This window comes from Pseudomonas sp. ICMP 3272, from assembly GCF_001466905.1.
Lineage (GTDB): Bacteria > Pseudomonadota > Gammaproteobacteria > Pseudomonadales > Pseudomonadaceae > Aquipseudomonas > Aquipseudomonas amygdali.
Window position 1 is genome coordinate 1 of the sequence record NZ_LKEK01000040.1, and the last position, 55861, is coordinate 55861.

The 55861-nt window shown below is 57.0% G+C and carries 59 protein-coding genes, 1 tRNA gene and 1 riboswitch (1 of these 61 cut by a window edge); of the genes, 37 read left to right on the plus strand and 23 right to left on the minus strand.

From position 1 onward, the window contains the following. Positions 1 to 83 precede the first annotated feature (83 nt). Together AO068_RS07065 and AO068_RS07070 are read left to right on the plus strand one after the other, a co-directional pair. Positions 84 to 1082: a class I SAM-dependent methyltransferase gene (locus AO068_RS07065; RefSeq protein ID WP_002552185.1), complete on the plus strand. Its 999-nt coding sequence runs from the start codon at positions 84 to 86 to the stop codon at positions 1080 to 1082. A gap of 38 nt (positions 1083 to 1120) precedes the next feature. After that, positions 1121 to 1259: riboswitch (yybP-ykoY riboswitch) on the plus strand. Between the two features lie 69 nt (positions 1260 to 1328). Next, positions 1329 to 1913: a TMEM165/GDT1 family protein gene (locus AO068_RS07070; RefSeq protein ID WP_002552184.1), complete on the plus strand. Its 585-nt coding sequence runs from the start codon at positions 1329 to 1331 to the stop codon at positions 1911 to 1913. Positions 1914 to 1964: 51 nt separating this feature from the next. Here the strand turns inward: AO068_RS07070 and AO068_RS07075 are convergent, their stop codons facing one another. From AO068_RS07075 to AO068_RS07090, 4 genes are all read right to left on the minus strand, one after another. Next, the gene (locus tag AO068_RS07075; protein WP_058407977.1) at positions 1965 to 2783 is read right to left on the minus strand and encodes a M48 family metallopeptidase; all 819 of its coding nucleotides are present in this window, start codon (positions 2781 to 2783) and stop codon (positions 1965 to 1967) included. A 183-nt stretch (positions 2784 to 2966) separates the two neighbouring features. Continuing rightward, the gene (locus AO068_RS07080; protein ID WP_058402420.1) at positions 2967 to 3596 is read right to left on the minus strand and encodes an SOS response-associated peptidase; all 630 of its coding nucleotides are present in this window, start codon (positions 3594 to 3596) and stop codon (positions 2967 to 2969) included. A 29-nt stretch (positions 3597 to 3625) separates the two neighbouring features. Then, the gene (locus AO068_RS07085; RefSeq protein WP_057421880.1) at positions 3626 to 3886 is read right to left on the minus strand and encodes a putative signal transducing protein; all 261 of its coding nucleotides are present in this window, start codon (positions 3884 to 3886) and stop codon (positions 3626 to 3628) included. Further along, positions 3886 to 4068 carry a CPXCG motif-containing cysteine-rich protein gene (locus AO068_RS07090; RefSeq protein WP_002552181.1) on the minus strand — a complete coding sequence of 61 codons (183 nt, stop codon included), beginning with the start codon at positions 4066 to 4068 and terminating at the stop codon, positions 3886 to 3888. Before AO068_RS07090 ends, AO068_RS07085 begins: the two co-directional genes overlap by 1 nt. Positions 4069 to 4174: 106 nt before the next feature. Here AO068_RS07090 and AO068_RS07095 point away from each other — a divergent pair, with 106 nt between their 5' ends. Both AO068_RS07095 and AO068_RS07100 read left to right on the plus strand, forming a co-directional pair. Then, entirely contained in the window at positions 4175 to 5338 is a 1164-nt protein-coding gene (locus AO068_RS07095; protein WP_010192881.1) for a 1-acyl-sn-glycerol-3-phosphate acyltransferase, read from the plus strand. Between the two features lie 305 nt (positions 5339 to 5643). Further along, positions 5644 to 5850: a hypothetical protein gene (locus AO068_RS07100; RefSeq protein WP_057413506.1), complete on the plus strand. Its 207-nt coding sequence runs from the start codon at positions 5644 to 5646 to the stop codon at positions 5848 to 5850. An 87-nt stretch (positions 5851 to 5937) separates the two neighbouring features. Here AO068_RS07100 and AO068_RS07105 read toward each other — a convergent pair whose 3' ends face one another. Further along, the gene (locus AO068_RS07105; protein ID WP_002552178.1) at positions 5938 to 6519 is read right to left on the minus strand and encodes a YajG family lipoprotein; all 582 of its coding nucleotides are present in this window, start codon (positions 6517 to 6519) and stop codon (positions 5938 to 5940) included. 228 nt (positions 6520 to 6747) lie between these two features. Here AO068_RS07105 and AO068_RS07110 point away from each other — a divergent pair, with 228 nt between their 5' ends. Then, positions 6748 to 6981 (plus strand): hypothetical protein, encoded by a 234-nt coding sequence (locus tag AO068_RS07110; RefSeq protein WP_058402418.1) that lies wholly within the window; start codon positions 6748 to 6750, stop codon positions 6979 to 6981. 721 nt (positions 6982 to 7702) lie between these two features. Further along, positions 7703 to 9211, plus strand: coding sequence for a malate dehydrogenase (quinone) (mqo, locus tag AO068_RS07115; protein WP_058407978.1), 1509 nt, complete (start codon positions 7703 to 7705; stop codon positions 9209 to 9211). A 94-nt stretch (positions 9212 to 9305) separates the two neighbouring features. On the opposite strand, the gene AO068_RS07120 is transcribed toward mqo, so the two are convergent. Next, positions 9306 to 10202: a homocysteine S-methyltransferase family protein gene (locus tag AO068_RS07120; protein WP_058402417.1), complete on the minus strand. Its 897-nt coding sequence runs from the start codon at positions 10200 to 10202 to the stop codon at positions 9306 to 9308. Between the two features lie 111 nt (positions 10203 to 10313). Here AO068_RS07120 and AO068_RS07125 point away from each other — a divergent pair, with 111 nt between their 5' ends. Then, the gene (locus tag AO068_RS07125) at positions 10314 to 11135 is read left to right on the plus strand and encodes an ABC transporter substrate-binding protein (protein WP_058407979.1); all 822 of its coding nucleotides are present in this window, start codon (positions 10314 to 10316) and stop codon (positions 11133 to 11135) included. Further along, complete coding sequence (locus AO068_RS07130) at positions 11132 to 11965, plus strand: amino acid ABC transporter permease (RefSeq protein ID WP_058407980.1); 834 nt, start codon at positions 11132 to 11134, stop codon at positions 11963 to 11965. The genes AO068_RS07125 and AO068_RS07130 overlap by 4 nt, the downstream gene beginning before the upstream one ends. Before the next feature lie 459 nt (positions 11966 to 12424). Here the strand turns inward: AO068_RS07130 and AO068_RS07135 are convergent, their stop codons facing one another. The 3 genes from AO068_RS07135 to AO068_RS07145 all read right to left on the minus strand — a co-directional run bounded on the left by AO068_RS07135 (position 12425) and on the right by AO068_RS07145 (position 13906). After that, complete coding sequence (locus tag AO068_RS07135; protein WP_058402386.1) at positions 12425 to 12712, minus strand: PA4642 family protein; 288 nt, start codon at positions 12710 to 12712, stop codon at positions 12425 to 12427. A 66-nt stretch (positions 12713 to 12778) separates the two neighbouring features. Further along, positions 12779 to 13282 carry a hypothetical protein gene (locus tag AO068_RS07140; protein ID WP_058407981.1) on the minus strand — a complete coding sequence of 168 codons (504 nt, stop codon included), beginning with the start codon at positions 13280 to 13282 and terminating at the stop codon, positions 12779 to 12781. Between the two features lie 66 nt (positions 13283 to 13348). Further along, entirely contained in the window at positions 13349 to 13906 is a 558-nt protein-coding gene (locus AO068_RS07145) for a hypoxanthine-guanine phosphoribosyltransferase (RefSeq protein WP_002552171.1), read from the minus strand. A gap of 365 nt (positions 13907 to 14271) precedes the next feature. On the opposite strand from AO068_RS07145, the gene upp reads away from it, so the two are divergent. Then, positions 14272 to 14910 carry a uracil phosphoribosyltransferase gene (gene upp / locus AO068_RS07150; RefSeq protein ID WP_002552170.1) on the plus strand — a complete coding sequence of 213 codons (639 nt, stop codon included), beginning with the start codon at positions 14272 to 14274 and terminating at the stop codon, positions 14908 to 14910. Between the two features lie 4 nt (positions 14911 to 14914). Further along, positions 14915 to 16192, plus strand: coding sequence for a uracil-xanthine permease family protein (locus AO068_RS07155; protein ID WP_057456331.1), 1278 nt, complete (start codon positions 14915 to 14917; stop codon positions 16190 to 16192). Between the two features lie 188 nt (positions 16193 to 16380). Here AO068_RS07155 and hemH read toward each other — a convergent pair whose 3' ends face one another. Then, positions 16381 to 17403: a ferrochelatase gene (gene hemH / locus AO068_RS07160; RefSeq protein WP_058407982.1), complete on the minus strand. Its 1023-nt coding sequence runs from the start codon at positions 17401 to 17403 to the stop codon at positions 16381 to 16383. Between the two features lie 22 nt (positions 17404 to 17425). Further along, positions 17426 to 18328 carry a TIGR01777 family oxidoreductase gene (locus tag AO068_RS07165; protein ID WP_058407983.1) on the minus strand — a complete coding sequence of 301 codons (903 nt, stop codon included), beginning with the start codon at positions 18326 to 18328 and terminating at the stop codon, positions 17426 to 17428. A gap of 288 nt (positions 18329 to 18616) precedes the next feature. Here AO068_RS07165 and AO068_RS07170 point away from each other — a divergent pair, with 288 nt between their 5' ends. From AO068_RS07170 to AO068_RS26130, 12 genes are all read left to right on the plus strand, one after another. Then, the gene (locus AO068_RS07170) at positions 18617 to 19603 is read left to right on the plus strand and encodes an NAD(P)/FAD-dependent oxidoreductase (protein ID WP_058407984.1); all 987 of its coding nucleotides are present in this window, start codon (positions 18617 to 18619) and stop codon (positions 19601 to 19603) included. Next, positions 19600 to 19815, plus strand: coding sequence for a TIGR02450 family Trp-rich protein (locus tag AO068_RS07175; RefSeq protein WP_002552164.1), 216 nt, complete (start codon positions 19600 to 19602; stop codon positions 19813 to 19815). Before AO068_RS07170 ends, AO068_RS07175 begins: the two co-directional genes overlap by 4 nt. Before the next feature lie 233 nt (positions 19816 to 20048). Beyond that, positions 20049 to 21005, plus strand: coding sequence for a YbgA family protein (locus AO068_RS07180; RefSeq protein WP_058407985.1), 957 nt, complete (start codon positions 20049 to 20051; stop codon positions 21003 to 21005). A 3-nt stretch (positions 21006 to 21008) separates the two neighbouring features. Further along, complete coding sequence (locus tag AO068_RS07185) at positions 21009 to 21911, plus strand: MerR family transcriptional regulator (RefSeq protein WP_058402380.1); 903 nt, start codon at positions 21009 to 21011, stop codon at positions 21909 to 21911. Positions 21912 to 21920: 9 nt separating this feature from the next. After that, entirely contained in the window at positions 21921 to 23369 is a 1449-nt protein-coding gene (phrB, locus tag AO068_RS07190; RefSeq protein ID WP_058407986.1) for a deoxyribodipyrimidine photo-lyase, read from the plus strand. Continuing rightward, entirely contained in the window at positions 23362 to 23784 is a 423-nt protein-coding gene (locus AO068_RS07195; RefSeq protein WP_058402378.1) for a nuclear transport factor 2 family protein, read from the plus strand. Before phrB ends, AO068_RS07195 begins: the two co-directional genes overlap by 8 nt. Further along, a complete protein-coding gene (locus AO068_RS07200; RefSeq protein ID WP_058407987.1) occupies positions 23781 to 24569 on the plus strand; it encodes an SDR family NAD(P)-dependent oxidoreductase in 789 nt (262 codons plus the stop codon). The genes AO068_RS07195 and AO068_RS07200 overlap by 4 nt, the downstream gene beginning before the upstream one ends. Beyond that, a complete protein-coding gene (locus tag AO068_RS07205; RefSeq protein WP_058407988.1) occupies positions 24566 to 25813 on the plus strand; it encodes an NAD(P)/FAD-dependent oxidoreductase in 1248 nt (415 codons plus the stop codon). Before AO068_RS07200 ends, AO068_RS07205 begins: the two co-directional genes overlap by 4 nt. Then, the gene (locus tag AO068_RS07210) at positions 25810 to 26610 is read left to right on the plus strand and encodes a DUF1365 domain-containing protein (protein ID WP_058402375.1); all 801 of its coding nucleotides are present in this window, start codon (positions 25810 to 25812) and stop codon (positions 26608 to 26610) included. Before AO068_RS07205 ends, AO068_RS07210 begins: the two co-directional genes overlap by 4 nt. Then, on the plus strand, positions 26597 to 27865 hold the full coding sequence (locus AO068_RS07215) for an SAM-dependent methyltransferase (RefSeq protein WP_058407989.1): 1269 nt from the start codon (positions 26597 to 26599) through the stop codon (positions 27863 to 27865). Before AO068_RS07210 ends, AO068_RS07215 begins: the two co-directional genes overlap by 14 nt. After that, a complete protein-coding gene (locus AO068_RS07220; RefSeq protein WP_058407990.1) occupies positions 27858 to 28367 on the plus strand; it encodes a DUF2878 domain-containing protein in 510 nt (169 codons plus the stop codon). The genes AO068_RS07215 and AO068_RS07220 overlap by 8 nt, the downstream gene beginning before the upstream one ends. Continuing rightward, positions 28322 to 28678 carry a YkgJ family cysteine cluster protein gene (locus AO068_RS26130; protein ID WP_058402372.1) on the plus strand — a complete coding sequence of 119 codons (357 nt, stop codon included), beginning with the start codon at positions 28322 to 28324 and terminating at the stop codon, positions 28676 to 28678. Before AO068_RS07220 ends, AO068_RS26130 begins: the two co-directional genes overlap by 46 nt. A 441-nt stretch (positions 28679 to 29119) precedes the next feature. Here the strand turns inward: AO068_RS26130 and AO068_RS07230 are convergent, their stop codons facing one another. The 6 genes from AO068_RS07230 to hemA all read right to left on the minus strand — a co-directional run bounded on the left by AO068_RS07230 (position 29120) and on the right by hemA (position 34518). Then, positions 29120 to 29638 carry an acyloxyacyl hydrolase gene (locus tag AO068_RS07230; protein WP_019742552.1) on the minus strand — a complete coding sequence of 173 codons (519 nt, stop codon included), beginning with the start codon at positions 29636 to 29638 and terminating at the stop codon, positions 29120 to 29122. A gap of 117 nt (positions 29639 to 29755) precedes the next feature. Further along, on the minus strand, positions 29756 to 30571 hold the full coding sequence (gene murI / locus AO068_RS07235) for a glutamate racemase (RefSeq protein ID WP_058407991.1): 816 nt from the start codon (positions 30569 to 30571) through the stop codon (positions 29756 to 29758). Beyond that, positions 30564 to 31334 carry a molybdopterin-synthase adenylyltransferase MoeB gene (locus tag AO068_RS07240; RefSeq protein ID WP_161936577.1) on the minus strand — a complete coding sequence of 257 codons (771 nt, stop codon included), beginning with the start codon at positions 31332 to 31334 and terminating at the stop codon, positions 30564 to 30566. Before AO068_RS07240 ends, murI begins: the two co-directional genes overlap by 8 nt. Continuing rightward, the gene (gene prmC / locus AO068_RS07245) at positions 31328 to 32161 is read right to left on the minus strand and encodes a peptide chain release factor N(5)-glutamine methyltransferase (RefSeq protein WP_058407993.1); all 834 of its coding nucleotides are present in this window, start codon (positions 32159 to 32161) and stop codon (positions 31328 to 31330) included. Before prmC ends, AO068_RS07240 begins: the two co-directional genes overlap by 7 nt. Next, positions 32162 to 33244: a peptide chain release factor 1 gene (gene prfA, locus AO068_RS07250; protein WP_002552150.1), complete on the minus strand. Its 1083-nt coding sequence runs from the start codon at positions 33242 to 33244 to the stop codon at positions 32162 to 32164. Next, positions 33241 to 34518: a glutamyl-tRNA reductase gene (gene hemA / locus AO068_RS07255; protein ID WP_058407994.1), complete on the minus strand. Its 1278-nt coding sequence runs from the start codon at positions 34516 to 34518 to the stop codon at positions 33241 to 33243. Before hemA ends, prfA begins: the two co-directional genes overlap by 4 nt. 226 nt (positions 34519 to 34744) lie before the next feature. Between hemA and AO068_RS07260 the strand changes: the two genes are divergently transcribed. The 8 genes from AO068_RS07260 to ychF all read left to right on the plus strand — a co-directional run bounded on the left by AO068_RS07260 (position 34745) and on the right by ychF (position 41658). Then, the gene (locus tag AO068_RS07260) at positions 34745 to 36472 is read left to right on the plus strand and encodes a tetratricopeptide repeat protein (RefSeq protein WP_080394948.1); all 1728 of its coding nucleotides are present in this window, start codon (positions 34745 to 34747) and stop codon (positions 36470 to 36472) included. A 4-nt stretch (positions 36473 to 36476) separates the two neighbouring features. Next, positions 36477 to 37094 (plus strand): lipoprotein insertase outer membrane protein LolB, encoded by a 618-nt coding sequence (gene lolB, locus AO068_RS07265; RefSeq protein ID WP_058407996.1) that lies wholly within the window; start codon positions 36477 to 36479, stop codon positions 37092 to 37094. Positions 37095 to 37114: 20 nt separating this feature from the next. Further along, positions 37115 to 37963, plus strand: coding sequence for a 4-(cytidine 5'-diphospho)-2-C-methyl-D-erythritol kinase (gene ispE, locus AO068_RS07270; protein ID WP_058408043.1), 849 nt, complete (start codon positions 37115 to 37117; stop codon positions 37961 to 37963). A 37-nt stretch (positions 37964 to 38000) separates the two neighbouring features. Then, positions 38001 to 38075: transfer RNA gene (locus tag AO068_RS07275), tRNA-Gln, on the plus strand. A gap of 45 nt (positions 38076 to 38120) precedes the next feature. Continuing rightward, positions 38121 to 39062: a ribose-phosphate pyrophosphokinase gene (locus tag AO068_RS07280; protein WP_002552145.1), complete on the plus strand. Its 942-nt coding sequence runs from the start codon at positions 38121 to 38123 to the stop codon at positions 39060 to 39062. Between the two features lie 113 nt (positions 39063 to 39175). Continuing rightward, complete coding sequence (locus AO068_RS07285) at positions 39176 to 39787, plus strand: 50S ribosomal protein L25/general stress protein Ctc (protein ID WP_058400566.1); 612 nt, start codon at positions 39176 to 39178, stop codon at positions 39785 to 39787. A gap of 164 nt (positions 39788 to 39951) precedes the next feature. Then, entirely contained in the window at positions 39952 to 40536 is a 585-nt protein-coding gene (pth, locus tag AO068_RS07290; RefSeq protein WP_003317127.1) for an aminoacyl-tRNA hydrolase, read from the plus strand. Between the two features lie 21 nt (positions 40537 to 40557). Beyond that, the gene (gene ychF, locus AO068_RS07295) at positions 40558 to 41658 is read left to right on the plus strand and encodes a redox-regulated ATPase YchF (protein ID WP_058400565.1); all 1101 of its coding nucleotides are present in this window, start codon (positions 40558 to 40560) and stop codon (positions 41656 to 41658) included. A 126-nt stretch (positions 41659 to 41784) separates the two neighbouring features. Here the strand turns inward: ychF and AO068_RS07300 are convergent, their stop codons facing one another. After that, positions 41785 to 42363, minus strand: a complete 579-nt coding sequence (locus tag AO068_RS07300; protein WP_058407997.1) for a TetR/AcrR family transcriptional regulator — start codon at positions 42361 to 42363, stop codon at positions 41785 to 41787. A 182-nt stretch (positions 42364 to 42545) separates the two neighbouring features. On the opposite strand from AO068_RS07300, the gene AO068_RS07305 reads away from it, so the two are divergent. Then, positions 42546 to 43202 carry a glutathione S-transferase gene (locus AO068_RS07305; protein WP_177342358.1) on the plus strand — a complete coding sequence of 219 codons (657 nt, stop codon included), beginning with the start codon at positions 42546 to 42548 and terminating at the stop codon, positions 43200 to 43202. A gap of 94 nt (positions 43203 to 43296) precedes the next feature. Here the strand turns inward: AO068_RS07305 and AO068_RS07310 are convergent, their stop codons facing one another. Next, a complete protein-coding gene (locus AO068_RS07310) occupies positions 43297 to 44715 on the minus strand; it encodes a mannose-1-phosphate guanylyltransferase/mannose-6-phosphate isomerase (protein WP_058407999.1) in 1419 nt (472 codons plus the stop codon). Positions 44716 to 44992: 277 nt separating this feature from the next. Between AO068_RS07310 and AO068_RS07315 the strand changes: the two genes are divergently transcribed. From AO068_RS07315 to AO068_RS07330, 4 genes are all read left to right on the plus strand, one after another. Beyond that, positions 44993 to 46141, plus strand: a complete 1149-nt coding sequence (locus tag AO068_RS07315; RefSeq protein ID WP_058408000.1) for a glycosyltransferase family 4 protein — start codon at positions 44993 to 44995, stop codon at positions 46139 to 46141. Positions 46142 to 46709: 568 nt separating this feature from the next. Beyond that, the gene (gene rfbD, locus AO068_RS07320) at positions 46710 to 47615 is read left to right on the plus strand and encodes a dTDP-4-dehydrorhamnose reductase (RefSeq protein WP_058408001.1); all 906 of its coding nucleotides are present in this window, start codon (positions 46710 to 46712) and stop codon (positions 47613 to 47615) included. 8 nt (positions 47616 to 47623) lie between these two features. Next, positions 47624 to 48505, plus strand: a complete 882-nt coding sequence (gene rfbA, locus AO068_RS07325) for a glucose-1-phosphate thymidylyltransferase RfbA (protein WP_058408002.1) — start codon at positions 47624 to 47626, stop codon at positions 48503 to 48505. Positions 48506 to 48893: 388 nt separating this feature from the next. Beyond that, entirely contained in the window at positions 48894 to 49097 is a 204-nt protein-coding gene (locus AO068_RS07330; protein ID WP_054091872.1) for a hypothetical protein, read from the plus strand. Between the two features lie 241 nt (positions 49098 to 49338). On the opposite strand, the gene AO068_RS07335 is transcribed toward AO068_RS07330, so the two are convergent. From AO068_RS07335 to AO068_RS07350, 4 genes are all read right to left on the minus strand, one after another. Continuing rightward, the gene (locus AO068_RS07335) at positions 49339 to 50481 is read right to left on the minus strand and encodes an acyltransferase family protein (protein WP_058408003.1); all 1143 of its coding nucleotides are present in this window, start codon (positions 50479 to 50481) and stop codon (positions 49339 to 49341) included. A gap of 325 nt (positions 50482 to 50806) precedes the next feature. Further along, positions 50807 to 52045, minus strand: coding sequence for a hypothetical protein (locus AO068_RS07340; protein ID WP_058408004.1), 1239 nt, complete (start codon positions 52043 to 52045; stop codon positions 50807 to 50809). Beyond that, a complete protein-coding gene (locus AO068_RS07345) occupies positions 52042 to 52764 on the minus strand; it encodes an ABC transporter ATP-binding protein (protein ID WP_058408005.1) in 723 nt (240 codons plus the stop codon). The genes AO068_RS07340 and AO068_RS07345 overlap by 4 nt, the downstream gene beginning before the upstream one ends. Before the next feature lie 3 nt (positions 52765 to 52767). Beyond that, the gene (locus AO068_RS07350) at positions 52768 to 53556 is read right to left on the minus strand and encodes an ABC transporter permease (RefSeq protein WP_160329159.1); all 789 of its coding nucleotides are present in this window, start codon (positions 53554 to 53556) and stop codon (positions 52768 to 52770) included. Positions 53557 to 54268: 712 nt separating this feature from the next. Between AO068_RS07350 and gmd the strand changes: the two genes are divergently transcribed. Continuing rightward, on the plus strand, positions 54269 to 55300 hold the full coding sequence (gene gmd, locus AO068_RS07355) for a GDP-mannose 4,6-dehydratase (protein ID WP_058408007.1): 1032 nt from the start codon (positions 54269 to 54271) through the stop codon (positions 55298 to 55300). Continuing rightward, positions 55300 to 55861, plus strand: the 5' portion of a protein-coding gene (locus tag AO068_RS07360) for a GDP-mannose 4,6-dehydratase (RefSeq protein ID WP_058408008.1). It continues 335 nt past the right edge of the window; the window shows 562 of its 897 coding nt (coding positions 1-562); its start codon is at positions 55300 to 55302; its stop codon lies beyond the right edge, outside the window. Before gmd ends, AO068_RS07360 begins: the two co-directional genes overlap by 1 nt.

Genomic DNA, 55861 nt, shown 5'->3' on the forward strand with positions numbered 1-55861 from the left:
TCCGCGTCGCATGCCGTTCTGGACGCTCCGCGTCCTCCTGCCCCATATCCTGTTAGACTGCGCGCTTTTTCAGGAGCCATTCCATGGACCCGCGCAGTGAAGTGTTACTCCGTCAGGCCGAGCTGTTTCAGGGCTCGCTGTTGCTGGTCGGGCTGCCCGCCGATGACCTGCTCGGAAAACTGCCGGACGCGCGTGGATGGTGCTGGCATGCAGGTGACCAGGCCGCGCTGGATGCGCGGTTTGAAGGCCGTGTGGATTTCGGCGTTGAAGCGCCAGAGGCCGCCTTCGAAGCCGCCGTGCTGTTCCTGCCCAAAGCCCGCGATCTGACAGACTACCTGCTCAACGCCCTGGCCTCACGCCTGGCCGGGCGCGAGTTGTTTCTGGTCGGCGAGAAACGTGGCGGTATCGAAGCGGCTGCAAAGCAACTGAGCCCCTTCGGCCGCGCGCGCAAGCTCGACAGTGCCCGCCACTGCCAGCTCTGGCAGGTCACTGTCGAGAACGCACCACAAGCCGTTACGCTGGAAAGCCTCGCCAGGCCCTACCAGATCGACCTGCAGGACGGCCCGCTCACAGTCGTCAGCCTGCCCGGCGTTTTCAGCCATGGCCGACTTGATCGTGGTTCGGCGCTTTTGCTGGAAAACATCGACAAGCTGCCGAGCGGCAACCTGCTCGACTTCGGCTGTGGTGCCGGCGTACTCGGTGCAGCGGTCAAGCGTCGCTACCCGCACAACGACGTCATCATGCTGGACGTGGATGCGTTCGCAACCGCAAGTTCGCGCCTGACCCTGGCCGCCAACGGCCTGCAAGCCCAGGTGCTGACCGGTGACGGAATCGACGCAGCACCTATGGGGTTGAACACGATTCTCAGCAACCCGCCGTTTCATGTGGGGGTTCATACCGACTACATGGCAACAGAAAACCTGCTGAGAAAAGCCCGCCAACATCTTAAATCAGGTGGCGAACTGCGCCTTGTTGCAAATAATTTTCTGCGTTATCAGCCACTGATCGAAGAGCACGTCGGGCAGTGCGAAGTCAGGGCTCAGGGCAGCGGTTTTAAAATCTACAGCGCCAAACGCTCCTGAAATAAGCACTTGCCGAAACGTTTTTGCGGAGGCAGAATCCGCTCCGTCCTAGGGGAGTAGTCTCCCACGAGCGCCATGCTCGTCCGGCACGTATCAACATACTTGGTCCTCAGACCATGGTACGTGCGACCCGGAATCCGCTCAGACGGATCGGTGGTTTGACAAGACCTATGACACGAACACCTTACCCGGGGCGGGGAGGTCGTACGTGTCATAGCCGTGTCGACCCGCCCCTTAGGAAACCTGATGCTGGAATCATTCTTAATCCCCACCGCTGTGGTTGCGCTCGCCGAAATCGGTGACAAGACGCAATTGCTCGCACTCATTCTCGCCGCACGCTTTCGCAAACCCTGGCCGATCATTGCGGGCATTGTCGCCGCAACACTGGCCAACCATGCGGCAGCAGGCGCTGTAGGTGCATGGTTCAGCAGCTTCCTGTCAGACGCAGTGCTGCACTGGATTCTCGCCGCCAGTTTCACGGCCACCGCGCTGTGGACCCTGGTGCCGGACAAGATGGACGATGACGAAGCCAGCACGGCGCGCAAGTTCGGCCCGTTCATGACCACGCTGATTACGTTCTTCATCGCTGAAATCGGTGACAAGACGCAGATCGCCACGGTGATGCTGGCGGCGCAGTATTCCTATCTGTGGCTGGTCATTCTGGGCACCACGGTGGGCATGCTGCTGGCCAACGTGCCGGTGGTGCTGGCGGGCAATTTCGCCGCCGAGAAATTGCCTCTGACCCTGATTCGCCGCCTGGCTGCCTGTGCGTTTTTCGTGCTGGCATTGGTGGCGGTGTACAAGGCAATGCAGGTCAGCGGCTGGGTGTGATGCATTCCCGTAGCGTTGCGAGACACGCAACGCTACGGGTGTTTCAGCCGATCAGGATTTTGGGGCTGCCTGATAAAGTGGCATCACTTTGGGAATCGCGGCCTGCAACGAAGCAATGCGACTCTGCGATGCCGGGTGAGTGCTCATGAACTCTGGCTGCGAACCCTCGGAGTTCTGAGTCATTTTCTGCCACAGGGTAATCGCCGCATTCGGGTTATAACCCGCACGGGCGGCCAGCTCCAGGCCAATCAGGTCGGCTTCGTTTTCATTACTGCGGCTGTTGGGCAGCGTCAGGCTGTAGTTGACCACAGTGTCGGCCAGCGCCAGGCTGTCCTGCCCAAGCCCCAGAAAGGCACCCGCCCCCTGCTTGGCCATCGCCACACCATAAGCCTTGGACATCGCCTCACGCCCGTGCTCGCGCAAGGCATGGGCGATCTCGTGGCCCATGACCGCAGCGATTTCATCGTCGCTCAGTTTGAGGGTGTCGATCAGACCGGTGTAAACGAAGATCTTGCCGCCCGGACCACAGTTGGCGTTCAGTTCGTCACTTTTGATCAGATTTACTTCCCACTGCCATTGAGCCGAATCAGGACGCAGTTTCGGCGCCTGGGCGATCAGCCGATCAGCGATTGCGTGAACACGTTTGGCATTCGCGCTGGTGGTATCCAGCACACCTTTGCTGGTCGCTTCGCCGACGGTCTGCTGATAGGACTGGGCGTACATTTTGTTGACTTCATCGGTGGAGAGCATGCTGAACATGTACTGCTTGCGCTCCACACCAACCGAATCACCACTGGTGGTATTGACTGCCTGACACCCGCCGAGCAGCAACGCAGCGCTCAAGGCACAGAGGGCAAATGACTGACGCATGGTGAATCTCCTTGTTTGTGAAACGGCCATTGCGGGGGCAGACCTCTGCGCCAGATACCGGCCAACTGGCATCTTGGTCTTTGACAGAGGTGGATGGTTCCCGCAGGTATGTCCAGTTTGTATCAGATGCGCTTCAAGGCGGATATCGGATTTGTCTGATTCATCGGTCTTATCCCTGCCCGCCTAACTCAATGGCGTCAGACACTCAGGTGCATTGAGCTTTGGATCGTTGACCAGATTGGCCAGTGGTCGCTCTCGCAATGCGGTCTGTGGGGCTGCCAGCAAGGCTTGCAGGGTCGGCAGCGGCGTGTCGGCGGCCAGCCAGTCTTTCTGGCCCTTGGCATCCAGAATCAATGGCCGACGCTGGGTCGCGGCCGCCTGGGTGACCACCGCGACGCTCAGGTACGTATGCCCCTGCACCGGATAGGCTTCCCAGATGGCGGCGAAAAACAGCGCGGCGCCCTCCCCCGGCGTCAGCCAGAACGGACGCTTGCGCACCGTGCCGCGCCATTCGTAAAAGCCGTTGGCGGGGAGCAGACAGCGGCGATGGGTGAAGGCATCGCGAAACATCGGCTGCTCGGCCACGGTTTCGGCGCGGGCATGGGCGGGAGTTTTCGACAGATCGGTGAGCCAGGCCGGGGTCAAACCCCAGCGCGCACGCACCAGTTCGATACCGCCCTCGTTTTCGGCGGCACGCATGATCAACACCCAGTCGGCTGGCGAAATATTCCATTGCGCCTGCTGATCGGCGGGAAAACCGGGCAAGGCGGCAAAGGCAGGGGTCCAGCGAAACAGGGCGAAGCGTCCACACATGGGGGCTAATCAGACTCTATTGAAGGTGCTCAGCACACCAGTACATCGGGGAAGTCGTCCGGCTCATCGCCAGACAAGGGCGAAGCGCTATTGTACGCAGTGATCAGCTCGCGTGCCCGTTCGACCTGTGCATCGTCGACCTTGAGCGCCAGAAGCCCCAGCCCCGGCAGCTCGCCCATCGCACCGAGCAGGTCGCGACCGGCGAGATGCGCCTTGATGCCTTCGCTGGCGAGCATTGCCAGCAGCAACTCGGCCTCCATGAGGTTCTCGGGCTCGTAGATCTTTTGCATCACTCGTTCTCGCTGCGAACATCCAGGTTCCAGTCTTCGCCGTCGGTCTGCAGGTCGAAAATGATCGGGCGGCAACAGACCGGACAGTCTTCAATGTACTGTTGATCGCCACCGGACAGGTCCAGTACGGCCTCGACAGGCTCGCCGCAATAAGGGCAGTCGTAACTCTGTAATTCCTGCATCAAGGTCTCCGGGATCAGTTATGCGTATAATTGCCCCATTCTTCAGAAGGCTGTTTTAACAAGTACGTCTTCTTTTTACCCTATCCGATTCCAACAAGAGAGCATGATGGGCGAATTTGATGCCATCCGACCGTACAACGATGCAGAAGTCCCCGCCGTCTTGGCACGCCTGCTGAGCGACAAAGCCTTTCTCGCAATTCTGACCCGATTCCGTTTTCCCCGCCTGGCGGGCGCATTCGGCTGGCTGCTGCAGCCGACACTGGCGCGCAAGCTGCGTCGCGAGTTTGCCGGTATCGACTCGGTCGCCACGCTGCAGGACAAAGTCGAATATTACGTCGACCACACCATTGAGCGCGCCACGGACGGAGTCACCTACACCGGCGTCGAGCAGCTCAAGTCCGGTTGTGCCTATCTGTTTCTGGCCAACCACCGCGATATCGTCATGGACCCGGCGTTCGTCAACTATGCCGTGTACCACGCAGGCCTGCCAACTCCGCGCATTGCCATTGGCGACAACCTGCTGCAAAAGCCGTTTGTCAGCGACCTGATGCGCCTGAACAAGAGCTTCATAGTGCACCGCTCGATTATCGGGCGGCGCGAGAAAATGGCGGCTTACCAATTGCTGTCGGCGTATATCAACCACTCGATTACCAAGGATTGCCAGTCCATCTGGATCGCCCAGGCCGAAGGCCGCGCGAAGGATGGTGACGACCGCACCGAGTCGGCAATCCTCAAAATGTTCCACATGAGCCGCAAGGACGAGCCGTTTGGCGACGTGATTCGCTCTCTGAACCTGATCCCGGTTTCGATCAGCTATGAGTACGATCCGTGCGACAGCGCCAAGGCCCGCGAGCTGTACATTCGTGCAACTACCGGCTCATACACCAAGACGCCGGGCGAAGACGACGTGAGCATTGCATTGGGCATCACTGGCTATAAAGGTCGCGTGCATGTGAACTTCGCGCCGCCGATCACCGAGCACTTCGAGGACACCAAGCAACTGGCTATCGAAATGGACCGGCAGATTCTAGGCGGCTATCGTCTGTTCCCGGTGCATTACCTGGCGTACGCGCAATGGAGCGACGCCGACCCGAGCCTCGACGTACCGCCAGCGTCCGCAGTGTTTGCGGCCGACGAACTCGAACGCGCCAAAGATGAATGGGAAGGTCGCCTGGCAGGCGTGCCGACCGAGCATCGCCCTTACCTGATTCAGCAGTACGCGACACCGGTGCGCAATCAGTATCGGGTCAAGGCCGGGCTGGCGCTTTAAGAACTGCGAACGCCTATCGTGCCCATGCTCCACGTGGGTACGCCGTTCTGAACGCTCTGCGCCCGGTCTTGAGCGCGTCAGCGCGCCGTGACGCAGAGCGTCACCCAAAATGCATTGACTGAAACACCGTCTTCGCAAGCAAGCGAAGCGTCGCCCGGCTCGCTCCCACAGGGCTTGTTCTGATCCTGACGGTGTTCCAGAAACATCCTGCATGACAATTCGCTGCCACTGTCACCCAAGCGTAACGTGACACCCTCATTGTGTGGCTCCTCGAGAAACGGACTTCCCTCTTTTTGGAGCTTGTCATGCTGCACGCAAAAAATCAGGATCGCCTTTACCTCATCGCCCAGAGCGATGAACAGCAGGAGTTGATCGACGGTCTGGCCTTCAACGTTCAGGACCGCCATTGGCTGGTCTATTGCGCACTGGGCGGGCACGTTCATCATGACCTGCCGGATATGGATCAGGACACCGGTTTCAGTTTTCTGGATTTTTATCAGCAGGCAGCCTGAGCCTGACAACGACCTCACGGCCTATACCGAATAAAGCAAAAAGCCCGGGCCCCTCAACAAGGGCCGGGCTTTTTTTCGCTGCGTGGATTACTGCGCCAGGGTCGAACCGATGGTCGGGTCCTGGAAGACGCGGGTCAGTGCATCGCTCAACACATCACTCACCAGCTTGGTGTTGGTTTCCTGGTTCGGGGCCATGCCGAAACGCTGATCCAGCGATGCGGCGTAACGGCCACTGTAGCTGCGACCGTTATTGCGTACGTCAGCGCGGAACGTCGAGCTGATGGTGGCTTCAGTCACGTACAGACCTTCTTTGGGCGACTGGTACTTCAAGTCTGCCAGGGTCACGGTCAACTGCGGAGCGTTGCCACCCTGAGTCGGCGTAAAGCCCAACAGGCGTACTGCCGCCTCGGCCTGAGCCTGGAGCTTGGGAACGATATCCGCCCCGTTCACGCTGATGGCGCTGGTTTCCGGGTACATGCCGCCACGCGTGCCCAGCGTCGGCCCAGGACGGCCGTCGACTACGCGCACCACCACAGGCTGACCACGCCCTACGGCCGCAAGCTGCGCGTTGAGCTTGGGAGTGGGGCTGAGTTGTTGCGGACTGTGGGCACAGCCCACCAGGGTCAAACTGCTTACAGCAAGCAAACCGAACAAAATGCGACGCAGCATGCTCATTTCTCCATGGGCCAGACACTGAATGTGCCGCAGTATAGCGGCCAGCAACAGCCGCTAACCAGAGGGCGCTGACCGTTAAGCCTCGGACATTCGGCACGTCTCGGGGTTCAGGCAGCAGCTTAGGCAATGATTCGTGCAGCGCAATGTAATCAGGGCGTCACATGCAGTTGGCAGACTCGCCCTCATCGCACAGACGCTCATCCACGTCACAGGAGCTGCGCCATGAATCTGTTCCGGTCTCTGTTCACCGCACGCCACCAGCATCGTCATTACGCACGCATTGATCAGGCAGGCATCTGCTGCGCGTTCAAGCATTGTGCGCAACGCCCGTCTGGCGTCGAATGGGTGGAAGTGACCGAGCAACGACTTGCCTGGCTGAACCAGCCACTGCCCGCCAGCGCCCGGGTGACACAGCACAGCGCACGTTCAACGCGCGGCCAGTTGCTCACCGCCTGACCCGATAGAGAATAAAAGTCATTTAAAGCGATCAATTCCTGCCATTTCATCGCTATAATCTCCCCCCGATTATAAGGACGTCTCCTGATCGGGCCTCGCAGCATTGCTAATCACCGTATTAGCGCCTTCGTACTGCCCACAGAGAGCCGCCCACACAGGTCATGTGCGCACGAGTGTGCTCGATGAAAGGTGAAGAATGCTCGAATCGTATCGAACCTTTCTCGCCCGCCAGCGCCTCACTCTTGGTGCCCCTGACCTGCCAGCGCTGTCATCGCAGCCATTTTGAGGTTTGGTTCACGTTCCCAAAAGGACGTGAAAAACGGGTTTCACTACTTCACAAGAGTGTGGCGAGCAAATGAATAGGTACGCGTTTGTAAATGCACCATCAGCCTCTGAACCGGCTCTCTTGAACAGGACTGACCGCGACTGCGCCTCCATCACCGGAGCCTGACGCCATCGACAGGAGCCCATCGGGCGATGGGTTCCCTGACGATGGTCGAATGGCCTTGCGGGCCTGGAAATGCGTTCATGAAACATTGATGAACCATGATCGGGCCTGACCGGGACCTGCGCTTTAGATGCGGAAAATTGCGAAGAATCGGTCAGGCGATCCTGGCCAGGAAAGCGAGGGCACCCTTTTGATCCAGACCCCGAACACCTGGCAACCAGCCTCAGGATCGTATGCCGTCAATTTGGTGCTGCAGATTTTGGAGACGCGTTAATGGCGCATAACGAAGCAGTCGACGTAGTACTGGTCGGAGCGGGCATCATGAGTGCCACTCTGGCGGTATTGCTCAAGGAGCTCGACCCCGGCCTCAAGCTGGAAGTCGTTGAGCTGATGGACTCCGGTGCTGCGGAAAGTTCCAACCCATGGAACAACGCCGGCACCGGCCACGCTGGTCTGTGCGAGCTGAACTACACGCCACCTGCGGCTGATGGCTCTATCGACATCAAGAAAGCGGTGCACATCAACACCCAGTTCGAAGTCTCGAAACAGTTCTGGGCTTACCTGGCGCGCAAGGGCACCTTCGGTTCAGCCCGTTCATTCATCAATCCGGTCCCACACCTGAGCTTTGTGCAAGGCGAAAACGGCATCTCGTTCCTCAAGACCCGTTTTGAAGCCATGAGCAAGCATCACGCCTTCTCGTCGATGGAATACACCGAAGACAAGGCAAAGCTGGCCGAGTGGATGCCGCTGATGATGCCTGGGCGGCCGGCTGATGAAAGAATTGCCGCAACACGCATGATGAACGGCACTGACGTCAACTTTGGCGCACTGACCAATCAACTGCTCAGCCATCTGTCCAGCGCTCCGGGCACGCAGATCAAGTACCGCAGCCGGGTCACCAACCTGACCCGCAACGGCGCAGGCTGGACCGTGAGCGTCAAGGACGTGAATGGCGGCGGCACACGCGAGATAGATGCCAAATTCGTATTCCTCGGTGCAGGTGGCGCAGCGTTGCCGCTGCTGCAACTGTCGGGCATCGAAGAGAGCAAGGGTTTTGGTGGCTTCCCGGTCAGCGGCCAATGGCTGCGTTGCGACAACCCGGAAGTGGTCAAACACCATCAGGCCAAGGTTTACAGCCAGGCAGCCGTGGGTTCGCCGCCCATGTCGGTGCCGCACCTGGACACCCGCGTGGTCGACGGCAAGAAGTCCCTGCTGTTCGGACCGTATGCCGGCTTCACCACCAAGTTCCTCAAGCACGGTTCGTTTCTCGACCTGCCGCTATCGGTACGCGTCGCCAACATCAAACCGATGCTGGCAGTGGCCCGCGACAACATGGACCTGACCAAGTACCTGGTCAGCGAAGTGATGCAATCGATGGAGCAACGCCTGGAGTCGCTGCGCCGCTTCTATCCGGAAGCGAAAGCCGAAGACTGGCGTCTCGAAATCGCCGGTCAGCGCGTGCAGATCATCAAGAAAGACGCGAAAAAAGGCGGCGTGCTGCAATTTGGTACCGAGCTGGTGTCCGCAAAGGACGGCTCACTGGCCGCCCTGCTGGGTGCTTCGCCGGGGGCTTCTGTCACCGTGTCGATCATGCTGGAACTGCTGGAGCGCTGCTTCCCGGAGAAAACCCGCACCGAGTGGGCTGCCAAACTCGACGAGATTTTCCCGGCTCGGGAAAAGATCCTCGAAACCGATGCGCAGTTGTATAACCGCGTCCGCGCCCAGAATGACGAGGCGCTGGAGTTGGTCGAGAAAAGCAGTCAGGAGCAGAGTTTCGCCTGAGCTGATTGCGTTGCCATGAAAGCCCTGTGCATCTGACACGCTGTATAAACAAAAAGCCCCGTGACTCTGCCGAGTCACGGNTTGCGAACGTCAGTCAGAGGCTTTTGGACAATACAGCGATGTGCTCCGGACCAATCCCGCAGCAGCCGCCGATGTGCGTGGCACCGCGCGTTACCCAGTCTGCCGCCCACTGCTGATAACCCTGCGGGTCAAGGTCTTCTCGCAGCTCATCCAGACCGTCGTTGGCCTTGGCGTCCTTGGGTTGCGGCGGGAAAGCGTTGGCGTAGGCACCAATGGCAATGTCGACGTTCAGGGCTTTGAACACCTCACGCGCCGCATCGATTGCACCACCAATCACCTCTGGCTGGCTGCAGTTGAACAGCAGCGTCGCAACGCCCATCCCGGCAGCAGCCTTTGCCGCATCGGCAACGGGCTCGCCTGAACGCAAACGCGGCACCTCATCGGTGTCTTCATCCTGAAGAGTAAACGACAACCAGAACGGTTTGCCGTCATTGGGCAACCCGGCGCGGATGGTTTGCGCTTCAAGAATGCAGCTTTGCGTCTCGGCCAGCCACAGATCGACGTACGGCGACAAACCGGCAACCAGTGGTTTCAGAACATCGGCGGCCAGTTCCGGCTTGTACAGGTCAGGGCGATAGGAGCCGAACAGCGGCGGAATGGAACCTGCCACCTTTGCACGACCGCCAGAAGCGTCGGCCGACTCACGCGCCAGTCGCCCGGCCAGCGCTGCCAATGCCTGACCTTCGCGGGCAAAGCGCTCTTCGCCAATATGAAATGGCACGACGGCATAGCTGTTACTGGTGATGACCTGAGCGCCGCTTTCGATGTACGCGGCGTGTACCGCACTGACGGCCTCAGGTGCCTCGCTCAATGCCAGAGCCGACCATTCAGGCTGGCGAAACGGGGCACCGCGGCGCTGCAGTTCACGGCCCATGCCGCCATCAAGAATTACAGTTGTGCCTTGCGTCATATGTGATCTGCTTATATGTATATGAAAAAAACTCATTATGAGTCAGTCTTGTATAACGTATTTAATACGGCCCTTTAATCAAACTACAAACACTTTTTTCAGGGGATTTCTGTGAACTATCGCGCTCTGCTGGGCATTGGCCTGGTCACTCTGGCTGCCTCCACTCAAGCCCTGGCCGGTGCCACGCTGGATCGCGTGCAGAAAAACAAAGAGCTGGTCAACGTCCTGATGGAAAGTTACCCGCCCTTCTCTTTCCTGAATGACAAGAACGAACTCGACGGTTTCGACGTGGATGTCGCCGAGGCCGTGGCGCAAAAGCTGGGCGTCAAGTTGCGCCTCGAAACGCCCTCCTGGGATGTCATCGCCGCAGGCCACTGGAGCGGCCGTTACGACATCTGCGTGTGCTCGATGACCCCGAGCAAGGCACGCGCTGAAGTCTTCAACTTCCCGGTCGAGTATTACGCATCGCCTGCGGTGATTGTGGTCAACGCCTCGGATGATCGCATTCATTCGGCCAAGGACCTGAGCGGCAAGAAAGTCGGCCTGACCAGCGCCTCGAGCTACGAAAGCTACCTGAACAAGAATCTGGTCATCGATGGTGCGGAAGACAAGCCACTGCAGTACCCGTTCGACGATGTGCAGATTGCCCCGTACGACAACGACAATGTGGCGTTTCAAGACCTGGGGCTGGGCGCTGGCAAGCGGCTGGACGCCATACTGACCAATCTGGTGACGGCAAAACCGCGTCTGGACCAGGACAAGCGCTTCAAGCTGGCGGGCGAAACGCTGTACGAAGAACCCAACTCCGTGGCCATCGAAAAGGACGACCCGGAATGGGACGCCAAGGTTCGCGAAGTGTTCGCCGAACTCAAGAAAGACGGCACGCTGAGCAAGCTGTCGCAAAAGTGGATCGGTGCTGATATCAGCAAATGACTTCTTTCCAGCCCCAGCGCCCACCCGAGCAGGCTGATCAAGGCCTGCTCAAGCGAGTTTTCGGTTTCCGTACGCGGCTGTACCTGACCTGGCTGGTCATGTTCGCGCTGTTCGCCGGCTTCTTTCTGAGTTTCGATCTGAAGCTTGCGATCATCCTCGACAAACTGCCCAACCTGATCGGCCTGCACCTGGCTCCCAACGGCTTTCTTCAGGGCGCTGCACTGACGCTGTTTGTTTCGCTGTGTTCGATTGTGGTTTCAGTGCTGCTGGGTTTTGTCACCGCACTGGCGAGGCTGTCCAGCAGTGCAGTGGCGTTCGGCATCGCCAGCTTTTACGCCTCGTTCTTTCGCGGCACGCCGCTGCTGATCCAGATTCTGCTGATTTATCTCGGGCTGCCGCAACTGGGCATCGTGCCCGGCGCAATCGCGGCGGGGGTTATTGCGCTGTCGCTCAACTACGGGGCTTACCTGAGCGAGATTTTTCGCGCGGGAATCATCGGCGTCGCAGCCGGACAGCGAGAAGCCGCACTGGCCCTGGCGTTGCGCCCTGCGCAGATATTCTGGCGCGTCACCCTGCCCCAGGCCATGCGCACGATCATTCCGCCAACCACCAACCAGTTCATCTCCATGCTCAAGGACTCGTCACTGATTTCAGTGATGGGCGTCTGGGAGGTGATGTTTCTGGCTCAATCGTATGGCCGCTCCAGCTATCGATACATCGAAATGCTGACCACCGCAGCGGTGCTGTACTGGATCATGTCGATCGGCCTGGAGCTGTTGCAGTCCAGGCTGGAGCGGCATTACGGCAAGGCGTATCAGGCGCGTAAATAACGGCAGCTTTCGCCTTCACGCTCTGCGCCTAGCCCTGGTAACAAGAAGCATTGGCACGAGAGGTGTTCTCCCGCACGCCTCTCGTTCCTCACGCTCCGCGTGGGAATGCAGTTCCGGACGCTCTGCGTCCAGCCCTGGCAATGCGGTGCAGTGGCACGATAGTATTCTCCCGCGCGCCTCTCGTTCCTCACGCTCCGCGTGGGAATGCAGTTCCGGACGCTCTGCGTCCAGCCCTGGCAATGCGGTGCAGTGGCACGATAGTATTCTCCCGCGCGCCTCTCGTTCCTCACGCTCCGCGTGGGAATGCAGTTCCGGACGCTCTGCGTCCAGCCCTGGCAATGCGGTGCAGTGGCACGATAGTGTTCTCCCGCGCGCCTCTCGTTCCTCACGCTCCGCGTGGGAATGCAGTTCCGGACGCTCTGCGTCCAGCTCTGGCAATGCGGTGCATCGGCAAGATAATTACGTACGGGCTTTCTCGATCAGTTCGATGTACTCATCAGCGTTACGCTGATCCTTGATCAGAGCGATGAAATCGTTACCGTGCTCGTCCTTGCCATCGAAGTCGTGGCCCGCTTCCCTGAAGAACACCAGAAAGCGTTCAAAATCGTTGATGCGCAGCCCACGGTAGGCCTTGATCAGTTTGTGCAGCGACGGCGAGGTAGCATCATACGGCTCGAAGTCGAGGAACAGTTTGATCTGCTCATCGCCGATCTCGTCGCCAATCAACTGCTTCTTATCTTTACGCATTACAGGCTCCAGCAGGTCGCAGACACTTTCACGGGCGGGCAGTTTACCCCTCGGCAAGCACGGCGCTCAACGCGCACGTGCAGAGGTGGTATGCAAATCGGCCCAGATATGCCCGTTGGCATAACTGAGGAACTGGCAATAAACCTTCTCGTTGCGCAGCAAGTCGACCAGCACGCGGTACTGCGCCAGTGGGTAATAAAGCGTCAGGGTGCTGGTTGGCTCGTCGTAGGTCGGCTTTTTCAGGCTTTTACTGTCGCCACCATCAAAGTGCACAAGCACCTGTGAAATGGACGCGCCCTTGTTCAGCGACTTGCCTTTGAGGCGCAACGACAGCGGGGAAGTGACCGGAATCGGCTGCTGGCTGGATTGCCGCTGGTTACCGGCAACGATGGTGTACTCGGTGACACGCATCAACTGTTGCTGCTCGGGCGCCCCCTCACGCAGGCTCAGGTCATCAGGCGGCAGATATTGCTCGTGCATCGGGCTGGCCGATACCGGCGCAACAGGTGCAGCAACTGTCAGACCAGACAACAGCACCAACGCCACAGCGCCGGGAATCAGTAGCTTCATTGAGGGTTTCCATATAATTGCGAATCGACGACCGCCCCTGTTCGCAGAAGCGGTCGTCAGAATGCCTTACATCCCTTTGACGGCATAGATGCCGGCAGCATTACGCCAGTAGCCTTTGTAGTCCATACCGAAACCGAAGATGTAACGGTCGATGCATGGCAGGCCTACGTAGTCGGCTTTCAGGTCCGGGCGGGCCTTGCGGTCGTGGTCTTTATCGATCAGCACGGCAGTGTGCACAGCGCGGGCACCGGCGTGTTTGCAGAAGTCGATGATGGCGCCCAGGGTGTGACCTTCATCGAGGATGTCGTCGATGATCAGCACGTCACGGTCGATGAACGAGACTTCGGGTTTGGCTTTCCAGAACAGATCGCCGCCAGTGGTTTCGTTGCGATAGCGTGTTGCGTGCAGGTAGGACGCTTCCAGCGGGAAATTCAGATGAGTCAGCAGCTTGCCAGAGAAAATCAGGCCGCCATTCATCACGCAGAACACCACCGGGTTGCGTTCGGCCAGTTCGGCATTGATCTGCGCGCCGACGCGGGCAATGGCAGCATCCACTTCGGCCTCGGTGTACAGGCAGTCGGCTTCGCGCATGATTTGACGGATATGCTCGAGATCAGCGGACATGACGCTCTCCAGGTAAGGCAGTTTGAGAAAAGCGGGCAAAGGTACGCATCCGTTCAAGCCAGAGCAAGTGATTCTGGACTAACGTTGCGAGTGTCTTCTAAAAGCTCCGAACGTCGAAGCGTAAAGACGATACTGCACGCGCTTTAGGTTTTTGTACGAAAAGTCGGCGAGCGAAGGTCAGGCAAGGCAAAAACAGGCGAGGAACGGCCGGGGTCGCGCTCGACTCTACGTGTTGTAAATGAGCATTCCGAGCCTGTTTTTAACGCAGCATCACCGAGCGCAGCCACTTTACGTACAGAGCCTAAGACAGTAACAGCTGAATAGATTAACCTAGACCGATTTTTGCCCCGCTGGAGCCTTTCCCCATGCCTATTCGTGAGATCCGTCACCCACTGATCCGCCACAAACTCGGCCTTATGCGCCGCGCCGACATCAGCACCAAGAATTTTCGTGAGCTGGCTCAGGAAGTCGGCGCACTGCTGACCTACGAAGCCACCGCCGACCTGACCCTGGAAAACTACGACATTCAGGGCTGGGCCGGTACGGTTTCCGTCGAGAAAATCGCGGGCAAGAAAATCACTGTCGTGCCGATCCTGCGCGCCGGTATCGGCATGCTCGACGGTGTCCTCAGCCTGATTCCGGGTGCCAAGGTCAGCGCGGTCGGCGTGGCCCGCAACGAAGAAACCCTGCAGGCACACACTTACCTAGAAAAACTGGTCCCGGAAATCGACGAGCGCCTGGCAATGATCATCGACCCGATGCTGGCCACCGGCAGCTCGATGGTCGCCACCATTGACCTGCTGAAGAAGGCTGGCTGCAAGGAAATCCGCGCGATGGTTCTGGTCGCGGCACCTGAAGGCATCGCGGCCGTAGAGAAGGCACACCCGGACGTGATGATCTACACCGCCTCCATCGACGAGCGTCTGAACGAACACGGTTACATCATTCCGGGCCTGGGCGATGCCGGTGACAAGATTTTCGGCACCAAACAGAAGGACGCGTAACCCGATGACGCAGCAGGAGTTCAACGATCCACTGTGGCGCACGATTCTTTCCGGCGCGCAAATGCTGTTCGTGGCCTTTGGCGCACTGGTATTGATGCCGCTGATCACCGGGCTCGATCCAAACGTGGCGCTGTTCACGGCAGGTCTTGGCACATTGCTGTTCCAGATTGTCACCGGGCGTCAGGTGCCAGTGTTTCTGGCCTCGAGCTTTGCGTTTATCACCCCGATCATCCTCGCCAAGGGCCAGTTCGGTCTGGCCGCGACCATGGGTGGCGTGATGGCGGCAGGCTTCGTCTATACCTTTCTCGGTCTGGCGGTGAAGATCAAGGGCACCGGTTTCATCGACCGGCTGCTGCCTCCGGTGGTGATTGGGCCGGTGATTATTTCCATCGGTCTGGCCATGGCCCCGATTGCGGCCAACATGGCGATGGGCAAGACCGGCGACGGCGTAGTGCTGATTCCTTATCAGACCGCCATGCTGATTTCGATGCCAGCGTTGCTGACCACATTGATCGTGGCGGTGTTCGGCAAAGGGATTTTCCGTCTGGTGCCAATTATCTCAGGTGTGCTGGTGGGCTTTGCGCTGTCGTTCTACTTTGGCGTGGTCGACACGAAAAAGATTGCTGACGCGGCCTGGCTGGCACTGCCGCACTTCACCGCACCGGAATTCAACTGGCAGGCGATTCTGTTCATCGTCCCGGTTGCTCTGGCCCCGGCCATCGAGCACATCGGCGGCGTGATCGCAGTCGGCAGTGTGACCGGGCGCGATTACCTGAAAAAGCCGGGCCTGCATCGCACGCTGTTCGGTGATGGCATCGCCACGACGGCCGCAGGCCTGTTTGGCGGCCCGCCCAACACCACTTACGCAGAAGTGACCGGCGCAGTGATGCTGACCAAGAACTACAACCCGCAGATCATGATCTGGGCGTCGTTCTTCGCCATAACACTGGCATTCATCGGCAAGTTCGGTGCGTTGCTGCAGAGTATTCCGGTGCCGGTAATGGGCGGGATTCTGTGCCTGCTGTTCGGTTCGATTGCAGCGGTGGGGATGAACACGCTGATCCGCCACAAGATCGACCTGGCCGAAGCCCGTAACCTGGTCATCGTCTCGGTGACGCTGGTATTCGGAATCGGCGGCGTACTGATCGGCACCGGCAACGGCCCGAACGACTTTGGCCTGAAGGGCATCGCCCTGTGCGCCATCACCGCGATCATCCTCAACCTGGTCCTGCCGGGGCATGACACCTGGAAGCGCAACAAGCCGGATGATCAGTTGCTGTAATGGCTGGAGCGTGAGGCACGATAGTTTGACTATCGTGCGACGCTCCGTGTCGGCATGCCGTTATGGACGCTTCGCGTCCGATTTTGAAGCTGTGGCGCTGCACAGATCTGTGGCGCAGAGCGTCACCCAAGGCATTCCCACGCGGGAGCGTGAGGAACGATAGTTCTGCGACTATTGCGTGCGGCGCATCACAGCATCAACGGCGCTCGCTCGCAAAGCCTGTTCAGCTCTTTCGCCCAGTTGGGGTCGTCGTTCAGGCACGGCACCAGCACCAGCTCCTCTCCCCCCGCTTCCTTGAACTGCTCGGCACCACGGTCGCCGATCTCTTCCAGGGTCTCGATGCAGTCAGCCACGAATGCCGGGCACATGACCAGCAGCCTTTTCACGCCCTGTGCAGCCAGTTCGTCGAGACGCGCCTCGGTGTAGGGTTCGATCCACTTGGCACGCCCCAGACGTGACTGAAACGACACAGACCATTTGCCGTCAGGAATGCCCATGCGCTTGGCGAACGCCGCCGCCGATTGTATGCACTGGGCGCGGTAGCAGGTGGCAAGCACTTCGGCCGGCGCGGTCATGCAGCAATCGTCCTTGAGGCAGTGTTTGCCGGTCGGGTCGAGTTTGTGCAAATGCCGCTCGGGCAAACCATGGAAACTCAGCAACAAGTGGTCGTAAGGTTGTTCCAGATGCGGCCGCACGCTTTCCACCAGCGCACTCAGGTATTCGGGCTGATCGTAGAACGGCTGCAAAACCGAGAACTGCATCTTCAACGATTTGGCGCGCACCACGCGCTTGGCCTCTTCGATCACCGTCGTCACGGTACTGTCGGCAAACTGTGGATAGAGCGGCGCCAGGGTGACTTTCTTGAAGCCCTGCTCTGAAAGGCGCGTCAGCATCGTTTCGATAGACGGCTCGCCATAGCGCATCGCCAGCTCGACCGGCCCGTGCGACCACTCTTTTTTCATCGCCTGCTGCAGGCGCTTGCTCAGCACCACCAGCGGCGAACCTTCATCCCACCAGATGGACGCATAGGCATGCGCGGACTGCTCTGGCCGCTTGATCAGAATCAGCGAGACCAGCAGCCTGCGGACGGGCCACGGCAGGTCGATCACATAGGGATCCATCAGGAACTGGTTCAGATAGCTGCGCACGTCTGCCACTTGAGTAGAAGCAGGCGAACCCAGATTGACCAGCAACAAAGCGTGATCGGTCATGCAACATCCTATTTCAAAGCGTTCAGTGGCGACCCAGCAAATCCTGCAGGGCAGTGTCGAGTTCGGTGTACTTAAATGTGAAACCGGCTTCCTGCAAACGCTCCGGCCGGGCACGCTGGCCACCGAGCAGCAGTACCGAAAGCTCACCCAGCAATACTTTCAGGGCCAGCGCAGGCATGGGCATGAATGCCGGTCTATGCAGAATGCCTGCCAATACCTTGGCAAACTGACGATTGCGCACCGGTGATGGCGCACAAACATTATAAGGACCCTTTGCTTCATTCATATTCAACAGAAAATCAATCGCCGCAATTTGATCGTCAATGTGAACCCAGGGCATCCATTGCCTGCCATTACCGATAGGCCCGCCCATGCCGAACTTGAAGGGCGGCAACAAGCGCTGCAGGAACCCGGCGCGGTCCGACAGCACCAGTCCGGTACGGATCAGCACCACACGTACACCCAGCGACTCGGCACGTTGCGCGGTTTCTTCCCAGGCGTTGCACAACTGACTGGCAAAATCTTCTTTGGCAGGCAGTGAAGTTTCATCGATTTCACGCTCGCCGCTGTCGCCGTACCAGCCGACCGCAGAACCGGAAATCATCAGCGCAGGCTTTTGCGAGCGGGTACCCAGCCAGGTCAGCAGTTGTTCGGTCAGCCCGATGCGGCTTTCCCACAGCAGCAGGCGACGCTTGCGGGTCCAGGGGCGATCCGCAATAGGCGCGCCCGCCAGATTGACGATTGCATCCACCGGCTGCGCACCCAATTCATCAAGGCTGGCAATGCCACGCACCGACGCGCCGCACAGGTTGGCGACATCGGTGGGTTTTCGGCTCCATACCGTCAGTTCATGGCCCTGAGCAGACCAGAAACGGCAGAGCGCTCGTCCTATCAAACCAGTACCACCGGTCAGCAATATGTGCATGGCAGATAACCTCGCGTGGCGTACGTGACAATTGAGTAGTCTTATTTTTACCAGTGGCGATCTCCGTGACGCTTGTCCGGAAAACGAAACTGTCAGTTGAACCATAGGCCACAGCTTAATAGAGCGCAGCCATGAGGCCCTTGCCTTTATGGCTGCCACGTTCGACCCTGAAAGCAGCAATGTGACTCAACAGGCAAACTCCGAAACCACTGCAAGTTATACCAAAGAAGAAGATTGTACAGGTTTTAACTACGGCGTAGTCTGTACAGACAAGGTAACGAGGCCCCTATGACTGTCCCTATCGCAATCATCGGTACCGGTATCGCCGGACTTTCAGCAGCCCAGGCGCTTACATCCGCCGGGCATCAGGTGCACCTTTTCGACAAAAGCCGCGGCAGCGGCGGTCGAATGTCCAGCAAGCGCAGCGACGCAGGTTCGCTGGACATGGGCGCACAATATTTCACCGCTCGTGACCGACGTTTCGCCACCGCCGTGAAGCAATGGCAGGCCCAAGGCCACGTCGCCGAGTGGACACCCTTGCTCTACAACTTTCACGGCGGCAGGCTCAGCCCATCGCCGGACGAGCAAGTGCGCTGGGTCGGCATGCCTGGCATGAGCGCCATTACCCGGGCGATGCGCGGCGATCTGCCGGTTTCGTTCTCGTGCCGCATCACTGAAGTGTTCCGCGGGGAGCAGCACTGGAACCTGCTGGATGCCGAAGGCGAGAACCATGGCCCTTTCAGTCACGTGATCATCGCCACCCCGGCCCCTCAGGCCACTGCCCTGCTGGCCGCCGCACCGAAGCTGGCAAGTGTGGCGGCAGGCGTCAAGATGGATCCGACCTGGGCAGTTGCCCTGGCCTTCGAAACCCCATTGCAAACTCCCATGCAGGGTTGCTTCGTACAGGACAGCCCAATTGACTGGCTGGCCCGCAACCGCAGCAAACCCGAGCGCGACGACACGCTTGATAGCTGGGTCCTGCACGCTACCAGCCAGTGGAGCCGACAGAACCTGGACGCCTCCAGAGAACAGGTGATCGAACACTTGCACGGCGCGTTTGCGGAATTGATCGACTGCGCCATGCCCGCGCCGGCGTTCAGCCTTGCGCATCGCTGGCTGTATGCACGACCTGCCACCTCTCATGAATGGGGCGCGCTATCGGATGCCGACCTGGGCATTTATGTCTGTGGCGACTGGTGCCTGTCAGGGCGCGTCGAAGGCGCCTGGCTGAGTGGCCAGGAAGCAGCGCGCCGACTGCTGGAACACCTGCAATGAATCAGATCAACCCCCGCAAACTGCTGCTGTCGAAATGGACAGCAGCCACCCCGCTCAACCGGGAAAAACACTTTCTGGTGACAGAGCTGTTCAAGGACGAAGAAGGCACCGTGCTGGAAATCGAGCTGCAGGCCGTGCTGACCCAGCGCAGCGAGCGCCTGCCGTGGCAGGTGCTGCAGCAGGCGGATACGTGGCGGATGGGCTGGAAGTAGCTGGCTTGCCCGGATTCAGATGATTATCGTGCCGATGCTCCGCGCCGGCATGCAGTTCGCGGTGCTCTGCATCACGGGATGCGTGCGAACGCAGCTTTGGCTCTGGCCATTTCGGAGCAGTCTTCAAAACCCTCTACAAAGAATTTGACTTGTACACCTATCCCCCTATGATGAAGACAAGTTGTACAGCGCTAAATATCTGTACAAGCCTTCTGTAGAGGTGACCGATGCCAATGTCCGCAATCGAAAAACCCAAGCTAGGCATCAGTGCCTGCCTGATGGGTGCCGAGGTTCGCTTCAATGGCGGCCACAAGGAATCTCATCTGTGCACGCGGGCGCTGAGCAAGTATTTCGATTTCGTCCAGGCGTGCCCCGAAGTCGCTATCGGCATGGGTATCCCCCGCGAGCCGATCAGGCTGGTAGGCGACGCAGAAAATCCAAAGGCGCTCGGCACAGTCAATCGTGACCTGGACGTTACCGAGGCGCTCGCCAATTACGGCTTACAGATGGCCGATGAGCTGGGTGATATCTGTGGTTACATTTTCATGCAGAAATCCCCGTCCTGCGGCCTGGAGCGAGTCAAGGTCTACCGCGAAAACGGCGCCCCGGTAGACGGCGGCGGTCGTGGTATCTACGCGCAGGCCTTTTGCGAGCGCCACCCCAACCTTCCGGTCGAGGAAGACGGGCGTCTGAATGATGCCGTGCTGCGGGAAAATTTCGTGACCCGCGTGTTTGCCTATGCCGCCTGGCAACAATTATTGAAAGACGGCGTCACCCGACGCGCGCTGACCGAATTTCACTCGCGTTACAAATACCAGCTGATGGCCAACGACCCGGTGCAATACAAGGCACTGGGCAAAATGCTTGGCAGCATGGGCCGTACCGACCCGAACGAAATCGCGCCGCTGTATTTCAGCCAACTGATGGCTGCCTTGAAAAAGTGCGCCACGCGCAGTACTCACACCAACGTTCTGCAGCACCTGTGTGGTTATTTGAAACAAACCATTACCAGTGAGGACAAGCAGGAAATCCAGCAGGTCATCGCCCAGTATCACCAGGGCATCATCCCCTTGATCGTGCCGCTGACCCTGCTCAAGCATCATTTTCGCCAACATCCGGATCCGTATGTAGCGCTGCAGGTGTACATGCAGCCCCACCCGGAAAACCTCAGCCTGCGCAATGCGATTTGACTCATGAATGAAACAGACACAGAGGTGCCGGGCGACTGGCTGCCTATCCGCGAGGTCGCACGGCAGACAGGCGTCAACGCCGTTACCTTGCGCGCCTGGGAACGCCGTTACGGACTGATCGTCCCGCACCGCACCGCCAAAGGGCACCGGCTTTATTCGGACGAGCATGTGCAGCGCGTCATGAAGATTCTGACCTGGCTCAACCGTGGCGTTTCCGTGAGCCAGGTCAAAGGCCTGATCGATGACAACCGCCAGGACGCCCTGCCGCCGACCAACGACTGGGACGCCTTGCGTCAGACACTGCTGGTGGCGATCGGCGAACTGGCTGAACGCCGGGTCGATGACGTGTTCAATCAGGCCATGTCGCTGTACCCGCCGCGCACGTTGTGTGAACAGCTGCTGCTGCCGCTGCTGGCCGAACTGGAGCAGCGCTGGCAAGGCAAGTTCGGCGCACAACTGGAGCGCACGTTTTTCTACTCCTGGCTGCGCAGCAAGTTTGGCGCACGGATCTACCACAACAACCGCCAGCTCAATGGCAGCCCGCTGCTGCTGGTCAATCAGTCCGATCTGCCGCTGGAACCACACCTGTGGCTCGCGGCTTGGCTGGCGAGCAGTGCCGACTGCCCGGTCGAGGTGTTCGACTGGCCCTTGCCGGTCGGTGAGCTGGCGCTGGCCGCGGAATACCTTAAGCCACGTGGCATATTGCTGTACTCCAGCAAAGCCCTGAATGTGGCCCAACTGCCCCGTTTACTGGCCAATATCACCTGCCCTGTGGTGCTGAGCGGACCAACGGTGCAGATCCATAACGCCGAGCTGCTCGTACAGGCTAGCGAGATAGCTGGACTGACCCTTGCCCACGACGCACTCAGCGCGCAGATCGAGCTGGGCAAGCTCGGACTTATCTAAGGACTTCTCATGCAACTGATCTGGCTGCGTAGCGACCTGCGCGTTCACGATAATACTGCCCTGACCGCTGCCATGGAGCGCGGTCCGACGCTGGCGGTTTACCTGCTCAGCCCGGCGCAGTGGCGCAGCCACGACGACGCTGACTGCAAGGTGGATTTCTGGCTGCGCAATCTGGTCGAGCTGGAAAAGGCGCTGGGCGCGCTGAACGTACCGCTGTTGATTCGCGAAGCCGATACCTGGGATCAGGCACCTGAAGTGCTGTCGACACTGTGCACACAGTTCAAGGTCGAAGGCCTGCACCTCAATCAGGAATACGGCATCAACGAAACACGCCGTGATCAGGCGGTGCAAAAGGCGATGGAAAAAGCCGGTGTGCAGGTCACCAGCTACCTTGATCAGCTGTTGTTCAAGCCGGGTAGCATACTGACCAAGACCGGCAATTATTTTCAGGTGTTCACCCAGTTCAAGAAAGTCTGCTACAACCGGATGCACCAGGCCATGCCGCAGCCGGTGCGCACACCCAAGGCGCAGCAATCACTGTCGATCAAAAGCGATTCGATCCCTGATCAGGTCAAGGGCTTTGCCACGCCCTCGAAAGCATTACGTGACCTGTGGCCAGCAGGCGAGGCCGAAGCCAGACGGCGCATGGCGACCTTCGCCGACGCGCAAATCAGTTATTACAAGACCGAACGCGACTTTCCCGCCAAGCCCGGCACCAGCCAGCTGTCAGCGTATCTGGCGGCAGGGGTGATTTCGCCGCGCCAGTGCCTGCATGCGGCGCTGGGCAGCAACCAGGGGGAATTCGAAACCGGCGACGTTGGCACTGTGACCTGGATCAACGAGCTATTATGGCGAGAGTTTTATAAACACACGCTGGTCGGCTACCCTCGTGTATCACGTCATCGTGCCTTCCGCCCGGAAACCGAGGCGTTGAAGTGGCGCGATGCCCCCGAAGAACTGCTGGCGTGGCAAGAGGCGCGTACCGGACTGCCGATTATTGACGCAGCAATGCGCCAGTTGCTGGAAACCGGATGGATGCACAATCGGCTAAGGATGGTCGTTGCGATGTTCCTGACTAAGAACCTGTTGATCGACTGGCGCGAGGGCGAGCGCTTTTTCATGCGCCACCTGATCGACGGTGACTTGGCTGCCAACAACGGCGGCTGGCAGTGGAGCTCGTCCACAGGCACCGACTCGGCACCCTACTTCCGTATTTTCAATCCGCTGTCGCAGTCGGAACGCTTCGACCCCGAAGGTGTGTTCATCAAGCACTGGCTGCCAGAGCTGGCCGATTTGAACAAAAAGCAGATTCATGACCCCGCGTCCATCGGCGGCCCGTTTGGCGCTGCCGACTACCCGAAACCCATCGTCGACCTGAGCAAAAGCCGCGCCCGCGCCCTGGCAGCGTTCAAAGCGCTCCCGGCTCGACAGCCGGCCGCAGGAGTCGAACATGGCTGATTTCCTGCATCGCTTCGCTGAAGGTTTTGCCGCGCTGAACAAGGACAACCTTGATCAGGTCGCCGAGCTTTATAGCGACGACGTGTCGTTCAGCGACCCGATGCACGATATCCACGGCCTTGCCGCCATGCGCCGCTATTTCGGCGAGCTGTACGCCAACGTCCAGGACCTGCGCTTCGACTTCCATGCCTTCGACGAGGTTCGCCCCGGCGAGGGCTATCTGGTCTGGACCATGAGTTATTCGCATCCGCGTCTAGCCGCCGGCCGGACAATTCAGGTAGAAGGCTGTTCGCACCTGAAGTGGCACGACAAGGTTTATCGACACCGGGATTACTTCGATGCCGGTGCATTGCTCTACGAACATCTGCCCATCATGGGTCGAGTCATCCATTGGCTGAAGAAGAGGTTGGGATGAGCACTCCTGTTGCACGACGCATCTGGTTGACCGGAGCAAGCAGCGGCATTGGTCTGGCGCTGGCCAAAGAACTGCTCAACGCCGGACATCGGCTGGCGTTGACCGCCCGTACGCTTGAACCGCTGCAGAACCTGGCGACTGTTTACCCGACGCAGGTGCTGCTGGTGACAGGCGACATCACCGAGCCTGCGCAGGTCAAGGCCATGGCCGACCTGATCGCGCAGCAATGGGGAGCGTTGGACACCGCCATCTTCAACGCGGGGACCTGTGAATACATCGACGTGCGGCAGTTCGAAGCGGCGATGGTTGAGCGCGTGGTGCGCACCAACCTGCTGGCCAGCAGTTATTGCATCGAGCATGCACTGCCGCTGTTACGCAAGGGGCATCAGCCGCACTTGGTCGGCGTGGCCAGTGCGGTAACCTACCTGGCGCTACCTCGCGCAGAAGCCTATGGCGCGTCGAAGGCCGGCCTGCGTTATCTGTTTGAAGCGCTGCGTCTGGATCTGGCCAGCGAGAACATCGACGTGACAGTGGTAAGCCCCGGATTCGTCGACACGCCCCTGACGCAGAAAAATGATTTCCCCATGCCGATGCGCTGGCCTGTCGAGAAGGCCGCCAAACATATCGCCAGCAAACTGGGGCGCAACAAACGCCCACTGGATATCGCCTTCCCGACGCTGTTCATTTTCAGCATGCGCGCGCTGGCAATGCTCCCGGCACGCGCCAGACTTGCCCTCGGCAAACGCATGGCGCGGACCGAGTCGTCGAATAAGGATGCGCAATGAAAATCGCCGTCATTGGTAGCGGGATCGCTGGCCTGACCAGTGCCTACCTGCTCAACCGCGCGCATGAGGTGACAGTGTTTGAGTCCTCCGACTGGATCGGCGGGCACACTCATACGGTGGACGTGCAGGTCGAAGGCCGGGCTTACGCCATTGACACCGGTTTCATTGTCTTCAACGACTGGACCTACCCCAATTTCATTCGCTTGCTGAGCCAGCTGGGTGTTGGCTTCAAGCCCGCCGAAATGAGCTTTTCGGTGCACGACCCGCGCACCGGCGTGGAATACAACGGCAACAACCTCAACAGTCTGTTCGCACAGCGTAGCAACCTGCTGTCACCCAGGTTCTGGGGCATGCTGCGCGATATCCTGCGTTTCAATCGTCAATCGGTCGATGACCTGGAAAACCAGCGTATCGCGGCCGACACCACGTTGGGCGAGTATCTGAAGAGCGGCGGCTACGGGCAGCGCTTCATCGATCATTACATCGTGCCCATGGGCGCAGCCATCTGGTCGATGTCGCTGGCCGACATGCTCGGCTTTCCCCTGCAGTTCTTCGTGCGCTTTTTCAAGAACCACGGCCTGCTCTCGGTCACCCATCGGCCGCAATGGTGCGTGATCGAAGGTGGCTCCAGAAGTTATGTCGAACCGTTGACGGCGTCGTTCCGCGAGCGGATTCGTCTGTCATGCCCGGTCACACGGGTCGAGCGCGACAGTGACGGTGTGACGCTGCACAGCGCCATGGGCAGCGAACGCTTCGACAAAGTCGTGTTTGCCTGCCACAGCGATCAGGCCCTGGCCCTGCTGGCTGAGCCGTCAAGTGCCGAGCAGTCGGTGCTCGGCGCGCTGCGCTATGCCGAAAACGACGTGGTGCTGCACACCGATACACGACTGCTGCCCGAGCGCAAACTGGCATGGGCCAGCTGGAACTACCGGCTGGGCGGCAGCGAACAGCAATCGGCAGCCGTCACTTATGACATGAACATCCTGCAAGGGATCGACAGCGACACAACCTTCTGCGTCAGCCTCAACCAGACCGCCGCCATCGACCCGGCCAAAATCCTCGGCCGCTACCGTTACGCGCACCCGCAATACAGCCTTGGTGCAATCGCTGCGCAGGCGCGCTGGGAAGAAATCAATGGCGTCGACCACACCTGGTACTGCGGCGCGTACTGGGCCAACGGTTTTCACGAAGACGGCGTGGTCAGCGGCTTGCGTGTCGCCCAGGCGTTTGGTGAAACGCTTTGAACAGTGCGCTCTACAGTGGCTGGATCAGCCACCGGCGGTTTGCGCCGCGTGCCCATGAGTTCACCTATCGGATAGGCCTGCTCTATCTGGATCTGGATGAACAGGACAGCGTGCTGGGGCTTTCGCCGCTGGCTGGCAGCAAGCGTTTCGCGCCCTTCTCGTTCCGCGAACGTGACTACCTGCCAGCACTGACCGGGCAAGGCATGAGCCTGATAGAGGCGGTCCGCGAGCAGGTTGGCAAAGCGCTGGGCCGCATACCATCAGGTCGCGTCTGCCTGCTGACCCAGGCACGCAGCTGGGGCTTGTCGTTCAATCCGGTAAGCTTTTTCTACTGCCATGAGGCAGACGGCACACTGGCAGGCATTCTCTGTGAAGTCACCAACACACCGTGGGGCGAACGCTACAGCTATGTGCTGCCCGCGACAGGTGAAGGGCATCAGTATTTCGCAGTGGCCAAGGCCTTTCACGTTTCACCGTTTTTGCCGCGCGACCTTGAATACCGCATGAGTTTCAGCCAGCCCGCCGAGCGGATTGGTGTGCACATGGCTGACTGGCAAGGCGAGCTGAAAATGTTCGACGCCACGCTCAACCTGACCCGTCAGAACCTCAGCCGCCAGACGCTGCATCGTTACCTGATCACTTACCCGTGGATGACCGCCAAAACATGTTTGGCGATTTATTGGCAGGCGATGCGCCTGCTGGTCAAGCGCATCCCCATTTTTTCTCATCAGGCCGCCGACGGTGAGTACCGTGCTGCCGCCGCTCAAACCAAGGACTCACGCCATGAAAAGCAGTAGCAGTAGTTTTTCTGCCAATCTGGGCACCAATGGTCTGACGGCCAATATCCTGCGCCGAGGTGTGCTGCGACAACTCGCAGGCCTGCGCAATGGCCAGTTGGTGGTTATCGATTCGGGAGAGCGCCATGTGTTCGGCAAGACCGGCGCGTTGATTCAGGCGGAAATTCATATTCTCGATTCCGCAGCCTGGGGCATGGTTGCCAGCAACGGCTCCATCGGCGCTGGCGAGGCGTTTATTCACGGCTACTGGACCACTCCGGACCTGACAGCGGTAGTCCGGGTGTTTGTCAGCAATCTGGATGTGCTGGATGCAATGGAAGGCGGCGTGGCTCGCCTGACCCGCCCGTTCATTCACGCCCTGCACTGGCTCAATCGCAATACGCGCGAAGGCTCGCAGAAAAACATCGCCGCTCATTATGACCTGGGCAACACGCTGTTCGAGCAATTTCTCGACTCGACGATGATGTATTCCGCCGCACAGTTCCTCAGCGAAGATGACACGCTGGAACAGGCGCAGTTGAATAAACTGGAACGCATCTGTCAGAAGCTGGCCCTGAAACCTGAAGATCACCTGCTGGAAATCGGCACAGGCTGGGGCAGCATGGCTATCTATGCTGCGCAGCATTACGGCTGCCGGGTGACTACCACGACCCTGTCCAGAGAACAGTTCGCCTACACCGAACAACGCCTGATCAAACTGGGCCTGCAGGAACGCGTCACGCTGCTGCTGACCGACTACCGGGACCTGACCGGCGAATATGACAAGCTGGTGTCCATCGAGATGATCGAAGCGGTCGGCCATCGTTTTCTGCCGACGTACTTCAAGCAATGCGCGAACCTGCTCAAAAGCAACGGCATGATGCTGCTGCAGGCGATCACCATCCGCGAGCAGCGTTATGCTCAGGCCAAACGCAATGTGGACTTCATCCAGCGTTACATCTTCCCCGGTGGTGCCCTGCCCTCGGTGGCGAAAATGCTGGACATTGTCGGCAGCGATACCGACATGAACCTGCTGCACATGGAAGATTTCGGCCTGCACTACGCGCGCACGCTGCGCCTGTGGCACGACAACTTCAAACACGCCCACGGCAAACTGGCAGAACTGGGTTACGACGAACACTTCCTGCGTCTGTGGGAGTTCTACCTGTGCTACTGCGAAGGCGGCTTTCTGGAACGGACCATCGGTACGGCGCAGCTACTTCTGGCCAAGCCTGATGCCCTGCGCGAACCCTTGCTTGGGCGCTTCAATGCTTAAATCAATCGCCAACGCGCTGCTCTTTCAGGTCGGCTGGTTCGCCTGCGTATTGGGCGGTAACAGTTACTGGCTGCTGATTGCAGTCGGCGTGCTGGCGGTGCATTTTCTGTGGACCAGCTCATGGGCAGCGGAAGGCCGGCTGATCCTGACGGTTACATTGATCGGTATCGTGCTCGACAGCGCCTTGATGACACTCGGCGTTTTCGACTTTGGCAGCGGCGGCTACCTGCTGCCGCTGTGGCTGGCGTTATTGTGGGCGGTGCTGGGCACCACGCTCAATCATTGTCTGGCGTGGACCGCAAAGCCGCTATGGCGCGCCGCCGTGCTGGGCGCTATTGGCGGCCCGATGTCGTACTATGCCGGCTCACAACTGGCTCAGGTCCACCTTCCCCTCGGAGTGTGGCCTGGCATGCTGGTGCTGGGGCTGGTCTGGGCGGGTGTATTTCCCCTGCTGCAATGGCTGGCAGCACGCGCAGCCAGACAATCGGGAGAAACGCTCTGAACGCTACACTCATTCCGCTCGCAGACATTCAAAGCGAAACGGAAGTCACCTGCTCGACCTGCGCAGCCTGCTGTTGCCAGCTGGAGGTGATGCTCATCACCGACACGGGCGTGCCTGAGCGCTACATTGATACCGACGAGTGGGGTGGCGAGGTCATGTTGCGTCTGGACGACGGCTGGTGTGCGGCACTGGATCGCAACACCATGATGTGCACGATCTACGAGAAACGCCCGCTGATCTGCCGTGAGTTCGAAGCCGGAGCAGAAGACTGCCTGAACGAACGCAAAGGGATTGCGACGGCTTATCTGTAATAAATACTGCTGACTTGACGTTCATTATCGTTCCCACGCTCCGCGTGGTAATGCAGTTCGTGACGCTCCGCGTCACCCACCAGTTCTGCGACTTCAGGTGGATTGAGGTTCGACTCAGGTCACCTTTTCGCCCCTCGGCGAGTTACTTTGATGGGGCCAAAGTAACCAAAGCCTTTCGCTCCTGTTTCCGGCCCGACTTCGTCGGGTTCCTTCGCCCTGTCACTGATCCGGGGGCCGCCGCAACGGGCCATCCTTGGCCCGGTGCGGCTTGCTCGGCGTCCTGCCTCGCATCCCCCGGATCAGCGTCAGGACTCAGCCGTCACTAACGTCGCACTCTGCGTTGTCAGTGCCATCGCGATAAAAAAGCATTTTATGCGCAATGGCTTTGGGCAGGGCATTACGTTGTGCTGCAGCGAAGCGTTGGCACGAATGCCAGTCAAATCAGAACGGCATCTTGTAGTGCAGTGCGTAGCTTTCTATACCGTCGTTCGGCTCTTTGATGCCGGCGTTGGAATAGTGAGTCGCGCGGATGCCGACTTCATGCCCGCCCGCGAAGCGCAGACCGAAACCGATGCGGTCTTCGAAGTTGAAGGCAGAACCGAACTTGCGATCTTCAACCTGGGTGTTCGAGAACACCGAGACGCCGATACCGGCCTCTACGTAAGGCTTGACGTTGCCGTTGCCGAACTCGTAGACCAGAACCGGGGAGAACGACAGGCTGTGGTTATCCTTGTAGTCCTTGCCATCCCAGTAGGTGTAAGCGCCGTCCCAGTAACCGGTCAGACGGCCAATGTCACTTTGCAGCCAGGTTTTATCCCAATCAAACTGCACGCCCAGACGATAGGTCATGGTCGACTCACCGGTCTGCCCGACCGAAAACTCAACACCGTCGGCTTGCGCCATTGAAGCTTGCCCTGCCAAAGCGGCCGAAATCACGGCCAGGCAAAAGAGTCTCTTCATGAGAAACGTCCTAAATATATAAAATTGTATGAAAGTGTTGAAATTCATCAGCCGCTTTTATAGAAGCCAGCGAGGTGAGGTTAGTTCACCCGAAAAGCGCCTTTTTTCACGTTTTTTTTACAAACGGAAGCTTCTCACATTGCCAGGATTTTGCGACAAAAAAGGTAGGATTTTTCTGAAATTGTCCGGTATGTCACTAGACCAATACATAGTCTCTCGCGCGGTGCCAGTGGCAAGAAGGCTGGAACGCGACAAAAGACGCTGCAACTGACGCGCTACCGCAGCCCCGGTGTCGATCAGGGTGACCGACTCGGGAAGCATTTCCCGTAGCAAAGGCTTGAGAAACGGGTAGTGAGTACAGCCGAGAATGATGGTGTCACAGCGCGCTGCCAGCAGCGGCTCGACATAATGCTGCAGCAATTGACAGATTTGCGGACTGACCAGATCGCCGGTTTCGATCAGTTCGACCAGCCCTGGGCACGGCTGGGTGACCACACGTACATCGCTGGCAAAACGGTCCAGCAACGCCGCAAAGCGGGCGCTTTGTAGCGTTCCGGTAGTCGCCAGCACGCCGACAACGCCGCCGCGAGTGGCCTCGGCAGCAGGTTTGACAGCAGGCTCCATGCCCACAATCGGCCAGTCCGGGTAGCGTTGACGAATGTGCGCCACGCCCGCAGCCGTCGCCGTATTACATGCGACGACCAATGCCTTGGCACCCTGCTCGCGGAAGAACCCGGCAATTGTCAGGCACCGCTCGGTGATGAATTCAGGGGTCTTTTCGCCATACGGAATATGCCCGCAGTCTGCCAGATACAGCAGTGACTCGCTGGGCAGCAACTGGCGGATTTCATTGAGCACTGAAAGGCCACCGACCCCGGAATCGAAGATTGCGACAGGCGCATCGCTGGCGTAGCTCATCTGCATGTCAGGCATGTTCGTCCTGCCCGCTTGCTGCACTGCAAACGCTGCACGCCGGGTCGCGCTTGACTTTCAGTTCACGGAAACGGGTACTCAAGGCGTCAATCAATAACAGTCGCCCGACCATTGGCTCGCCAAAACCGGCCAGCAGCTTCAAGGCTTCCAGCGCTTGCAGGCTGCCAACCAGGCCAACCAGCGGGCCGATGACGCCGGCCTCGCTGCAGGTCAGTTCGGCTTCGCTGCCGTGACCGTACAGGCAGTGGTAACAAGGACTGTCGGCACGACGCGGGTCAAACACCGACAACTGCCCTTCAAGCCGAATGGCCGCACCGCTGACCAATGGTTTGCCAGCAGCGAAACAGGCGGCATTGACCGCTTCGCGGGTGGCGAAATTATCCGAGCAGTCCAGCACCAGATCGACAGCCTGTACCGCCGCCTCCAGTGAGTCGGTATCCAGCGCTGAGCGGTGAGCGACAAGAGTGATCTCGGGATTGATCGCCTTGAGCCGGGCCAGAGCCGAGTCTACCTTGGCCTGCCCGATGCTATGAGTGTCGTGGATAATCTGACGTTGCAGGTTGGTCAGGTCGACGTGATCAAAATCCGCCAGATGCAGTTCACCGACCCCTGCCGCGGCCAGATAAAGGGCCACCGGCGAACCAAGCCCGCCGACGCCGACGACAAGCGCACGACTTTGCTTGAGGCGCAGCTGGCCGTCGATATCAACATGTTGCAGCAGAATCTGGCGACTGTAGCGCAGCAGCTCCTGATCACTCAGCACGGCTTGCATCCGAACGTGATGCGCTCGTGTTCACCCAGATCACGGCGGGTCTGGATGCGCTCGAAACCATTACGAATCAACAGTTCGCGCACCGCTGGGCCTTGATCGTAGCCGTGCTCAAGCAGCAGCCAGCCATCGGCGCTGAGGTGCGCCGGCGCGTCGGCAATGATCGTGCGCAAATCGTCCAGCCCGTCGGAACCGGCAGTCAACGCACTGCTCGGCTCGAAACGCACGTCACCGGCCGACAGATGCGGATCAGCGTCGGCGATGTACGGCGGGTTACTGATGATCAGATCAAACTGCTGCCCTTCCAGAGCACTGAACCAGTGGCTGTTGAGCACTTGGGCGTTATCCAGTTGCAGACGCTGGCGGTTGCGTTCGGCCAGCGCCACCGCTTCAGGCACACGGTCGACCGCTGTGACTTTCCATTGTTGGCGATCGTTGGCCAGCGCCAGCGCAATCGCCCCAGTGCCGGTGCCCAGGTCAAGCACCTTGGCGGGCGCGAACGCAGGCACCAGTTCCAGCGCTGCCTCGACCAGCATTTCGGTCTCTGGCCGCGGGATCAAGGTATGCGGCGCTACTTCCAGATCAAGCTTCCAGAAACCTTGCTGACCGAGAATGTAAGCCACCGGTTCGCCCGTGCGTCGACGCTGCAAATAACCTGCAAAGGCCAGCGCAGCCTCGGTGCTGACGATGCGCTCAGGCCAGGTGTGCAGAAAGCTGCGCGGTTTGCCCAGCGCTGCCGCCAGCAGCAGCTCTATGTCGAGCCGCGCAGTCGGTGAATCGGGAAGCTCGGCGCTTCTTAACAAACTTGCGATGATGGTCATTTACTCACCCAGTGCCGCAAGTTGATCAGCCTGATATTCAGCGAGTAGCGGCTCTATCACTGCATCGACCCCGCCCGCCAGAACTTCATCCAGCGAATACAGAGTCAGGTTCACGCGGTGATCCGTCACTCGCCCTTGAGGGAAATTATACGTACGAATGCGCTCGGAACGATCACCCGACCCCACGAGCAGCTTGCGCTCGCTGGCGATGGCGTTGGCCGCCGCGCTGGTCTGCTGATCATTCAGTTTGGCAGACAGCCAGGACATCGCCCGGGCTCTGTTCTTGTGCTGCGAACGCTCTTCCTGGCACTCGACGACAATACCCGATGGCAAGTGGGTAATGCGGATCGCCGAATCGGTTTTGTTGACGTGCTGACCGCCGGCCCCTGAGGAGCGATAGGTGTCGACACGCAGGTCGGCAGGGTTGATCTCGATCGCCTGCTGCTCGTCAGGCTCCGGCAACACCGCCACCGTACAGGCAGAGGTATGAATACGGCCCTGGGATTCGGTCTCGGGCACGCGCTGCACACGGTGCGCGCCGGACTCGAATTTCAGCTTGCCATAGACGCTGTCACCCTCGACACGCGCGATGACTTCCTTGTAGCCGCCATGCTCGCCTTCGTTTTCGGACAGAATCTCGACCCGCCAGCCACGCCGCTCGGCGTAACGCGAGTACATGCGGAACAGGTCGCCGGAGAAGATCGCCGCTTCATCGCCGCCGGTGCCCGCGCGGATTTCCAGAAACACGTTACGACCGTCGTTCGGGTCCTTGGGCAACAGCATGCGCTGCAATTGCGCTTCCAGCTCGACCAGTTGCTGCTTGGTTTCGCGAACTTCCTCGACGGCCATTTCGCGCATGTCCGGGTCGCTGTCCTTGAGCAGCGCCTGCGCGCCCTCCAGATCACCCTGCACCCTGATCAGCTGTTGGTAGAGCGCAACGACCGGCTCCACTTCGGCGTACTCACGGGAATAGGCGCGAAAGCGTGTCTGATCGCTGATGACTTCGGCATCGCCGAGCAGCGCGGTCAGTTCCTCGAAACGGTCGCTGAGGACATCCAGCTTATTGAGCAGTGAAGCTTTCATTGCGGGGTTTTATCCGTCGAGCCCTCACCGAGGGCAAAAAGTTCCTGGGCCATGGCCAGCGCATCGACGCGACCTTCGGCAGACAGCTTCTTGAGCTGCACGCTGGGTGCGTGCAGCAATTTGTTGGTCAGGCCGCGTGCCAGCTGGATCAATACGTCCTCGGCATTACTGCCGTTGGCCAGCATACGTTGCGCCTTGCTCAGTTCTTCGTCACGCAGCCGTTCGCTTTGCTGACGATAGGCGCGCAACACATCGACCGCCGCCAGTTCGCGCAGCCGCGACATGAAGTCTTCGGCACCCACGCTGACCAGTTGCTCGGCAACCAGTGCGGCCCCCTGGCGACTCTTGAGATTTTCTGCCACCACTTCGTGCAGATCATCAACGCTGTAGAGGTAAACGTCGTCCAGTTCGCCGACTTCAGGCTCGATATCCCGCGGTACGGCAATATCGACCATGAAAATGGGTTTGTGTTTGCGCAGTTTCAGCGCACTTTCCACGGCCCCCTTGCCCAGGATCGGCAACTGGCTGGCGGTGGAACTGATCACGATATCGCTGTTGACCAGCTCGGCCGGGATATCCGACAGCAACACCGCATGGGCACCGAACTCGGCAGCCAGCATGCTGGCGCGCTCCAGCGTACGGTTGGCAACCACGATACGCTTGACGCCCAGATCATGCAGATGCCGGGCGACCAGCGTGATGGTCTCGCCCGCACCGATCAACAAGGCCTGACTGCGTTGCAGGTCACTGAAAATCTGTTTGGCCAGACTGACCGCGGCGAAGGCCACGGACACCGGGTTTTCACCAATTGCAGTGTCTGTACGCACCTGTTTGGCAGCGCTGAACGTGGCCTGAAACAGACGTCCCAGTAACGGCCCGACCGTTCCGGCCTCGCGCGCAACGGCATACGCAGACTTCATCTGGCCGAGAATCTGCGGCTCGCCGAGCACCAGGGAGTCGAGCCCCGAGGCGACACGCATCATGTGCCGCACGGCAGCATCGTCCTCATGGACGTAAGCGCTGGCGCGCAGTTCTTCCAGGCTGAGGTGATGGTAATTGGCGAGCCAGGCAAGAATGCTGTCCGCACCGAGATGCTCGTGCTCGATGTACAACTCGCTGCGATTACAGGTTGAAAGGATCGCAGCCTCGCGACTTTCGGTCAGGTGGCAAAGCTGCTGCAACGCCTCCACCAACTGTTCCGGGGTAAATGCCACGCGCTCGCGAACGTCGACCGAGGCGGTCTTATGATTGATACCGAGTGCAAGGAAGGCCATTCAGGGTCGCAGGTGGTGACATGAAGCCGGTAATTGTCCTACTTCAATAAGCTCAGAACAACCACCACATATTATTGTCCCACTACAATCGATCGTCACAGCCTGCGTTTTCAGGCTCGCGACACTGCAAACACACGCATTGCATCAGTTTTTCCGACGGCTGTGGGTTTTGCCAACAGCCTTGTGTCATGATGCTCCCACCGCAGGTAAGCCGCCCTTCTTATATATGAATAGATCCTCCGCGTTGTTCCTTGCTCTTGCCTTTCTAGGCGGCTGCCAGTCAATGGCCCCCGCCTCGTCACAGCCCGTGCCCGCTCAGAAAGACGCCCCTCCCGCGCCTGAAGCCAAGCCGAAGGTCTATGGTTCGTTCACTCAGGACACCCTGGTCAGCCTGTTGAGCGCGGAGCTGGCCGGCCAGCGCAACCGCTTCGACATCGCCCTGGATAACTACGTTACCCAGGCGATCAAGACTCAGGACCCGGGGGTCTCCGAACGCGCCTATCAGATCGCCGAATACATGGGCGCTGATCAGTCTGCACTGGAAACCGCGCTGATCTGGGCAAGAAACGCACCGACCGACCTTGAAGCGCAACGCGCCGCAGCCATTCAACTGGCGCGCGCGGGACGTTACGACGATTCTCTGGTGTACATGGAGAGAGTCCTGCAGGGTCAGGGCGACACGCACTTCGACTTTCTGGCCCTGTCTGCAGCCGAAACCGATCCGGACACCCGCAACGGTCTGCTCAAAAGTTTTGATCGGTTGCTGGGCAAATACCCGAACAACAGCCAGCTGATTTTCGGCAAGGCGCTGTTGCTTCAGCAGAATGGCGACGCCGAACAGTCGTTGAAGCTGCTGGAAGACAACCCGCCCAAAGAAGGTGAAATCGCGCCCATCCTGCTGCATGCCCGTTTGCTGCAAAGCATGAACCGGGGCAAGGAAGCGGTGCCCCTGCTTGAGAAAAGCATCAAGAAATACCCGGACGACAAACGCCTGCGCCTGACGTATGCGCGCATGCTCGTTGAGCAAAACCGTATGGAAGACGCCAAAGTGCAGTTTTCCGCTCTTTTGCAGCAATATCCGGACGATGACGAACTGCGCTTCTCGCTGGCTCTGGTGTGCCTTGAAGCCAAGGCCTGGGACGAAGCGGCTGGCTACCTGGAAGAACTGATCGCCCGTGGTGCACACGTCGATTCAGCGCATTTGAATCTGGGCCGCATCCACGAAGAGCGCGAGGACCCGCAAAGCGCGCTCAACGAATACGCTCAGGTCGGACCGGGCCCGGACTTCCTGGCGGCTCAATTGCGCCAGGCCGATATTCTGGTCAGCAATGGCAACGGCGCAGAAGCTGCCAAACGCCTGGCTGAAGCACGTGCCGAAGAGCCCGATTACGCCATTCAGCTCTACCTGATCGAAGCCGAAACCCTGACCAGCAATGATCAACTGGATCGCGGCTGGCAGGTGCTGAACACGGCGCTCAAGCAGTACCCGGACGACGCCAACCTGCTCTATACCCGCGCCATGCTGGCTGAAAAGCGCAATGATCTGGCGCAGATGGAAAAAGACTTGCGTAGCATCATCAAGCGCGAGCCGGAAAACGCCATGGCGCTGAATGCGCTGGGCTACACCCTTTCCGATCGCACCACGCGTTACGCCGAAGCCCGCGAACTGATCGAGAAAGCCCATCAGATCAGCCCCGACGATCCGGCGGTTCTCGACAGCCTTGGCTGGGTGAATTACCGCATGGGCAATCTGGACGACGCCGAACGCTACCTGCGTCAGGCGCTCGAACGCTTCCCCGACCACGAAGTAGCCGCACATCTGGGCGAAGTACTCTGGGCCAAAGGCGAACAGCGCGAAGCCCGGAAAGTATGGGCCAAGGCCCTGGAACAACAACCCGACAGCACCGTCCTGCGCAGCACACTGCGACGCTTGACCGGTTCAGAGACCCTTTGACGTTATGTTTTTGCGCCACGTAATCGTATTCAGCCTCATCGCCCTGCTCACCGGCTGTGCCGGTCTCACTTCCCGCGAAGCCGTTCAGGGCAAGGGCGACCCCGCGCAATGGCGCGAACACAAACAGCAACTGAGCAGCCTTGATGGCTGGCAGATCAACGGCAAGGTCGGTATTCGTGCGCCGAAGGACTCCGGCAGCGGCACCCTGTTCTGGCTGCAGCGCCAGGATTACTACGATATCCGCTTGTCCGGTCCGCTCGGCCGCGGCGCAGCACGACTGACCGGCAGGCCTGGCGCTGTCGCGCTTGAAGTCGCCAATCAGGGCCACTACGAAGCCACGACGCCGGAAACACTGCTTCAGGACCAACTGGGCTGGAAACTGCCGGTTTCCCACCTCGTATGGTGGGTGCGTGGCTTGCCGGCACCGGACAGCAAAAGTAGCGTGACACTCGACGGTGACAGCCGTCTGGCCAGCCTTGAACAGGACGGCTGGCAGGTGGAATACCTCAGTTATGTCGAACAGAATGGCTACTGGCTGCCCGAACGCGTCAAGCTGCACGGTCAGGACCTCGATGTCACGCTGGTCATCAAGGACTGGCAGCCTCGCAAACTGGGGCAATGACCATGACTGCATTACAGGATATGGCCAAGGCCCAGCTGGTTTTGCCTGCTCCGGCAAAGCTGAACCTGATGCTGCACATTCTGGGACGCCGTCCGGACGGCTACCATGAGTTGCAAACCCTGTTTCAGTTTCTCGATTACGGTGACGAACTGGGCTTTACCGTTCGCCAGGACGGCGAGATTCGCCTGCAGACCGATGTCCCCGGCGTCCCGCATGACAGCAACCTGATCGTCAAAGCCGCCCGCGCGCTGCAAAAACAGTCCGGTTGCACACTGGGCATGGATATCTGGCTGGAAAAACGCTTGCCCATGGGCGGCGGCATCGGCGGCGGCAGCTCGGATGCAGCCACCACACTGCTGGCGCTGAATCATTTATGGCAGCTTGGCTGGGATGAAGATCGTCTGGCGCAACTGGGCCTGACCCTGGGCGCCGATGTACCGGTTTTTGTCCGTGGACACGCCGCATTTGCTGAGGGTGTCGGGGAAATTCTCACCCCGGTTGACCCCGAAGAACCCTGGTATTTGGTGCTCGTTCCGCAAGTCGCTGTAAGTACAGCAGAAATTTTTTCAGATCCGTTGTTGACACGCGACACGCCTCCCATTAAAGTGCGCCCCGTTCCCAAGGGAAACAGTCGAAATGACTGTAAGGCGGTTGTAGAGAGGCGTTACTCAGAAGTACGTAACGCTTTGAATTTGTTAGGTAATTTTACCGAAGCAAAATTAACCGGAACTGGAAGTTGTGTGTTTGGGGCCTTCCCAAACAAAGCTGAAGCTGATAAAGTCTCGGCCCTTCTTACAGAGACCCTTACAGGGTTCGTAGCGAAAGGAAGTAACATCTCGATGTTGCATCGCAAGCTGCAAATTCTGTAACAGGAATTGAGTGCCAGGCACTCGATTGATTCAATACAGGGGCGTCGCCAAGCGGTAAGGCAGCAGGTTTTGATCCTGCCATGCGTTGGTTCGAATCCAGCCGCCCCTGCCATTTTCTATACTCATCCAGGTTACCCTCAGCCTCTAGGTACTGCGCGTGTCCAAGATGATGGTCTTTACGGGGAATGCCAACCCCGATCTCGCTCGGCGTGTAGTACGTCAGCTGCATATCCCACTGGGTGATGTCTCTGTCGGAAAATTTTCCGACGGTGAAATCAGCACTGAGATTAATGAAAACGTCCGCGGTAAAGACGTCTTCATCATTCAGCCGACCTGCGCACCAACGAACGATAACCTGATGGAACTGGTCGTGATGGCTGATGCCTTCCGCCGCTCCTCAGCGTCCCGAATCACTGCTGTGATTCCCTACTTTGGTTATGCCCGCCAGGATCGCCGTCCGCGCTCCGCACGTGTTGCCATCAGCGCGAAAGTTGTCGCTGACATGCTCACCGTGGTGGGAATCGACCGTGTTCTCACGGTTGATCTTCATGCTGACCAGATCCAGGGGTTCTTCGATATTCCGGTAGATAACATCTACGGCTCCCCCGTTCTGGTGGATGACATCGAAGACCAGCGCTTTGAAAACCTGATGATCGTTTCCCCGGATATCGGCGGCGTCGTGCGTGCGCGTGCTGTTGCGAAATCCCTGGGCGTCGATCTCGGTATCATCGACAAACGCCGTGAGAAAGCCAATCACTCTGAAGTGATGCATATCATCGGTGATGTCGAAGGGCGTACCTGCATTCTGGTCGATGACATGGTCGACACCGCCGGCACCCTGTGCCACGCGGCCAAGGCCCTGAAAGAGCATGGCGCAGCCAAGGTCTTCGCCTACTGCACACACCCTGTGCTGTCGGGTCGGGCGATCGAAAACATTGAAAATTCCGTGCTGGACGAACTGGTGGTGACCAACACCATCCCGTTGTCCGCAGCAGCACAAGCCTGCAGCCGTATCCGTCAACTGGATATTGCGCCGGTAGTCGCCGAAGCGGTTCGCCGCATCAGTAATGAAGAATCGATCAGCGCGATGTTCCGTTAACTGACATCACGCAGACGAAAAGCGCCCCGCCCTGACATCCTGTCAGGGCNCCCATACCGCCCGAGCGCTGGTCGCAAACGCAACGGCGGATGTGGTTAATTTGGAGATACAACATGAACGAATTTACCCTGAATGCAGAACAGCGTTCCGACCTGGGGAAAGGTGCGAGCCGCCGCCTGCGTCGTCTCGCCAGCCTGGTTCCAGCTGTAGTCTACGGTGGCGACAAAGCCCCTGAGTCCATCAGCATGCTGGCCAAGGAAGTTTCCAAACTGCTCGAAAACGATGCGGCCTACAGCCACATCATCGAGCTGAACATTGGTGGCAAGAAGCAAAACGTCATCATCAAGGCGCTGCAACGTCACCCGGCCAAAGGCCACGTGATGCACGCTGACTTCGTGCGCGTTATTGCCGGCCAGAAACTGACCGCAATCGTGCCGATCCACTTCCTGAACGAAGAAGCTCCAGTCAAGAAAGGCGGCGAGATCTCGCACACTACCACTGAACTGGAAGTGACCTGCCTGCCTAAAGACCTGCCTGAGTTCATCGAAGTTGATCTGGGCGCGCTGGAAGTGGGCGACAACGTTCACCTGTCCGAGCTGAAAGCACCTAAAGGCGTCGAGTTCGTTGCCTTGGCACACGGTACTGACCTGGCAATCGCCAACGTCCACGCACCGCGCATCGTCAAAGACGAAGCAGAAGAAGGTGAAGAAGGCGCAGCCGAGTAATTCATTACTTGGTAACGTCGGAGTTGCTCAGGAAACATCGCGAGCGATAGCAGGCAAAGCGGGCGAGATCGCTGAGTTTACATCATGGTAAATGAGCAGTTTTCGCCCACATTGCCGCTTTCGTCAGCGGTTTAACCCTCAACTCCAAAGGAAGAGCCCCTGTCGTGACCGCCATACAACTGATCGTTGGCCTGGGAAATCCAGGCGCTGAATACGAACAGACCCGGCATAACGCAGGGGCTTTTTTTGTTGAGCGTATTGCTGCGGCGCAGCGAGTCAATCTCGTTCCCGAGCGCAAATTCTTTGGCCTGACCGGGCGTTTTACGCATCAGGGTCAGGATGTTCGTCTGCTGATTCCCACCACCTACATGAACCGCAGCGGCCAGGCCGTCGCGGCACTCGCCGGTTTCTACCGTATTCCGGTTGAGTCGATTCTGGTGGCGCATGACGAACTGGACCTGCCTCCGGGCGTTGCCAAACTCAAAGTGGGCGGCGGCCATGGCGGTCATAACGGCCTGCGCGACATCATCGCGCAGCTCGGCAACCAGAACACATTTCATCGCTTGCGGCTTGGCATCGGCCACCCGGGCGATGCCAGCAAGGTATCCGGCTTTGTCCTGGGTCGTGCGCCACGCGCCGAACAGGAAAAACTGGACGCCAGTATCGACTTTGCCCTCGGCGTGCTGCCGGATATCTTCGCCGGTGAATGGAACCGGGCGATGAAAAACCTGCACAGCCAGAAGGCCTGACATCACTCGAGGGGAAACACCATGGGATTCAATTGCGGCATCGTCGGCCTGCCTAACGTCGGCAAGTCCACCCTGTTCAACGCCCTGACCAAATCTGGTATTGCGGCCGAGAACTTCCCCTTCTGCACCATTGAACCGAACAGCGGCATCGTGCCGATGCCTGACCCGCGCCTGGCGGCCCTGGCAGCCATCGTCAACCCGAAACGCATCCTCCCGACCACCATGGAGTTCGTCGACATCGCCGGTCTGGTGGCAGGTGCCTCGAAAGGCGAAGGCCTGGGCAACAAGTTCCTCGCCAACATCCGCGAGACCGACGCCATCGCTCACGTGGTGCGCTGCTTTGAAGACGAGAACGTGATTCACGTCTCCAACAGCGTCGACCCCAAGCGCGACATCGAGATCATTGATCTGGAACTGATCTTCGCTGACCTCGACAGCTGCGAGAAGCAACTGCAAAAGGTCACGCGCAATGCCAAGGGCGGTGACAAGGACGCAGTGGTCCAGAAAGGCCTGCTTGAACAACTGATCGCCCACTTCAGCGAAGGCAAGCCAGCACGCAGCCTGATGAAGAGCATGAGCAATGACGAGAAAGTCATCATTCGTGGCTTCCACCTGCTGACCACCAAGCCGGTCATGTACATCGCCAACGTTGCCGAAGACGGTTTCGAGAACAACCCCCTGCTGGACGTGGTCCGCGCCATCGCTGAAGAAGAAGGCGCAATGCTGGTGCCGGTCTGCAACAAGATCGAAGCCGAAATCGCCGAGCTGGATGACGGCGAAGAAAAAGACATGTTCCTCGAAGCTCTAGGCCTCGAAGAACCCGGCCTGAACCGCGTCATTCGCGCAGGCTACGAAATGCTCCACCTGCAGACCTACTTCACCGCAGGCGTCGAAGAAGTCCGCGCCTGGACCGTCCGCGTCGGTGCCACCGCACCACAGGCCGCAGGTGTCATCCACACCGACTTCGAAAAAGGCTTCATCCGTGCCGAAGTGGTGGCCTACGACGACTTCATCCAGTTCAAGGGCGAGTCAGGTGCCAAGGAAGCGGGTAAATGGCGTCTGGAAGGCAAAGAATATGTCGTCAAAGACGGTGACGTGATGCATTTCAGGTTTAACGTCTGATTTAAATACCTGGCTTCAGGCGCTTCTTAAGACATTGGGTAGTTGCTGAAACCTCGATAAAACCGCACCTTTGTGCGGTTTTATTGTTTCTGCGCACCTCGTTTGCACCGCTTTCAATTCAACGCATCATCTGGACGCCTGGATCTGCCGCACCGGAATCAGTCCCGTCTCCTGATAAGTAAGTATCAGCTCGTCGAACAAACCGATATCACAGCGTGTGCGGGCCATCAGTTGCGCACCGGCAACGGCGGTGTAGATGGAACGGGCGCGTCGCTCACAGCTGGCTGAATCGCCCAGTCCTGCGTCAATCAGGACATCGGTCAGCCAGGCCACGTTTGTATCTGCAAACGCCTTTACTTCAACCTTGACCTCTTCGGGCAGGTCTTCGTACTCAGCAGCCATGAAGCTGGCCATGCAAAGTCGGTTGGCATGCTCCAGCGATGTTCGAAATATTGAAGGATAGTGCTGCAGGCTACGGCTGGGATCTGGATCACGTAATGCGTCCAGCACAGCTGCGGTGTCCTGCCAATAGCGTCTCGCCACCGCAGCGCCGAGGTCTGCCTTGCTCGGGAAGTGGTAATAGATGCTGGCGTTCTTGATCCCTACCGCCTCGCCGATATTGCGGAAATTGATTCCGCTGTAGCCATGCACCTGAGCAGCCGCTTTCGCAGCCGCCAATATGGCCTCCCGCGCATTTTCACTCACGCTCGACTCCTCAACTTGTCTGATAGTTGCGAATTCTACTCACTGCGCGGCCACCTGCCAACTGACAGGTAGGGGATTGACAAGAAAGAGACAAAGGACCAGTCTTTACCTACCAACTGACAGGCAGGTATTTGATAATGACATTCGCAGACTCGCAACTCGATAACACCTCAGTCCCCCTCATGACCATTCATGACTGGTTTGATGGCCCCTACCCCGCTCGCGTAAGAATCGCGCTGGCAGAGAAAGGACTGCTTTCAAGGGTTGAATTCAAATCGGTCAATCTGTGGAAAGGCGAACACAAACAACCAGCGTTTCTGGCCATCAACTATTCCGGAACACTTCCAGTGCTGGAGCTGAATGACGGAACACTCATTGCAGAGTGCACGGCGATCACTCAATACCTGGACCTGGTGACCGGGAGCCCTGTGCTTACAGGTGAAACGGCTGTCGAGAAGGGCCTTATTCACATGATGACCAAGCGTGCCGAGATCGAGTTTCTCGATGCCGTAAGTACGTACTTTCATCACGCTACGCCGGGGCTTGGGCCACACGTCGAGCTTTATCAAAATCAGGAATGGGGTAGCCGCATGCGCGAAAAAGCCGTTCGTGGCATGCGCTATTTTGACAGCATCCTCAAAGATCGACCTTTTGTCGTCGGCGACGCATTCTCCATGGCTGATATCGCAGTGCTGGGCGGCATGATTTTCGCCTCGCTGGTCAAACTTCCAGTGCCAGACGAGTGCGAAGCATTACGTGAATGGCATACCAGGATGCAAGAAAGACCCAGCGTTCAGGAATGGCGAGCGATGGTTGAGCGTGGCGCACCGCAAAGCTGAGTCGGATGAAGTTGTGGTTACCGCCAGACAAAAAAACGCCCCGCAAGCGAGCTTGCGGGGCGTTTTGCCAAACGTGTAGCGGTGCCTGAGAAGCTTACTTCTTCAAACGCCCGTAGCGGTCTTCAAAGCGCACGATATCGTCTTCACCCAGGTACGAGCCCGACTGTACCTCGATGAGCTCCAACGGCACCTTGCCGGGGTTGGCCAGCGAGTGTTTGACGCCCAGCGGGATGTAGGTGGACTGATTCTCGGAGAGGATCAGTTCCTGATCGTCGCAAATCACCTTGGCAGTACCCGATACCACGATCCAGTGCTCGGCGCGGTGGTAATGCATCTGCAGCGACAGGCACTCGCCCGGCAGCACGCTGATGCGCTTGACCTGATAGCGCTCGCCCAGATCGATCGTGTCGTAATGACCCCACGGACGGTTGACCAACGGATGAGTGACAAACTCGGGGCGCTCTTCGGCTTGCAGACGTTTGACCACGTCCTTGACCTGCTGGCTGTTGTGCTTGTTGGCGACCAGGATTGCATCCTTGGTTTCGATGACGATCAGGTCCTCGACGCCGACGGTGGCTACCAGTCGATGGTGCGACTGTACCAGGCAATTGCGGGTATCGATCGCCATCACATCGCCTTCCAGGCGATTGCTGTTGGCATCATGCGGACCCACATCCCAGATAGCAGCCCAGCTACCCAAATCGTTCCAGCCAGCGTCCAGCGGTACGACCAGACCAACATCGGTGTGTTCCATGACCGCATAGTCCACGGACTCATCGGCGCACAGGGCAAACTTCTCTGCAGAGACGTGCAGAAAGTAGTTGTCGGCTTCGGAGTCTGCCAGCGCTACGCGACACGCAGAAAGTATGTCGGAGCGATGCTTTTTAAGCTCAGCCAGGAAAACTGAGGCACGGAACATGAACATGCCGCTGTTCCACAGGTAAGCGCCCGAGGAAAAATATTCGGCGGCCATCTCTGAGGAAGGCTTTTCCATAAAGGCTTCGATAGCGAAGCCACCCTGGGCAATGGATTCTCCGCACTGGATATAGCCAAAACCGGTTTCCGCGTGAGTGGGGGTGATCCCGAAAGTCACCAGACGGCCAGCCTCGGCGTGTACCTGAGCAACCTGAACCGCTTGTCGGAAAGCGTCTTCATCATGGATATGGTGATCAGCAGCAAGGACTAGAAGGATCGGGTCGGAGCCATCAGCAGTTGCTTCCAGCGCAGCGAGAGCAATCGCTGGAGCAGTGTTACGGGCAAGCGGTTCAAGAATAACGCGACGGCTGCCCATCTTCGCGACACGCAGTTGTTCGGCAACGATAAAACGATGGTTTTCATTGCTTACAACAACCGCAGGCGTATGCTCCAGGCCTTTGAGCCGGGCCAGCGTGCGCTGGAACATCGTTCCCTGATCCTGGCCATCTAGGGCAAGAAACTGCTTCGGGAAACTCTGCCGCGACAAAGGCCACAATCGCGAACCACTACCGCCAGCCAGAACTACAGGGGTGAACATAGACGCTCCAATCTTAGGCCACGAAGGCGTGACAAAGGCCGCATTATCCGGGTGCTCCGGCCGCTATGCAACAGGATGGCCATTACAATGTATCTACCATTCAGCAACTGTGTCGTTGCAATCGCTCACCATCCCGTGCGAGCCGAGCTGCCCCATGTTAGTCTTCGCGCCCGATTCCGTACCTGCCTCAGTATATCCCCTACAGGCATGCGTAAAGACGCTATCCGAGACACCATTGAGAAGTGATGCAATTGATTGACATTGAGAATGACAGAACATGGATATAGGCTTCAGCTGCACGGTCTGGGCCTACGGCGAGCGAGCCGGGCATCTGGACGGTATCGGTATTTATTCCAGAGCGCTCTGGCAAGGTCTTGACAGGTTGAGTCAGGCTAACGAAATCCACATCAAGCCTTACGCATTCGGCAGTCACCTGCCAGCGCTGGGCTGTGGTAAACCTGCACAGCTGGCCAGCGATTACCGCGTGCATGCTGTTCTTAGTGGCGTATTCAAACTGCCTCTGATCAACTCGGCAAGCATTGCCAAAGACGTACATCTGTTCCATGCCACCGACCACCACATCCCTCGGATCAAAGGCGTACCTGTCGTCGCCACGATTATGGATGTGATTCCGGTGCTGTACCCGGAATGGATCAAGCAAGACCTCAAGCGCCTGAAAAGCTGGCTGTTCACTACTAGCATTGAACGTGCCGATCACATCATAACCATCTCTGAGTACAGCAAGCAGGATATGGTTCGTCACTTGGGCATCGCACCAGAGCGCATCAGCGTCACGCCACTGGGCGTGGACCCTGTGTATTTCGAGCGCATCGACACTGCCGAGCGTGACAGAGTGCTGGCTACACACGGCCTCAAACCCGGCTTCTTTCTCGTGGTGGGCACCCTGCAACCCCGCAAGAACCTGCAACGCGTGCTTGAAGCCTTCCAGCAACTGCCCGCGCAGGTGCGCAAGGAACATCCGCTGGTGATTGTCGGTCGTGACGGCTGGAGCAACGAGGATCTGCTGCCGCAGCTTGAGGCCTTGCAGCAAAGGGGCGAAGGCCGCTGGCTGAGTTATCTGCCGCAGAAAGAAGTGTTGTCACTGCTGCAAAGTGCCGGGGCGCTGGTGTTTGCTTCGCTGTATGAAGGGTTTGGTCTGCCGGCTATCGAAGCGTTCGCTGCCCAGTGTCCACTGATCGCATCCAATAACTCTTCGCTGCCGGAAGTGACAGGCGATGCCGCTTGGGCTGTTGATCCGCACAACGCCGACAGCATCAGTGCCGCGATGCGCGACGTACTGGAACAGCCTGAAGAACGTGAGCGCAAGGTGCAGCTAGGGCTGGAGCGTGCGCGCCAGTTCAGTTGGGATGCATGTGCGCAAAAAACGTTGGATATTTATCGTATGGTCTTGGCTAATCGACGTTAGTCCCAGGGCGAGGGCCGAGTGGGGATGAAAGTTTCTTTTCAACGGAAACCCAGCAATTGGCTCGGCTGCTGAATTGTCTCTAGGTCATCGATGGCATTGACGATGACTTAATCAGGACCAGCTTGCCTATAATCACGATGAACGCGGACTGCTTTCAACGACCGTAAGTCAATTTATTGAACGGTCGACGGGCGCCGCCCTGAATGTTCTGGCAATCCAGCTAACGATCCAACCTTTCAATGACTCCACGTTGCGGGACCACGATCCTGGAGCGAGGCATCTCACAAACTGGCGTCTCTCCAGCTCATCAAAAATGCCATCGACTCGGGGTTACTCAAGCTTTCTACCTATCTGATAATTCATTTGTCGGGTAGCGAGGGCAATTATCGCCGCTATGCTGGTAATGCATCCTTGTTCTATTGCGGGCGGTGTGGAAACAGTAGAAACCCTCGATACAGGCATTCGCAAAACAGTACAGTGGTATCAGGCCAATCAGGAACAAGGTGAGTGGAGTCATGGCTGAATGTTATCTTGACCAGATCGTGCAACAGTGTAAGGCCGCTGACACATGAAAATTTTGCTGTTGGGAAAAAACGGGCAGGTTGGCTGGGAACTGCAGCGTGCTCTGGCCCCATTGGGTGATGTGATCGCGCTGGATCGTCAAGGCACTGATGGCTTGTGCGGAGACCTTACCAATCTGCAAGGCCTGGCTGCCACCGTTCGAATACTGACCCCGCATATTATCGTCAACGCAGCGGCATATACCGCTGTGGACAAGGCTGAGAGCGAACAGGATCTGGCCGTGCTGATCAACGGCGAGGCGCCTGGCGTGCTGGCTCGGGAAGCTGCGGCGCTGGGTGCCTGGCTGATTCACTATTCTACCGACTACGTGTTTGATGGCAGCGGCGATAGCCAATGGCAGGAAAACGCACCTACCGGCCCACTGTCGGTCTATGGCCGCAGCAAGCTGATGGGAGAGCAGGCCATTCAGGCCAGTGGTGCCAAGGCGCTGGTTCTGCGCACCAGTTGGGTATACGCGGCGAAAGGCAACAATTTTGCCAAGACCATGCTGCGCCTGGCGAGCGAGCGCGACTCGCTGAACGTGGTGGCGGATCAATACGGTGCGCCGACCGGCGCCGAGCTTATAGCCGACGTGACAGCGCACATGCTGCACCGGGTATTGGGTGATCAGAACTCGGCGGAGCTGGGCGGCGTTTATCATCTGGCCGCAGCCGGTGAAACGTCATGGCATGGCTTTGCCCGGTTCGTTCTGGAACATGCCGAGCGCAACGGGGTGCAGCTTAAGGTCTCGCCCGACAAGATCGGCGCGATTCCTACAGAAGCGTATCCGCTGCCCGCGCCGCGTCCGCACAATTCGCGGCTGGCTTTAGGTAAACTCGAAACCACTTTTCAACTGAAGATGCCGCCCTGGCAACAAGGCGCACAACGCATGCTGGATGAAATTCAGCGCTAAGGACTCTCATGGCTCGTAAAGGAATCATTCTGGCTGGTGGCTCGGGTACCCGTTTGCACCCGGCCACGCTCTCTGTCTCCAAGCAGTTGTTGCCGGTGTACGACAAGCCGATGATCTACTACCCGCTCTGCACGCTGTTGCTGGCCGGGATCCGCGATATTCTGATCATCTCGACACCACAGGACACGCCGCGCTTTACCCAGTTGCTGGGCGATGGCAGCCAGTGGGGCCTGAACCTGTCCTATGCCGTACAGCCAAGCCCGGACGGCCTGGCTCAGGCGTTCACCATCGGTGCGGACTTCATTGGCAACGATGCGTCGGCATTGGTATTGGGCGACAACATTTTCTACGGCCATGACTTCCAGTCGCTGCTGCTCAACGCCAGTAACCGTGAGTCAGGGGCCTCGGTGTTCGCTTATCACGTACAGGACCCCGAACGTTATGGCGTAGCCGAATTCGACGAAAGCGGTCGAGTACTGTCGCTGGAAGAAAAGCCCAAGGTTGCCAAGTCGAACTATGCCGTCACCGGCCTTTATTTCTACGACAATCAGGTAGTGGATCTGGCTCGTCAGTTGAAGCCTTCTCCACGCGGCGAGCTGGAGATTACCGATCTCAACATGTTGTATCTGGAGCAGAAGCAGCTGCACGTCGAGATTATGGGTCGTGGCTATGCCTGGCTGGACACCGGTACGCATGACAGCCTGCTGGAAGCCGGTCAGTACATCGCCACGCTGGAAAGGCGCCAGGGTCTGAAAGTGGCCTGCCCTGAAGAAATATGCTATCGCTCAGGTTGGATCGACCCCGTGCAGCTTGAAAAGCTTGCACAACCTTTGATTAAGAACGGCTATGGACAATATTTGAAAAGCCTTCTCAAAGATAAGGCGTTTTGACGAAGGCTTTCTACGTGCGTGATGAAAGCCATCAGGGCGACTTTTTCACGCATGGCAACCGATTAACTGTGTCTGTCGAACTAGAGTTTTCGACTCATGAAACACGACAGCTGCATGGCGGAGAAAGGGCTTCAGAAGGAGGCTGGGAGCCTCATCACCATAGATCCAGCATGCTCATGAATGACTGCTCTCAAACCAATCGTGTGGTAAATCGGTGACAATCGCCCAAGTTTATAGCCACTCGAGGAGCTACCGATGAAAAATATTCCACTTGGGGTGAGCTTCTGATAAAACACTCACTTGGAAGGCACCCAGGTGCCCCAGTCAAATACCTAGGACCGCCGTCACTTACCTGACCAGGTCATTACCCAAGCTCAAAGGAAGCTTTATGCAACTCCATGAGGCAGTAGAGATATTTAGTACGTTCAGTGAAGACATGGTAAATGAAAACATCGGAATAGGCTGGACATTACTCGCAGTGACTTCAGGCACCTATGAAGGTGAACGCCAGCCATGTTATATACTTGGAAAATCAGCAAAGCAGATAGGCATGATTGACTCTGTGATCGAAGTTAAAAAGCAAAGTCAATAACGACTCAATGGACGACCGGTAGATTAGAATCCGTAAAATCCATATTTACGCATTATAGTCTGCCCTCATCCCCTCCACTATTGCTACCGTAACAGCGGGAAAACTTATCAATTAGAAAGCGATCTAGACCTTCATAAGAAAGAACGAGTATTGAACGCGATAAAACCACCAAATAGATTACACCGAGTCGCGTGACACACAGGCGTGAGATTGCACAATACACAACGGCCTTAACCTCACCTTAACTCCTACTTGTTCGCTGTAACGCCTGGCTAAATCGCCCAATTACAAAGTGCGCCCACCCTCTGAACAAAACCTTTTTATGCTCAACGACATTACCAATAAAATAAACAGCTACAAAAACAGCTCCATAAACAACAGCGCCGTACCCCCCTAACAAATCAGTTTTATCCAATCCAGTAACAGCCAAAATAAATTTAATAATTGGAACATGAAAAAGATAAAGCGTAAACGTGTAACCTGCAAGAAACCGCACTAACCTAGAGAAAAGAATATCAAGATCAACATTGACCTCATTGAAAAGTCGCTGAAAAGCATACAAATGCAAGGACATCAAAATAGCCAACAGATACCCCCAACCAAAGTTTGCAGCGCCATCCAGCCCGAAACCCAAGATCCTTTCAACATTACGCCCAGCATAAACATATGACCAATCGCGAGGCATAGTAGCTTGCACAGAAATATATATCGCAATCGGCAGCAACAATAACAAATACAACACAAACCTAGGTAAAGTCGCTTTAAATCGGACATGATAGGCTAGGGAGCCTGCCAGCCACATGGGAAGTATTATCAACTGTTTTGGACCCAGCATAACGACCAACATCAACAACAGCAAAACTCTTGTCCACCCGCGACAATAGAACATCACACCGTAAATAACATAGCACCAAACTTCAAACGCGAGCGACCAATAAGGACCGTTGGCAAATGGCTGTTCATTACTACTCCACACTTGATTTGTGAAGGTAATCGATTGAATGAAGGTTATCACCCCATTAGTTTTTTGAGATACATCACCATAAAGGTCGACTCTGGAATCACCCACCGCCAGGAAAAAAATTGCCGAGAGTAAAACAGCTGTAAATGCGACCGGCAATATTCTTGCCATACGGTTAGCGGCGTAATCCCTTCTGTCTTTTTCGAACGTATCCGCCGAATAGCTTATGACGTATCCAGAAAGTACAAAAAAAACGACTACAGCATCGTATGCATAATTAGTAGCCGTGAAAAAATTTTCTATGTCTGATGAAAATGGATAATGCTCCATCATTACTGACACCGCACAAATCACGCGCAGCAAATCAATATACACCGAGAGACTAGGCGACATTTTCTTTACAGCAAACGTCTTATTATCCATATAGAAAATATTCCACCGAGGCGATTTTCTTTCATACCTATGAATAGGTCACTGACCGCACCATGCCACTGTTAGCACTGTGAAAAAACAAAAGCAACAGCGGACGCTTTGAAACCCACAATCAACAACTACGCGACCCGCTTAAATCATGATCCACGGGTAGCTTATTTCTAGCACACCACCATCGCACGCACCTAGCGAACATGATGTGAAAACAACGCATACAATATGAGATTATTCAATGAAAAATCTCATATTGTGATTCGCTTTTCCAATATCTCTCATTCGCTTAAATGCTAGCGACTGGAAAACATCCAAAAAACACTTAAGCTACCTTTGCATTTGCCTGGTGCTGAGCTATACCTGCCGGAACATATTCGACTACTTTTTTATAGAAGGCCGCCTGCAATTCGGCATGGTTTACGACGCCATCAGACCGTGACGGCTCAGGGAAAAATCGATCATAAAACACTGTTTTTAACTTAAGCTCTTCAATATTACCAATCTCAAAAAACTGATACTGTTTACGCAAACCAAACTTCATATAATCAATGAAAGCAAAATTCCTTGAAACAATCACTCTTTTCGAGAGTTCTGACACTTCACTGCAGATAGCGGAAGCTTCCTGACCTACTTCTCGATAGGGAAGCCATGAACAGTCTACCCCAGCCACTGCTCGGTAGAGAGAACGATCATCAACGCTGCCCATGAAAAACACTCGATCCAAAACCTTGAGTTTCTTTGCCATGCTCAGCAAATACTCAATTTGGGAACTGTCTGAGTTTTTGATCAGGTTTGGGTGCAGGCCTGAAAAGATTAAAAGCTTATAATTTCTCGGCATCCTATCGATACATTGAATCGCATAATCAAACCCTTTGTAATGGCCAAAGAAGCCAAACACACCAATTAGCTTTACATCTTTATCAAGTACCAATTTATCCAGGAGCTCTTGCCGACATTCCTCATAAACGTACTGGTTTTTTTCTGATTCGCTTGTATAGCAAAGCGGGTGGCAATGGACATTTGATAACCGGAACCGTTGGCTCAAAATTTCTTTGGTCGTTTCGGTATGGACGATTATCTTTATATTATTTCTCTTAACAAACTCGAACAAATGCAGTTCAGCCTTGGCCGATCTGGTGGAACGCAGGCTATGCAGCAACGTCTTGAAAGCACTCTTCGGCGAGGTCATCCACCTAAACAAAGAGGGCATATCGGTATCAGCGGAAGTAGACCGATTAATAACTGTGTGCAACGTCAACGTAGAATTCTTATTTGACGAAAGAATTTTCTTTATACGCTCTACAGAAACCCTTATATCATCTGAAAAAAGACTATACTCACACTGCACCGAGACAGCGTCAAAGCTTTTCAGCTGCTCACAAAGTGTTTCTATAAATCGATCAGAACCTTCTTTTGTAGCACCGAAACTCAGCTTCAATTCGTGCCGTGGCAATTCAAAAACTGTAACCTCATCGGTCACAGACAAGTTCTTTTCGAGAATTTCTGAGAAACGAGCAATACCGCATTCTATTTTGTACGTTGAAACAATAGCAATCTTCATGCACAAGCACCTATTTTATAGTCTTCAACAATTACCCCATGCTCAAGGCGTACGCATCGATTGCATGCTTCCTCAATAAGGTCAGGAGAATGCGATGCCAATACTAGTATTGCCGCATTTTCTGTCATTTCTTGCAAACGCTTGTTAGCCTCTTCTTGAAACTTTGCGTCCCCTACTCCCAACCACTCATCCATGAGAATAATATCGGCGGGGAATGCGGTAGATATGGAAAACCCCAAACGTACAAGCATACCCGAAGAGTAGGTCCTGATGGGCAATTTAAGATAGTCACCAAGCCCGGAAAACTCTGCGATATCTTTGACCGTTTTTTTGATTTGCTTCGGAGACACGCCCATTATTACGCCGCGAAGAAAAATATTCTCATAACCGGTGGCTTCCATCTCCATACCCAACGTGAGGTCAAGCAGTGATGTTATTTTTCCAGAACACGAGATATTGCCGGCGGTAGGATAATACACACCCGCAATGACTTTGAGCAGGGTACTTTTTCCTGACCCGTTATGACCGAGCAAACCTATTTTCTCGCCCGACTTTATAGACAAATCTATATTGTCCAACGCCCGAACGCTTACATGCTTGGTATTGCCGCCTACACTCCCACCCGTGACCCAGGACAATGCGTCTTTCTTGAAAGATCGTCTTGATACGTCAAGAATAGGATAGTCAACAGTGACAGCTTTAATTTCTATATAAGACATATTTTAAAGCCAGTAAGGTATTTTTTTACGATTTACGAAAACTGCTAAAAAAGCAGCAACCCAGCAAACCGCACCAAAAAAGAATACTATTTCCGCAGAATTCAAGGGGAAATATCCTTTGAGCATAGGCTCGCGAACCACATCAATAAAATAATTAAATATATTGTATTTAATGACTACTTCCAGCCCGGACAATTGTTCTGCGTGCCACATAACAGGGGTGACAAAAAACAATAGCTGCAAGCCGCTTGCAATCATGGGAACCACATCTCTATAGCGAGCGCAGAGCACAGCAAGCAACGTCACCAAAGGCGTTAAAGAAAAAAGAACAAGCATCACCCCAAATATTGAAACGAAAAACCCGTAAACCGTTAGGTATCCGTACCACATCAAAAGAGGGATTAATATTACCCAGCTGTGCAGAAACACTATGAAATTACGAAACACAATGCGGACCACATGCGTCATGTAAGGTAAGTTAATTTGCTTTATGATGCCCGCTGCACTTATTAATGAATTCGCCCCTTCACTAATCAAGCTTGTTATGAACGTCCAAACAATGATCCCGGTGGCTAAATAGGGAAGGTACTCCTGAAGGTTAAGCCCTAATAGTCTCGAGTAAACCGTCCCCAGGCCAGCGACAAAAAAAATGGAGGTGAGTGTTATCCAAAAGGGGCCTATTACTGACCGCCTATACCGGCTCTTTACGTCTTGCAATGAGAGTAAAGACCATGTATAACGCCCGCCAAAAAATACATTCAGCTCACGTAAAAAAAAATCTATCAGGTTCACCTTGCTCTCCACACCAGTATCATTTTATACCCTCATATGCTGCCTGCAGACAGGGAACTCCTCTACCTTTCCAATCCAAAGCATTTCGCAGGCTCTCGTTTAAGACGCTGAAGCACCTGAGGTTTCACAGATATTTGAGCTGCTTGAGGGAGCCTATGTTACCGACCTGCGCGGTCGTCAGGAAGATTTACTACGCTTTTGGACCAAACGCACAGGGTATCAGACGCCCCCCAAAAGAGAATACTGAAAAAAATCTCATTGTTATAGGAGGGCATTACTGATGCACACCGCAGATTATCGCCGTGAGCGGATGACTGTGTCTGCACCGAATGAGCGGAGCAGAAACGCTACCGGCTTTTGAGCACACGCTCCGAGTGGCTCGGAAAGGTCTGGAGAACGAATGATCTATAGCCTTGATGAAGGTTTATCAACAAGGTGGCATGTCAAGCACTCAGCGGAGCTGACCCCACTCTTGACAGCAACCTGCACGCCTAGACACGTCAAGAAACCAATGTCTGCCGCTGCATGCTGGCGCTCTGCAAATACAACACGCCTAAAGACTCCTGATCGCTCGTCGATATCCCTTCTGCAAAGCCGCATAATAGTCGTATCTACGCCTCCCAACCTGTATCATTCTGCAGTTGCGTATGGCGAAAGGCCCGGCGAAATTAGCCTTTGACACCTATTCTTTGATGGAGTTAAAAAATCTAGCATGAAAGCAATCATTACCGGCATTACTGGTCAAGACGGCGCTTACCTGGCTGAGCTGCTGCTCGAAAAAGGCTATACCGTTTACGGCACCTACCGCCGTACCAGCTCCGTCAATTTCTGGCGTATAGAAGAGCTCGGGATTCAGAACAACTCTAATCTGCATCTCGTCGAGTATGACCTGACTGACCTGTCTGCCAGCATTCGCTTGCTGCAAACCACTGGCGCTACTGAGGTCTACAACCTCGCGGCACAAAGCTTCGTGGGTGTGTCGTTCGAACAGCCGTTGACCACTGCCGAAATCACCGGCATTGGGGCGGTCAACCTGCTGGAAGCCATCCGTATCGTCAACACGAAGATCCGCTTCTATCAGGCCTCGACTTCCGAGATGTTCGGCAAGGTCCAGGAAATCCCGCAAGTAGAGAGCACTCCATTTTACCCACGCAGTCCGTATGGCGTCGCCAAGCTCTACGCTCACTGGATGACCATCAACTACCGCGAGTCGTACGACATCTTCGCCACCAGCGGCATTCTCTTCAACCACGAGTCACCACTTCGTGGCCGTGAGTTCGTTACCCGCAAGATCACCGATTCGGTTGCCAAGATCAAACTGGGCCTGATCGAGTCGTTCGAACTCGGCAACATGGACGCCAAGCGCGACTGGGGTTTTGCCAAGGAGTACGTCGAAGGTATGTGGCGCATGCTGCAGGCTGACGAGCCGGATACCTTTGTACTGGCGACCAACCGCACTGAAACCGTACGTGACTTCGTCAGCATGGCGTTCAAGGCCACTGGCGTGACCATCAAGTGGGAAGGCGAAGCCGAGTCGGAAAAAGGTATTTGTGAAGCGACTGGCAAAGTGCTGGTTTCGGTCAATCCGAAGTTCTACCGCCCTACCGAGGTGGAACTGCTGATCGGTAACCCTGCGAAAGCCAAGGACGTTCTGGGCTGGGAGCCCAAGACCAACCTGGAAGAACTGTGCCGCATGATGGTTGAAGCGGATCTGCGTCGAAATGAAAAAGGCTTTTCGTTCTGATGAGTATTGCCGGCAAGCGCGCCCTGATCACCGGAATCAACGGCTTCACGGGCCGCTTCATGGCGGCCGAGCTTGCCGCCCAGGGCTGTGAAGTCCTGGGTGTCGGCAGCCAGCCTTCCGACAGCCCTGGCTACTATCAAGTGGATCTGGCAGACGTGGCCGGTCTTCGCACGCTGCTGGCAGACACTCAGCCGGATATCGTTGTGCACCTTGCGGCGCTGGCATTCGTCGGGCATGGCGCAGCGGACGCGTTCTATCAGGTCAACCTGATAGGCACCCGCAACCTGCTTGAGGCCATTGATGCCTGCGGCAAGGTGCCTGACTGCGTGTTGCTGGCGAGCAGCGCCAATGTCTATGGCAATGCTTCATCCGGCATGCTGGATGAAACAACTCAGCCTGCGCCGGCCAATGACTACGCCGTGAGCAAACTGGCGATGGAATATATGGCCAGCCTTTGGCATGCCAAACTGCCCATCGTCATTGCCAGGCCGTTCAATTACACCGGCGTCGGGCAGGCAGAAAACTTTCTGCTGCCCAAGATCGTTTCGCACTTCACACGCA

Coding starts and splice junctions, on each gene's coding strand:
- AO068_RS07330 (WP_054091872.1), top strand. CDS start 48,894: ATGCAACTCCATGAGGCAGTAGAGATATTTAGTACGTTCAGTGAAGAC.
- AO068_RS07205 (WP_058407988.1), top strand. CDS start 24,566: ATGAAAATCGCCGTCATTGGTAGCGGGATCGCTGGCCTGACCAGTGCC.
- AO068_RS07340 (WP_058408004.1), bottom strand. CDS start 52,045: ATGAAGATTGCTATTGTTTCAACGTACAAAATAGAATGCGGTATTGCT.
- AO068_RS07085 (WP_057421880.1), bottom strand. CDS start 3,886: ATGCAAAAGATCTACGAGCCCGAGAACCTCATGGAGGCCGAGTTGCTG.
- AO068_RS07170 (WP_058407984.1), top strand. CDS start 18,617: ATGACTGTCCCTATCGCAATCATCGGTACCGGTATCGCCGGACTTTCA.
- AO068_RS07070 (WP_002552184.1), top strand. CDS start 1,329: ATGCTGGAATCATTCTTAATCCCCACCGCTGTGGTTGCGCTCGCCGAA.
- AO068_RS07145 (WP_002552171.1), bottom strand. CDS start 13,906: ATGTCCGCTGATCTCGAGCATATCCGTCAAATCATGCGCGAAGCCGAC.
- AO068_RS07220 (WP_058407990.1), top strand. CDS start 27,858: ATGCTTAAATCAATCGCCAACGCGCTGCTCTTTCAGGTCGGCTGGTTC.
- AO068_RS07120 (WP_058402417.1), bottom strand. CDS start 10,202: ATGACGCAAGGCACAACTGTAATTCTTGATGGCGGCATGGGCCGTGAA.
- AO068_RS07155 (WP_057456331.1), top strand. CDS start 14,915: ATGACGCAGCAGGAGTTCAACGATCCACTGTGGCGCACGATTCTTTCC.
- AO068_RS07130 (WP_058407980.1), top strand. CDS start 11,132: ATGACTTCTTTCCAGCCCCAGCGCCCACCCGAGCAGGCTGATCAAGGC.
- AO068_RS07075 (WP_058407977.1), bottom strand. CDS start 2,783: ATGCGTCAGTCATTTGCCCTCTGTGCCTTGAGCGCTGCGTTGCTGCTC.
- AO068_RS07315 (WP_058408000.1), top strand. CDS start 44,993: ATGGATATAGGCTTCAGCTGCACGGTCTGGGCCTACGGCGAGCGAGCC.
- prfA (WP_002552150.1), bottom strand. CDS start 33,244: ATGAAAGCTTCACTGCTCAATAAGCTGGATGTCCTCAGCGACCGTTTC.
- AO068_RS07215 (WP_058407989.1), top strand. CDS start 26,597: ATGAAAAGCAGTAGCAGTAGTTTTTCTGCCAATCTGGGCACCAATGGT.
- AO068_RS07285 (WP_058400566.1), top strand. CDS start 39,176: ATGAACGAATTTACCCTGAATGCAGAACAGCGTTCCGACCTGGGGAAA.
- lolB (WP_058407996.1), top strand. CDS start 36,477: ATGTTTTTGCGCCACGTAATCGTATTCAGCCTCATCGCCCTGCTCACC.
- hemA (WP_058407994.1), bottom strand. CDS start 34,518: ATGGCCTTCCTTGCACTCGGTATCAATCATAAGACCGCCTCGGTCGAC.
- AO068_RS07335 (WP_058408003.1), bottom strand. CDS start 50,481: ATGGATAATAAGACGTTTGCTGTAAAGAAAATGTCGCCTAGTCTCTCG.
- AO068_RS07230 (WP_019742552.1), bottom strand. CDS start 29,638: ATGAAGAGACTCTTTTGCCTGGCCGTGATTTCGGCCGCTTTGGCAGGG.
- AO068_RS07080 (WP_058402420.1), bottom strand. CDS start 3,596: ATGTGTGGACGCTTCGCCCTGTTTCGCTGGACCCCTGCCTTTGCCGCC.
- AO068_RS07185 (WP_058402380.1), top strand. CDS start 21,009: ATGAATGAAACAGACACAGAGGTGCCGGGCGACTGGCTGCCTATCCGC.
- AO068_RS07195 (WP_058402378.1), top strand. CDS start 23,362: ATGGCTGATTTCCTGCATCGCTTCGCTGAAGGTTTTGCCGCGCTGAAC.
- AO068_RS07345 (WP_058408005.1), bottom strand. CDS start 52,764: ATGTCTTATATAGAAATTAAAGCTGTCACTGTTGACTATCCTATTCTT.
- AO068_RS07180 (WP_058407985.1), top strand. CDS start 20,049: ATGTCCGCAATCGAAAAACCCAAGCTAGGCATCAGTGCCTGCCTGATG.
- rfbA (WP_058408002.1), top strand. CDS start 47,624: ATGGCTCGTAAAGGAATCATTCTGGCTGGTGGCTCGGGTACCCGTTTG.
- prmC (WP_058407993.1), bottom strand. CDS start 32,161: ATGACCATCATCGCAAGTTTGTTAAGAAGCGCCGAGCTTCCCGATTCA.
- hemH (WP_058407982.1), bottom strand. CDS start 17,403: ATGACCGATCACGCTTTGTTGCTGGTCAATCTGGGTTCGCCTGCTTCT.
- murI (WP_058407991.1), bottom strand. CDS start 30,571: ATGCCTGACATGCAGATGAGCTACGCCAGCGATGCGCCTGTCGCAATC.
- AO068_RS07165 (WP_058407983.1), bottom strand. CDS start 18,328: ATGCACATATTGCTGACCGGTGGTACTGGTTTGATAGGACGAGCGCTC.
- AO068_RS07140 (WP_058407981.1), bottom strand. CDS start 13,282: ATGAAGCTACTGATTCCCGGCGCTGTGGCGTTGGTGCTGTTGTCTGGT.
- AO068_RS07095 (WP_010192881.1), top strand. CDS start 4,175: ATGGGCGAATTTGATGCCATCCGACCGTACAACGATGCAGAAGTCCCC.
- upp (WP_002552170.1), top strand. CDS start 14,272: ATGCCTATTCGTGAGATCCGTCACCCACTGATCCGCCACAAACTCGGC.
- AO068_RS07135 (WP_058402386.1), bottom strand. CDS start 12,712: ATGCGTAAAGATAAGAAGCAGTTGATTGGCGACGAGATCGGCGATGAG.
- AO068_RS07090 (WP_002552181.1), bottom strand. CDS start 4,068: ATGCAGGAATTACAGAGTTACGACTGCCCTTATTGCGGCGAGCCTGTC.
- AO068_RS07260 (WP_080394948.1), top strand. CDS start 34,745: ATGAATAGATCCTCCGCGTTGTTCCTTGCTCTTGCCTTTCTAGGCGGC.
- ispE (WP_058408043.1), top strand. CDS start 37,115: ATGGCCAAGGCCCAGCTGGTTTTGCCTGCTCCGGCAAAGCTGAACCTG.
- AO068_RS07310 (WP_058407999.1), bottom strand. CDS start 44,715: ATGTTCACCCCTGTAGTTCTGGCTGGCGGTAGTGGTTCGCGATTGTGG.
- AO068_RS07110 (WP_058402418.1), top strand. CDS start 6,748: ATGAATCTGTTCCGGTCTCTGTTCACCGCACGCCACCAGCATCGTCAT.
- AO068_RS07200 (WP_058407987.1), top strand. CDS start 23,781: ATGAGCACTCCTGTTGCACGACGCATCTGGTTGACCGGAGCAAGCAGC.
- gmd (WP_058408007.1), top strand. CDS start 54,269: ATGAAAGCAATCATTACCGGCATTACTGGTCAAGACGGCGCTTACCTG.
- AO068_RS07105 (WP_002552178.1), bottom strand. CDS start 6,519: ATGCTGCGTCGCATTTTGTTCGGTTTGCTTGCTGTAAGCAGTTTGACC.
- AO068_RS07175 (WP_002552164.1), top strand. CDS start 19,600: ATGAATCAGATCAACCCCCGCAAACTGCTGCTGTCGAAATGGACAGCA.
- ychF (WP_058400565.1), top strand. CDS start 40,558: ATGGGATTCAATTGCGGCATCGTCGGCCTGCCTAACGTCGGCAAGTCC.
- AO068_RS07305 (WP_177342358.1), top strand. CDS start 42,546: ATGACCATTCATGACTGGTTTGATGGCCCCTACCCCGCTCGCGTAAGA.
- AO068_RS07100 (WP_057413506.1), top strand. CDS start 5,644: ATGCTGCACGCAAAAAATCAGGATCGCCTTTACCTCATCGCCCAGAGC.
- mqo (WP_058407978.1), top strand. CDS start 7,703: ATGGCGCATAACGAAGCAGTCGACGTAGTACTGGTCGGAGCGGGCATC.
- AO068_RS07065 (WP_002552185.1), top strand. CDS start 84: ATGGACCCGCGCAGTGAAGTGTTACTCCGTCAGGCCGAGCTGTTTCAG.
- rfbD (WP_058408001.1), top strand. CDS start 46,710: ATGAAAATTTTGCTGTTGGGAAAAAACGGGCAGGTTGGCTGGGAACTG.
- AO068_RS26130 (WP_058402372.1), top strand. CDS start 28,322: ATGGCTGGCAGCACGCGCAGCCAGACAATCGGGAGAAACGCTCTGAAC.
- phrB (WP_058407986.1), top strand. CDS start 21,921: ATGCAACTGATCTGGCTGCGTAGCGACCTGCGCGTTCACGATAATACT.